The 40,991-nt window shown below is 73.2% G+C and carries 37 protein-coding genes and 2 tRNA genes; 11 read left to right on the forward strand and 28 right to left on the reverse strand.

The genetic code is table 11. The annotated features are described in order from the left end of the window. Positions 1–650 precede the first annotated feature (650 nt). Positions 651–878, forward strand: a complete 228-nt coding sequence (locus AB0883_RS30070; protein ID WP_121399376.1) for a hypothetical protein — start codon at positions 651–653, stop codon at positions 876–878. A 3-nt stretch (positions 879–881) separates the two neighbouring features. On the opposite strand, the gene AB0883_RS30075 is transcribed toward AB0883_RS30070, so the two are convergent. The 6 genes from AB0883_RS30075 to AB0883_RS30100 form a co-directional block, all read right to left on the reverse strand. Further along, positions 882–1,679 carry a carbon-nitrogen hydrolase family protein gene (locus tag AB0883_RS30075; protein ID WP_366644658.1) on the reverse strand — a complete coding sequence of 266 codons (798 nt, stop codon included), beginning with the start codon at positions 1,677–1,679 and terminating at the stop codon, positions 882–884. Between the two features lie 210 nt (positions 1,680–1,889). Continuing rightward, a complete protein-coding gene (gene clpX, locus AB0883_RS30080) occupies positions 1,890–3,185 on the reverse strand; it encodes an ATP-dependent Clp protease ATP-binding subunit ClpX (protein ID WP_132239237.1) in 1,296 nt (431 codons plus the stop codon). 217 nt (positions 3,186–3,402) lie between these two features. Then, positions 3,403–4,065 carry an ATP-dependent Clp protease proteolytic subunit gene (locus tag AB0883_RS30085; RefSeq protein ID WP_121399379.1) on the reverse strand — a complete coding sequence of 221 codons (663 nt, stop codon included), beginning with the start codon at positions 4,063–4,065 and terminating at the stop codon, positions 3,403–3,405. A gap of 10 nt (positions 4,066–4,075) precedes the next feature. Then, complete coding sequence (locus tag AB0883_RS30090) at positions 4,076–4,717, reverse strand: ATP-dependent Clp protease proteolytic subunit (protein ID WP_091628855.1); 642 nt, start codon at positions 4,715–4,717, stop codon at positions 4,076–4,078. Positions 4,718–4,886: 169 nt separating this feature from the next. Next, entirely contained in the window at positions 4,887–6,233 is a 1,347-nt protein-coding gene (gene tig, locus AB0883_RS30095; protein WP_121399380.1) for a trigger factor, read from the reverse strand. Between the two features lie 136 nt (positions 6,234–6,369). Continuing rightward, positions 6,370–6,443, reverse strand: a tRNA-Pro gene (locus AB0883_RS30100). A gap of 188 nt (positions 6,444–6,631) precedes the next feature. Here AB0883_RS30100 and AB0883_RS30105 point away from each other — a divergent pair. Next, positions 6,632–6,705: transfer RNA gene (locus AB0883_RS30105), tRNA-Gly, on the forward strand. 92 nt (positions 6,706–6,797) lie between these two features. Here AB0883_RS30105 and AB0883_RS30110 read toward each other — a convergent pair. Together AB0883_RS30110 and AB0883_RS30115 are read right to left on the reverse strand one after the other, a co-directional pair. Beyond that, positions 6,798–7,640, reverse strand: coding sequence for an aminopeptidase (locus AB0883_RS30110; RefSeq protein WP_366644659.1), 843 nt, complete (start codon positions 7,638–7,640; stop codon positions 6,798–6,800). Between the two features lie 262 nt (positions 7,641–7,902). After that, positions 7,903–9,066 (reverse strand): PQQ-binding-like beta-propeller repeat protein, encoded by a 1,164-nt coding sequence (locus AB0883_RS30115; RefSeq protein ID WP_366644660.1) that lies wholly within the window; start codon positions 9,064–9,066, stop codon positions 7,903–7,905. 407 nt (positions 9,067–9,473) lie between these two features. Here AB0883_RS30115 and AB0883_RS30120 point away from each other — a divergent pair, with 407 nt between their 5' ends. Next, entirely contained in the window at positions 9,474–9,893 is a 420-nt protein-coding gene (locus AB0883_RS30120) for an ASCH domain-containing protein (protein WP_366644661.1), read from the forward strand. A gap of 70 nt (positions 9,894–9,963) precedes the next feature. On the opposite strand, the gene AB0883_RS30125 is transcribed toward AB0883_RS30120, so the two are convergent. Then, positions 9,964–10,422 carry a carboxymuconolactone decarboxylase family protein gene (locus AB0883_RS30125; protein WP_366644685.1) on the reverse strand — a complete coding sequence of 153 codons (459 nt, stop codon included), beginning with the start codon at positions 10,420–10,422 and terminating at the stop codon, positions 9,964–9,966. A 152-nt stretch (positions 10,423–10,574) separates the two neighbouring features. Here AB0883_RS30125 and AB0883_RS30130 point away from each other — a divergent pair, with 152 nt between their 5' ends. The 4 genes from AB0883_RS30130 (at position 10,575) to AB0883_RS30145 (ending at position 17,415) form a co-directional block, all read left to right on the forward strand. Continuing rightward, the gene (locus AB0883_RS30130) at positions 10,575–11,441 is read left to right on the forward strand and encodes a sigma-70 family RNA polymerase sigma factor (protein ID WP_366644662.1); all 867 of its coding nucleotides are present in this window, start codon (positions 10,575–10,577) and stop codon (positions 11,439–11,441) included. A 106-nt stretch (positions 11,442–11,547) separates the two neighbouring features. After that, positions 11,548–14,733, forward strand: a complete 3,186-nt coding sequence (locus tag AB0883_RS30135) for an Hsp70 family protein (RefSeq protein WP_366644663.1) — start codon at positions 11,548–11,550, stop codon at positions 14,731–14,733. Between the two features lie 117 nt (positions 14,734–14,850). After that, positions 14,851–16,074 (forward strand): S8 family peptidase, encoded by a 1,224-nt coding sequence (locus AB0883_RS30140; RefSeq protein ID WP_366644664.1) that lies wholly within the window; start codon positions 14,851–14,853, stop codon positions 16,072–16,074. Between the two features lie 243 nt (positions 16,075–16,317). Beyond that, positions 16,318–17,415, forward strand: coding sequence for an FAD-binding oxidoreductase (locus AB0883_RS30145; protein WP_366644665.1), 1,098 nt, complete (start codon positions 16,318–16,320; stop codon positions 17,413–17,415). 126 nt (positions 17,416–17,541) lie between these two features. Here the strand turns inward: AB0883_RS30145 and AB0883_RS30150 are convergent, their stop codons facing one another. From AB0883_RS30150 to AB0883_RS30185, 8 genes are all read right to left on the reverse strand, one after another. Further along, complete coding sequence (locus AB0883_RS30150) at positions 17,542–18,687, reverse strand: MFS transporter (protein ID WP_366644666.1); 1,146 nt, start codon at positions 18,685–18,687, stop codon at positions 17,542–17,544. Between the two features lie 18 nt (positions 18,688–18,705). Then, entirely contained in the window at positions 18,706–19,563 is an 858-nt protein-coding gene (locus AB0883_RS30155; RefSeq protein WP_366644667.1) for a family 3 encapsulin nanocompartment shell protein, read from the reverse strand. After that, positions 19,560–20,297: a hypothetical protein gene (locus tag AB0883_RS30160; protein ID WP_366644668.1), complete on the reverse strand. Its 738-nt coding sequence runs from the start codon at positions 20,295–20,297 to the stop codon at positions 19,560–19,562. The genes AB0883_RS30155 and AB0883_RS30160 overlap by 4 nt, the downstream gene beginning before the upstream one ends. A gap of 40 nt (positions 20,298–20,337) precedes the next feature. Then, positions 20,338–21,321: an aldo/keto reductase gene (locus AB0883_RS30165; protein WP_366644669.1), complete on the reverse strand. Its 984-nt coding sequence runs from the start codon at positions 21,319–21,321 to the stop codon at positions 20,338–20,340. A gap of 44 nt (positions 21,322–21,365) precedes the next feature. Next, positions 21,366–24,491, reverse strand: coding sequence for an amino acid adenylation domain-containing protein (locus AB0883_RS30170; protein ID WP_366644670.1), 3,126 nt, complete (start codon positions 24,489–24,491; stop codon positions 21,366–21,368). Between the two features lie 467 nt (positions 24,492–24,958). Then, complete coding sequence (locus AB0883_RS30175) at positions 24,959–26,527, reverse strand: fatty acid--CoA ligase (protein ID WP_366644671.1); 1,569 nt, start codon at positions 26,525–26,527, stop codon at positions 24,959–24,961. A gap of 38 nt (positions 26,528–26,565) precedes the next feature. Beyond that, positions 26,566–26,856: a hypothetical protein gene (locus AB0883_RS30180; protein WP_366644672.1), complete on the reverse strand. Its 291-nt coding sequence runs from the start codon at positions 26,854–26,856 to the stop codon at positions 26,566–26,568. Between the two features lie 244 nt (positions 26,857–27,100). After that, on the reverse strand, positions 27,101–27,898 hold the full coding sequence (locus AB0883_RS30185) for a serine protease (RefSeq protein WP_366644673.1): 798 nt from the start codon (positions 27,896–27,898) through the stop codon (positions 27,101–27,103). A 193-nt stretch (positions 27,899–28,091) separates the two neighbouring features. Between AB0883_RS30185 and AB0883_RS30190 the strand changes: the two genes are divergently transcribed. After that, on the forward strand, positions 28,092–28,358 hold the full coding sequence (locus tag AB0883_RS30190) for a hypothetical protein (RefSeq protein ID WP_121399395.1): 267 nt from the start codon (positions 28,092–28,094) through the stop codon (positions 28,356–28,358). A 146-nt stretch (positions 28,359–28,504) separates the two neighbouring features. Here AB0883_RS30190 and AB0883_RS30195 read toward each other — a convergent pair whose 3' ends face one another. Further along, positions 28,505–29,050: a hypothetical protein gene (locus AB0883_RS30195; protein ID WP_366644674.1), complete on the reverse strand. Its 546-nt coding sequence runs from the start codon at positions 29,048–29,050 to the stop codon at positions 28,505–28,507. A 245-nt stretch (positions 29,051–29,295) separates the two neighbouring features. Here AB0883_RS30195 and AB0883_RS30200 point away from each other — a divergent pair, with 245 nt between their 5' ends. Beyond that, positions 29,296–29,616, forward strand: coding sequence for a hypothetical protein (locus AB0883_RS30200; protein ID WP_366644675.1), 321 nt, complete (start codon positions 29,296–29,298; stop codon positions 29,614–29,616). Positions 29,617–29,750: 134 nt separating this feature from the next. Here the strand turns inward: AB0883_RS30200 and AB0883_RS30205 are convergent, their stop codons facing one another. From AB0883_RS30205 to AB0883_RS30220, 4 genes are all read right to left on the reverse strand, one after another. Further along, positions 29,751–30,218 (reverse strand): ribose-5-phosphate isomerase, encoded by a 468-nt coding sequence (locus tag AB0883_RS30205; RefSeq protein WP_366644676.1) that lies wholly within the window; start codon positions 30,216–30,218, stop codon positions 29,751–29,753. A gap of 72 nt (positions 30,219–30,290) precedes the next feature. Further along, positions 30,291–31,490, reverse strand: coding sequence for a DUF1015 family protein (locus AB0883_RS30210; RefSeq protein ID WP_366644677.1), 1,200 nt, complete (start codon positions 31,488–31,490; stop codon positions 30,291–30,293). 94 nt (positions 31,491–31,584) lie between these two features. Then, on the reverse strand, positions 31,585–31,938 hold the full coding sequence (locus AB0883_RS30215; protein ID WP_366644678.1) for a hypothetical protein: 354 nt from the start codon (positions 31,936–31,938) through the stop codon (positions 31,585–31,587). 210 nt (positions 31,939–32,148) lie between these two features. Then, the gene (locus AB0883_RS30220) at positions 32,149–32,772 is read right to left on the reverse strand and encodes a disulfide bond formation protein DsbA (protein WP_366644679.1); all 624 of its coding nucleotides are present in this window, start codon (positions 32,770–32,772) and stop codon (positions 32,149–32,151) included. A 210-nt stretch (positions 32,773–32,982) separates the two neighbouring features. On the opposite strand from AB0883_RS30220, the gene pepN reads away from it, so the two are divergent. Beyond that, entirely contained in the window at positions 32,983–35,532 is a 2,550-nt protein-coding gene (gene pepN, locus AB0883_RS30225) for an aminopeptidase N (protein WP_366644680.1), read from the forward strand. A gap of 85 nt (positions 35,533–35,617) precedes the next feature. On the opposite strand, the gene AB0883_RS30230 is transcribed toward pepN, so the two are convergent. From AB0883_RS30230 to AB0883_RS30240, 3 genes are all read right to left on the reverse strand, one after another. Beyond that, a complete protein-coding gene (locus tag AB0883_RS30230; protein WP_366644681.1) occupies positions 35,618–36,025 on the reverse strand; it encodes a DUF5130 family protein in 408 nt (135 codons plus the stop codon). Then, positions 36,012–36,299, reverse strand: coding sequence for a hypothetical protein (locus AB0883_RS30235; RefSeq protein ID WP_121399403.1), 288 nt, complete (start codon positions 36,297–36,299; stop codon positions 36,012–36,014). Before AB0883_RS30235 ends, AB0883_RS30230 begins: the two co-directional genes overlap by 14 nt. Before the next feature lie 73 nt (positions 36,300–36,372). Next, positions 36,373–37,836, reverse strand: a complete 1,464-nt coding sequence (locus tag AB0883_RS30240) for an amidase (RefSeq protein ID WP_366644682.1) — start codon at positions 37,834–37,836, stop codon at positions 36,373–36,375. 306 nt (positions 37,837–38,142) lie between these two features. Between AB0883_RS30240 and AB0883_RS30245 the strand changes: the two genes are divergently transcribed. Further along, positions 38,143–38,985: an alpha/beta hydrolase gene (locus AB0883_RS30245; RefSeq protein ID WP_366644686.1), complete on the forward strand. Its 843-nt coding sequence runs from the start codon at positions 38,143–38,145 to the stop codon at positions 38,983–38,985. 107 nt (positions 38,986–39,092) lie between these two features. On the opposite strand, the gene AB0883_RS30250 is transcribed toward AB0883_RS30245, so the two are convergent. The 3 genes from AB0883_RS30250 to AB0883_RS30260 form a co-directional block, all read right to left on the reverse strand. Continuing rightward, entirely contained in the window at positions 39,093–40,121 is a 1,029-nt protein-coding gene (locus AB0883_RS30250) for an amidohydrolase family protein (RefSeq protein WP_366644683.1), read from the reverse strand. Next, complete coding sequence (locus AB0883_RS30255; protein WP_121399407.1) at positions 40,121–40,645, reverse strand: 3-hydroxyanthranilate 3,4-dioxygenase; 525 nt, start codon at positions 40,643–40,645, stop codon at positions 40,121–40,123. The genes AB0883_RS30250 and AB0883_RS30255 overlap by 1 nt, the downstream gene beginning before the upstream one ends. Continuing rightward, a partial coding sequence (locus tag AB0883_RS30260) for a RidA family protein (protein ID WP_366644684.1) occupies positions 40,642–40,991 on the reverse strand: 350 nt, incomplete at its 5' end. The genes AB0883_RS30255 and AB0883_RS30260, both read right to left, overlap by 4 nt.

Below are 40,991 nucleotides of genomic sequence, written 5' to 3' on the forward strand. Positions count from 1 at the left end.
CAGCCAAACCGAAGCCTGACCAGTCCGGGGTATAAATCAATTTGGCACTGGCTTATCAAGCACCCTGTTGAGTTCTCAAAGAACAACCACACACCACTCAGGCGTCCCACATCGTGGGAACCCGCTTGGGGCAACTCCTCTAACTTACTTGGTTCACTTCCCGCCGTCAACCTCGCGTTTGAGGTGATCCAGGAAAGCGCTCCGGGTCCACGATGACGCTCGCCGTATCACGGCGGTCGTTGCTGTCGTGGGAAACCGCAGACCGGCCGATTGCCACTCCGTGGCCATCCGCCCGGCTCCTGCCGGCTTTCGAACTCTACCCGGTCGGCCTCGCGATCGCAACCCCGTCTTGGAGTGTCCTCGCACCGCCCGGATCCTCAGCCTCGTTCGGCGTCTCCGCCACGAGCCTGGTGCCGTTGTCGGCCGGTTTGTCCGGCCTCCCGCGTGCAGAGAGAAAGTTACGCCGCCCGCCCGGAGAAGGCAAATCGGCGTCTGTCACTGCGTGCCCCGGAACGGCCGCCGGCTACGTCCAGATCGACCTGAACGCGACCGTCGACGGCGAGGACGTGCCGGGCGGCTCCGCGGCGGTCGCGCATTCGTGATGACCGCGTGGGGTCCGAAGGCGGCCCCGCCGTGCCAGAGTGTCTGTCATGGCTGACCTCCCGCGCACCCGGGTGACCGTGCTCGCCGAGGACGCGCTGACGGGACTGCTGCTGCCGTTCTGGCAGCTGGTCATCGGCGCCTTCGTGGTCTTCGTCGTCCTGGTCTCGGTGGCTCGGCTGGCCCGCCGGGGTCGCTCCCGCATGACGACGGCACTCCTGGTCACGGCCGCCGCGATCGCCGGCTTCGCCGTGCTCGGCGTACTGCTTCAGGGGTGAGCGTCAGAGGCGGCGGTTCGCCAGGCTCGGCAGCTCGGCGCGGATGGTCCGCAGCCGGTCGAGGTCGAGGTCGGCGACCGCCAGGCCCGGGCCGTCGGGCACCTGGGTGAGCACCGTCCCCCACGGGTCGACCACCATGCTGCGCCCGTAACAGGTCCGGCTCGGCTCGTGGTCGCCGGTCTGCCCCGCCGCGGCGACGAAACACTGGTTCTCGATCGCCCGCGCGCGGAGCAGCACCTCCCAGTGATCCCGACCCGTGTGGACCATGAAGGCCGCCGGCACCACGAGCAACTGGGCCCCGCCCTCGACCACGAGCCGCCGGTACAGCTCCGGGAACCGGAGGTCGTAGCAGATCGACAGGCCGACGCGAAGACCCTCGACGTCGACGACCACCGGCTGGTCGCCCGGGGCCACCGTCGCCGACTCCAGGTAGGAGACCCGGCCGGGGATCTCCACGTCGTACAGATGGATCTTGCGGTAGCTGGCGGCGAGCGTGCCGGAGCGGTCGAAGACCAGGGAGGTGTTCCAGGTGCGGGCCGGGTCCGGCCCGCGCTCACGGATCGATCCGGCGATCAGCCAGATGCCCAGTCGCCGGGCGACGCCGGCGAAGAACTGGCCGACCTCGCCGTCGACCGGCTCCGGTTCGGGGAGGCCCGCGGTGGGACCGAGGTAGTCGACGCACTCGGGCAGGAGCGCCAGGTCCGCGCCGGCCGCCGCCGCGCGTTCCAGCAGGGTCTCGGCAGCCGCGAGGTTCGCCTTACGGTCTTCCCGGGAGTTGAGCTGGCAGACGGCGACGCGCATGGGATCAGCGTACGACCGGAGCGGGCGCGGCGACAGCGTCGAAGGGCGTTGGCGGGGCTCCCGGGTCACGGGGGTCGAGCCTCCGGCGCCGGACGGATCGGGGCGGACGGCGTCAAGTTCCCGGAGTCGTGCAGCGTCGACGCGGCGGACATCGCGACCACCCAGACGGCACCGCGCCCGACCGGAGCGGTCGGGCGCGGCGACGGTGGATCAGGCCGACTTCTCCTCGCGGTCCCGCCGGGCACGCCGGCCGGTGAACTCGCGGGGCACGATCGTCGGGTTGACGTTCTCGAGCACCACCTCCCGGGTGATCAGCACCCGGGCGGCGTCGGGGTTGCTCGGCACCTCGTACATCACGGAGAGCAGGACCTCTTCCATGATCGCCCGCAGGCCGCGGGCGCCGGTGCCGCGCAGCATCGCCTGGTCGGCGATCGCCTCCAGGGCCGGCGGCTCGAACTCCAGCTCGACGCCGTCGAGCTCGAAGAGGCGCTGGTACTGCCGGACCAGGGCGTTGCGCGGCTCGGTGAGGATGCGCACCAGGGCGGTGCGGTCGAGGCTACGCACGTTGGTGATCACCGGGAGCCGGCCGATGAACTCGGGGATCAGCCCGAACTTCAGCATGTCCTCCGGCATGACCTGGCTGAAGATGTCGTCGGTCGACCGCTCGGAGACCGACCGGAGCCGGGCGCCGAAGCCCGTGCCGCCGTGACCGGTGCGGGCCTCGATGATCTGGTCGAGACCGGCGAAGGCGCCACCGCAGATGAACAGCACGTTGGTGGTGTCGATCTGGATGAACTCCTGGTGGGGGTGCTTGCGCCCGCCCTGCGGCGGCACGTTCGCCACCGTGCCTTCCAGCATCTTCAGCAGCGCCTGCTGGACGCCCTCGCCGGAGACGTCCCGCGTGATCGACGGGTTCTCCGACTTACGGGCGATCTTGTCGACCTCGTCGATGTAGATGATGCCGGTCTCGGCGCGCTTGATGTCGTAGTCGGCGGCCTGGATCAGCTTGAGGAGGATGTTCTCCACGTCCTCGCCGACGTAGCCGGCCTCCGTGAGCGCGGTGGCGTCGGCGATGGCGAAGGGCACGTTCAACATCCGGGCCAGGGTCTGCGCCAGGTGGGTCTTGCCGCATCCCGTCGGGCCGAGCAGCAGGATGTTGGACTTGGCCAGCTCGACGGCGTCACTGCCGGAGCCCGGCGCGCCGGCCGCCTCGGCCTGGATCCGCTTGTAGTGGTTGTAGACCGCGACGGCGAGCGCCTTCTTGGCCTGGTCCTGCCCGACGACGTAGGTGTCGAGGAACTGGCAGATCTCCATCGGCTTGGGAAGCTCTTCCCACTTCACCTCGCCGGACTCGGCCAGCTCCTCCTCGATGATCTCGTTACAGAGATCGATGCACTCGTCGCAGATGTAGACCCCGGGCCCTGCGATGAGCTTCTTGACCTGCTTCTGCGACTTACCGCAGAACGAGCATTTCAGTAGGTCGCCGCCGTCACCGATCCGTGCCACCTACGTTCTCCCTGCACTCGTCGGCCGGAGACCCGGCCCTCGCCTGCGGACGTGGAAGCGTCCGCCTCGTTTCACCCCGCTCGTTCACCCCGCCGGCGGACCGGTGGAGCGGCACAACCCGACGTTACCCGCTGGCGGAGGTTTCTCCGACCCCCAAAACGGGTGTGTCAGACGGTCGGCCGGGAGCGCACTCCCGGCCGACCGCGACCCGAGCGTTTCAGCTGGCGGCGTTGGCCGCCAGCAGGCCCTTCTTGCGGCTGGTGAGGATGGTGTCCACCAGCCCGTACTCCTTGGACTCCTCGGCCGTCATGATCTTGTCACGGTCGATGTCCTTGCGGACCTTCTCGATCGGCTGGTTGCAGTGCCGGGAGAGCATCTCCTCGAGCTGCGTACGCATCCGCAGGATCTCCCGGGCCTGGATCTCGATGTCCGAGCCCTGCCCGTAGCCGCCCTCGGTGGCCGGCTGGTGGATGATGATCCGCGAGTTCGGCAGCGCCATCCGCTTGCCCGGGGTGCCGGCGGCCAGCAGCACGGCCGCCGCGCTGGCGGCCTGGCCGAGGCAGACCGTCGAGATGTCCGGCCGGACGTACTGCATGGTGTCGTAGATCGCCGTCATGGCGGTGAACGAACCACCGGGCGAGTTGATGTACATGATGATGTCGCGGTCCGGGTCGGTGCCCTCGAGCGTCAGCAGCTGCGCCATCACGTCGTTGGCCGACGCGTCGTCGACCTGGACGCCGAGGAAGATGATCCGGTCCTCGAAGAGCTTGTTGTAGGGGTTGGATTCCTTGACCCCGTACGACGTGCGCTCGACGAACGACGGCAGGACGTAGCGGTTGTGCACGGCCGCGAACTGGGGCGGCAGGCTCAGGTCGGTCATCGTCAGCTCCTCAGCTCAGGGTCCCGGCGCCATCCGGAACCTGCGCGGCCCCGATGATCACCTTGTCGATGAAGCCGTAGTCCAGGGCCTCCTGGGCGGTGAACCAGCGGTCGCGGTCGGAGTCCGCCTCGATCTGCGCCTGGCTCTGGCCGGTGTGGTGCGCGACCCGCTCCTGGAACATCCGCTTGGTGTAGAGCATCTGCTCCGCCTGGATGGCGATGTCGGACGCGGTGCCGCCCAGACCGCCGGAGGGCTGGTGCATCATGATCCGCGCGTGCGGCAGGGCGTAGCGCTTGCCCTTGGTGCCGGCGCAGAGCAGCAGCTGACCCATGGACGCCGCCATGCCCATCGCCACGGTCGAGACGTCGTTGTCGATGAACTGCATGGTGTCGTAGATCGCCATGCCGGAGTAGACCGAACCGCCCGGCGAGTTGATCCAGAGGTTGATGTCGCGGTCCGGGTCCTCCGCGGCGAGCAGCAGGAGCTGCGCGCAGATGCGGTTGGCGACCTGGTCGGTCACCTCGCTGCCCAGGAAGATGATGCGTTCCTTGAGCAACCGGTTGTAGACCGAGTCGTCGAGGTTGCCAATGGTGTCGCCACCGCGGGCATCGATCGCCCGGAGCGGCTTCGCTTGGATGTGCATGTCGGTCATGGCAGCCCTTCGCTCTCCGTACCGTCCTACCCGACACTAACCGCTCAGCCGGATGGCAGAGCGCCGGTCCGGGCAGTGTTCGCTATCAGCGCAGCACCGCCGAGGCGTACCCGAAAAGGGAATCGGCCGCCGTCCGCCGCAGACGGCGGACGGCGGCCTCCCCGCACCGTCAGTGCTCGTGGTTGTGCTCGGCCTCGCTCTCGGCGCGCAGCGCGTCGAGGGTGACCTCGTTGCCCGCCGAGTCCTTGATCTTGATGCGCTCCATGACCGAGGCCAGGGCCTTGCCCCGCCGCACGTCACCGAAGACGGCACCGGCCGCGCCCGAGCGGACCAGCTGGTCGTAGTACTGCTGCGGAGCCATCCCGGCGCGCTGGGCCCGGTGCACGATCTCGTGGCCGAACTCGTCGTCGGAGACCTGCACGTCCTCGGCGTCGGCCAGGGTGTCCAGCAGCAGCTGGACCTTGACGCCCTCGGTCGCCGCCTCGGTCAGCTCGGCGTCGATCTGCTCCTCGGTCTTCTCCTCGGCCGCGAGGTACTCCTCCAGGGAGGCGCCGATCCGCTCGAGCTGGTCGATCATCGCCTGCTTGCGGTTCTCGACCTCCTCGCGGATGACGCCCTCCGGCGCCGGCACCTCGGCGGCGGCCACCATCTGCTCCAGCGCCTTGTCCCGGGCGGCGTAGATCTGCTCGACCCGCTTGCCCCGGGTGACCCGCTCGCGCAGGTCGCCGCGCAGCTCCTCGATGGTGTCGAACTCGCTCGCCATCTGGGCGAACTCGTCGTTGAGCTCCGGCAGCTCCTTCTCCTTGACCGTGCGGACGGTCACCGCCACCTCGGCGTCGCGGCCGGCGAAGTCGCCGCCGACGAGCTGGGTGGTGAAGCTGGTGTTCTCGCCGGCGGCCAGGCCGACGACGGCCTCGTCCAGGCCCGGGAGGAGCTGCTTGCTGCCGACCTCGTGGGAGATGTTGCTGGCGGAGCCGCCCGGCACGTCCTCGCCGTCGACGGTCGCGTTCAGGTCGATCTGGACGTAGTCGCCCTCCTGAGCGGCCCGCTCGACGGTCTTCAGGGTGGCGAACCGCTCGCGCAGGCTCTTCACCTGCTCGTCGATCTCGCTGTCGTCGATCTGCAGCTCGTCGACGGTCACCTCGATGGTGGCCGGGTCCGGCAGGGTGATCTCCGGGCGGACGTCGACCTCGGCGGTGAAGTTCAGCGAGTCACCGTCGTTGAACTCGGTGATCTCGACCTCGGGGCGGCCGAGCGTCTTCAGGTCGTGCTCGCGGACGGCGGCGAGGATGTTCTGCGGGATGGCCTCCTGCACCGCCTCGTTGAGGACGGTGCCCCGGCCGACCCGCTGGTCGATCACGGCCGCCGGAACCTTGCCCTTGCGGAAGCCGGGCACCTGGACCTGCTGCCCGATCTCCCGGTACGCCTTCCTGAGGCTCGGCTCGAGCTCGACGAACGGCACCTCGATGGCGAGCCGCACGCGCGTCGGGCTCAGAGTCTCGACGGTGCTCTTCACAGGCGTACTCCTTGACGGATCTCGGTTTTAGTCTGGGCGTGATAAGCCCATCGAGTGTAGGCGAGCCGGCCGGACGCACCGGCAGCGGCCGGGCACCGCGCGGAGGGCGACCCCGGCGGCCGGCCGCGGACGACAGTCGGGGTGGCGGGATTTGAACCCACGGCCCCTCGCTCCCAAAGCGAGTGCGCTACCAAGCTGCGCCACACCCCGTGGCGACCAGCAGTGTATGCCGTCGCGACGCGCCGGACGTGCCGGGGCGTCCCTCAACGCGCCGAAGGGGGACCAACCGGGCATCCGGGCGCTCCCGGCGGGTCGCCGCGACCCGCCGGGACACGGCCGAGCGGGCCGCACGGGTCATTGGGTACGCTGTCGGCGCGCCCGCAACCACCGGGGCGCATGCGGGCGTAGCTCAATGGCAGAGCTTCAGTCTTCCAAACTGACGGTGCGGGTTCGATTCCCGTCGCCCGCTCCACGAAAATGGCCCAGGTCAGCGGCGTTCTCGCCGAGCCTGGGCCGCTCTCGTTCCAGGACTCGGACGACACGAGCCACCTTCCAGGCCACAACCTAGGCAGCATCAGCCTCGCGAGAGCTGCGCAGAGCGCCGACGACCACCAGTCCCATGCCGGCGAGCGCGATTACCGCCTCCATGGCGGACGACATCTGGGGAAAGCCCTCCGTCGAGGTGCTCACCCTCATTCCTGGGTGCAGAAAGGCGGCGTCGGGAGGTTCGGCCACGACCCACCAGCCTGACCATGCCGTGGCGAGATCCAAGCAGACGCGAGCCGCTGTGAGGCACAGCAGGAACATCCCCAGCGGGAGCAGCCCGCGCCTGTCGGCGCGCCGCCCCGACAGAGCGAGCGCCCCCACGGCCACGAGGGCAGCGAGCAGCGCCGGCCACACCATCGCGAGCAGGTCGAGCAACGGATAGCGGCCGAGATCCCGCGCGGAGTTCAGCCCGAACCAGACGAGCACCAGCAGTGCGAGGACTGTCGTCGCCACACCCCGCCGTCTGCCACGCGACGGTAGCGCCAACACGCCGGCCGCGAGACAGAGGACGCCAAGCAGCAGACCCAGCGCGGTGAGCCTTTCCCGCTCAATCGTCGCCCGCCAGCGCGCCAACTCGGACGTCTTCGCCACCCCTTGGCCGTACGTCAGCCAGCCTGCTTCATCGGCCTGCTCCTGGTACCCCAGCAGCCTCACCGCCACCACGGCAAGTAGCCCGACACCGGCGGCAACGATCCACCTCACGCGGCGTGCGCCTCGGTCGACCAGGGCGTAGCCGAGCAGTGCGAGCAGCATGACCAGGCCGAACCGCAGCGACGCGGCCGGCATGGCGAGCAGCGCCGCCGCAACCGAAAGCAGACCAGCCGCGACGGATGCAACGAGCAGGCCGATCGAAAGACGCACAGCGGAGATCGTGACACAGGAGCCGGAAGTGCACGTGGCCCCGGAATGTCAGGCGGACCGGGATCGGCATCGACCTGAAACCCTTACTTGTTCAGGCACTCAGCTGCGCTCTGGTAGTAGTCGTCGATCGGCTGGCGCGCCCCATCGAACAGCGCCGGCCGTGCCGACCGAAGCGGGTTCGCGTGGTGGCGGCGGCGATCTCCCGCTCCCGCCTGTCGGCGTGCTGGTGATCAGGGCCGCCCGACAGCCGTCATGACCGGGGCTAGAGGCTGTAGACGGTCAGCTTCGTGCCGTCGGTGACATACACCCTGCCGTAGGTGACCACGAGCTGGTCGACCGCGCCGGTGAACGCTGGCGCTTTCAGCGGGGCACCGTCGACCGGGTTCAGGGTGTACACCCGGTCGCTCTTGGCGGTGACGTACAAGACACCACCCGCGATGATCGCCCGCTGGTGCTGGCTCTCCGGAATGCTCCGGCTCCAGATCGTGGCGCCGGTACTGCGGTTCACCGCGGAGACGGTGCCCCCGGTGGAGGTGACGTACAGCCTGGTCGGGGTGACCACCACGAACCTCGGGTACAGGTTCGACGCGAGCCAGGTCAGGGTGCCGGTCGTCGCGTCGAGGACCTGCAGGCTGTGCCCCCACCCGACGTAGAACCTGGTCCCCGCTTCGTCGGCCGCGAGCGGCCGGTACTCACGGTTCTCAGTGGTGTGGATGATCCTGCCGGTGACGATGTCGACGATGCTGCTCGTCAGGGGTCCGCCACTAGTTCCGGTTCCGGAGACAACGACGCGACCGTTCGCCGAGACCGGCTGTTGCATGTACTGGTTGCGCTGCCACAGCAGCTGTCCGTCGGCGATGCGGTAGGCGCGCGTGTCAATGCTGTAGCGGCTTTCGCCGGAGACCACGACGACGCCCCGGTCGACGAGGATCTGCGTAACCCAGCCCTCGTCGTCGAAGTCCCGGACCACCGTCCCGGTCATAGCGTTGAGCACGAAGATCTGGCTGGAATCGGCGCCAGGCATGGCGGGGCTGTCGTTCACCGCCAAGACGATCTGGCCTGCCGTGTGGACGATCTGCGAAGGCCAGCGGAACCTCTCCGGGTCCGGCTCGAAGCGCCACCTCTGCGCGCCGGTCTCCTCGTCGGTGGCCGTGACACCAGTGTCATCCTGCGTGTACACGAGTCCGTCGGCGACGACCGGTGCACGCTGGCCGGTCCGGGCCGGGGTGCCGGTGTACGCGAGCTCGAGGTTCGGGACGGTCGGGACCGTCACCCTCGACTCGTTGGGATTGAATCCGCTGTTGCTGACCAGGTAGCCGGACATGGCCCACCAGCCCGTGCCGCCCGCGGCGGCCGGCGCCGCCGGCACCGCCACCGTCGCCACGAGCACCGCGGCAGCGGTCAACACCTTCAGTGGATGCTTCACCCGTACCTCCCCCGTTGGCGCGGCGTCGCACAACCCCGCGCTTTGTCTTTCCTCCCCGGTGTCGTGCCGGGATGCGTCCCTGCTGCCCCGGTGCCGCAGTGCCGGTGATCTTATGGCTCGAACGACGTCCATGGTTGCCCGTGCCGATCCACAGACTCCGGCCCAGGCCAGCGTCGTCGTCGCCGCGCCTGGCCGCTCTCGCGCCAGCCCAGCCGGAGGTAATCTCCTCAGACCCGGATGCGCGGCCTCGTGGTCGGTCACGGGCCATCCGTGGAAGTGAGCCAGCGCAGCGTGACTTGCGCAGCCCGATGCCGCACCACCGCCAGGTGAGTCCTCGGGTACTGGTCGGCGAGCGGCGCCACGACGATCGGAAGGCGACCGCCGTGCGACGTGGGTAGTCTTTCGGCGTGGAGCTTGATGATCTTCCGCTTGCGGAGTTCGCGTTTCCGGGACCGCTGCGGGACAGCCTGGTGGCCGCGATCCTGTCCGGCGCGAAGACCTCGACGTCCAGCCTCGTGCTCGGCTACGAGCGGACGGACGAGCCGCTGCCCGAGGTCGGGCAGCGATCGGCGGTGGTCGACTCGGCGGGCCGGCGGGTCGCGGTGATCGAGACGACCGACGTGCGGGTGGTCCGGCTCGGCGACGTCGACCTGCAACACGCCCTCGACGAGGGCGAGGGGTACGGGTCCGTGGCGCAGTGGCGGGCCGGGCACGAGACGTTCTGGCACAGCGCGGAGGTGCGCGCGGAACTGGGCGACCCGGGCTTCACCGTCGACGACGACACCGAGGTGCTGCTGGAGCGCTTCCGGCTGGTGCACACCGTCTGAACGCCCGTTGCCGTAGGCGGCGACCCCGGGCGTACGGCGGCGTACGCCGCACGCCCGGGTCGGACGCCGCTCAGCCCCAGTTCTGCGGGGCGGGCTGGCGGGTGGTGGCGTTCAACCGGTTGAAGAAGTTGGTGGTGGCGAGCCAGAGCACCAGCGCGGCCAGTTCCTTCTCCTCGAAGTGCCGGGCGGCCTCGTCCCACACCTCGTCGGGCACGGGGTCGGCCCGGTCGGCGAGGCGGGTGGCGGCCTCGGCGAGCGCGAGCGCGGCCCGCTCCGCGTCGGTGAAGTACGGCGTCTCCCGCCAGGCGGCCAGCGCGAACAGCCGCTCCTCGGTCTCCCCCGCCTTCCGGGCGTTGCGGGCGCCGGAATCGACGCACGCGCTGCACCCGTTGATCTGGCTGGCCCGCAGGTGGACCAGTTCCAGGGTGCTCCCGGGGACGCCGGCCGAGTGGGCCGCCTTGTAGAGCAGATTGATCGCCTTCACCGTGTCGGGGAGCAGCGTCGCGGGGTTCTGCATACGGGCCTGCATGGACATGTCGCATCGTCCTTCCTGTTACGCTGCCGGCCTTCGCCGTCGCAGCGCTCCTGGTTCCTCACCCTGCTGTCGACAGCCGGAGGAGCGACGTGACAGATGTGACCCGGGCCACGCCAGAACGGGACAACCGCCGGGGTGGCGATGCCGTGAGCGACACCGACCTGCTCGCCGAGCGCTTCGAGGAGCAGCGCCCCCGGCTGCGTTCCGTGGCCCGGCGGATGCTCGGCTCCGCAGCCGAGGCCGACGACGCGGTACAGGACACCTGGCTGCGGCTCAGCCGCGCCGACGCCGACGCCATCGACAACCTGCCGGGCTGGCTCACCACCACCGTCGGGCGGGTCTGCCTCGACCGGCTGGGCTCCAGCGCCGCGCGGCACGAGCGACCCACCGACGTGGTCACCGACGAGTCGGCCACGTCCGGAGCCGGCGAGGTCGACCCCGAGCGGGAGGCGATGCTCACGGAGTCGGTCGGGCGCGCGCTGGACGTGGTGCTACGGACCCTCGGCCCCACCGAACGGCTGGTGTTCGTGCTGCACGACATGTTCGCGGTCTCCTTCGACGAACTCGCGCCCGTCGTCGACCGCAGCCCGGCCGCCGTACGGCAGATCGCCAGCCGGGCCCGCCGGCGTGTACAGGACGGGTCGCCGGCGCCGGAGACCGACCGGGCCCGGCAGCGCGGGACCGTCGAGGCGTTCCTCGCCGCGTCCCGCGAGGGGCGCTTCGACGACCTGCTCACCCTGCTCGACCCGCACGTCGTCCTGCGCTCCGACGACGCGGCCGTCCGGTTGGGCGGGGCCGGCGAGGCGCGCGGCTCGGCCACGGTGGCCGCCTTCTTCTCGGGCAAGGCGCAGGGGGCGCTGCCGGCGTTCGTCGACGGTGCGCCGGGAGCGGTGGTGGTCGTCGACGGCCGTACCCGCCTGGTGCTCAGCTTCGTGGTCACCGACCGGATCCTCGGCATCGAGGTGGTCGCGGACCCCGACGAGATCGCCGGCCTGGACCTGATCGTGGGCTGACGGCCCGCGCGGCCTGAGCCGCGCGTCAGGGCGCGATCGGCCCTGGTGCGGCTGCTGCGTACGATGCGGGGCCGGGCATCCCCTCGTCCCGCGGAGGTAACGGCAGATGGCAGGCCAGCACGAGGGGTACGCCCTCGGCGTCGACCTCGGCACGTCCCACACCGTCGCCGTGCTGCGCCGGCCCGACGGGCACACGCGCCCGCTGCTCGTGGACGGGCAGCCGATCATCCCCTCCGGCGTGTACGCCGACACCGACGGGCTGCTGCACGCCGGTCGGGACGCCCAGCGGCTGGCCCGCACCGATCCGGGCCGGTACGAGCCGAACCCGAAGCGGCGCATCGACGAGCCCGCGGTCATGCTGGGTGATCGCCGGTACCCGCCGGCCGAGCTGCTGGCCGCGACGCTGCACGCGGTGGCCCGGGCCGCCGTCGAGGCGGTCGGGTTCCTGCCCCCGGCCGTGCTGACCTGCCCGGCGACCTGGGACGCCGCCCGCCGCCAGGTGCTGGCCGACGCCCTGGCGGCGGCCGGTTGGCCGTCGGCGGCGGAGCACACGCTCTCCGGTCCCACGCCGCCCGGCACCCGGCTGCTGCGCGAGCCGGTGGCCGCCGCCCGCTACTACACGCAGGTGCTGCGCCGTCCGGTGCCGGTGGGCGGGACGATCGCGGTCTTCGACTTCGGCGCCGGGACGCTGGACGTCGCGGTGCTGCGCAACGAGGGCGCCGACCCGTGGGGTGACTCCGGGTTCACGGTCGTCACGGCTGGCGGCGCCGACGACCTCGGCGGCCTGGACCTGGACGCGGCCCTGCTGGGCCGGCTCGGCGAGCTGGTCGCCGAGGCGCACCCGGCGCGATGGGAGCGGCTGACCCGCCCGGAGTCCGCGACGCAGTGGCGGGAGCGGCACGAGCTCTGGGAGAACGTGCGGGGCGCGAAGGAGATGCTGTCGCGGGTCACGGCCGCGCCGGTGGCCGTACCGGGGGTGGAGGCGGCGGTCACGCTCACCCGCGCCGACCTGGAGCGGGTGGCCGCGCCGCTGCTGGGCCGGGCGGTGGCGGTGACCCGGGAGGTGGTCGGCGCGGCCGGCCTCGACCCGCAGCAGCTCTCCGGCCTGTTCCTGGTGGGTGGCGCCACCCGGATGCCGATGGTGGCCCGGCTGCTGCACGCCGAGTTGGGCGTCGCCCCGACCGTGCTGGAGCAGCCGGAGCTGCCGGTGGCCGAGGGGGCGCTGACGGACCTGCCCCTGCCCCGGCGGGCCCGGTCCGCCGACGCCTTCGCCGCGCCCGCCGGGCCGGCGCGACCGGCCGGAGCACCACAGCCCGGTCCCGCCGCGCCGGCACCACAGGCCGCCGCCTCGACACCGCCCGACCTGCCGGCGCAGCCCGGATCCGCCGGCGGGCCGCCACGCGGGCCGGCCGCACCGGGCGGGGGTGCCGGCGGCCAGGACGGCAACGCGCCGACCGCGCCCGCCGGCCCGGCCCCCACGCCGACCGCCGTCGCCGGACCGGAGGGCGTCACGCCGGCCCTGCCCGCCGGGCTGGCGCCGACCATGGTCGCCGGCCCGCCGACCGCCCCGACCGTGCCCGCCGCCCCGTCACCGGCCGCGCCGTTCGCCCCGCCGGGCGCGGGCCCGTCAGCGTTCGCGCCGCCGGACGCCGGCCCGTCGCCGGTCGCGCCGCCGTGGGCGCCGGCAGCTCATCCGTCGTCGGGCGCACCGGCCGGAGGCACGACACCGTACGCACCGCCGGGGGCGCCGGCCGCCGGCCCGGCCTCGGGCGCACCGGCCGGAGGCGGGGCGCCCTACGCACCGCCGGGCGTGCCCCCGGCCGGTCCCGCGGGGGCGTGGTCGGGCGTACCCGTCTCCGGGACGCCGGTGTCGCCGTCGACCGGCGGCGGCCGGAGTGGAGCGGCGCTCCCCCGACGCCGGGCGCTCTGGATCTCGCTCGCCGCCGTTCTCGCGCTGGCCGGCGTGGCGACCGCGGCGGTGCTGTACCTGACCCGGGACCGTTACCCGGCCCTGGAGTTCCGCACCGTCGACCAGCTGACCCGGGTGCCCGCCGGCACGCAGCGGCCGGCGGACATGTTCACCGCGGTCCTCGGCGACCGGGCGTACCTCGGCTATCCGCTCGACGACGGGCGGCTGGAGGTGGTGGCGGTCGACGCCGGCACCGGCGCCGTGAAGTGGCGCAAGCAGACGGCGGCCTCCTCCGAGCGGTGGAAGCGGATCGTCGCCCTGCCCGGCGCGGTCGCGGTCTTCGCCGACGCCATCGGCGACGACACCCCCCGCGACCTCGTGCTGCTCGACGGCGCCTCCGGCGACCAGCGGTGGCGCCGGTCGATCCTGGGCAACGACGACGTCCTCTTCGGCGAGGGCGTCGCGGTGCAGGTGGACCGCGCCGGGAAGCGGCTCGTCGGGCTGCGCCTGGGCGACGGCGGAGAGATCTGGGCGGCGCCCAGCCCGCGCGACGAGTACGACAACACCCCCACCAGCGTCCACCCGGTCACCACCGACAAGGCGCTGGGCGGCCCGGCCTTCCTCGACGGCTCCCCGCGCGATCCATGGCGCGGCGACGTCAGCCGGATCGTGCAGGTGGGCGCGGACCGCTCCGTCCGGCTGATCGACATGGGCAGCGGCCGGGTCGTCCGTACCCGGGCCGGGGTGGCCGACCACGACGACCTGGTGGTGGCGCACGAGGACCGGCTCTACGTGGCCCGCGACGACGCCGGTTACCAGCTGCTCGCGTACGACCTGACGAGTGACGCCCAGCCGAAGGTGCTCTACACGGCCGAGGACGACAAGCGCCGGCCGGAGGCGCTGGTGCCCTGCGGCGAGCGGCGGGCGTGCCTGCTGGAGGTGACCGGCGGCGACGACGAGACCACCGAGGTCGTGGCGGCCACCGAGGAGAAGGTGAGCCGGTGGAAGGCGCCGGAGGCGACCCTGCTGGTGCCGCTCGGCGAGCACCTGCTCGCCCGGCGGACCTCCCCGGAGTCGGCCGGCACGCTGTTCGGCCCCGACGGTCGCGCCGTGCTCTCCGAGCGCGGCGGGGTGGCGGTCCGGCTCGACGCGGGCAACCTGCTGCTCCTCGCCGACCCGCCCAGCTCGGTCGAGGACGACCGCAGCGTCGCCGGGATGTCGGTGGGCTCGGGTGAGGTGGCCGAGCTGGGCCAGCTGGAGGACGTACGCAGCGACAGCTGCTCGTGGAACACCAGCGTGATCGCCTGCGGTGCCGGTAGGCAGAGCGGGGACGCCGGGGCGGACTCCCCGTACGGTTTCGTGCTCTACCGGTTCGCCGAGTAGCCGATACCCGACAGCCATTCAGATCGATCTATATAGCCGATAGCCTCCTCTCAACGGCCAGGCTGCTCCGCTTCCGGTCACGAGCCGGCGCGGGGCCGACAGGAGGAGGACCGGCAGATGACACTTCCCCGTACCCGGCGATGGCGGGCCCGCGCGGTGGGCGTACTCGCCGCCGCCACGGTCGTCGCCGCGATGGGCACCCCCGCGGCGGCGACCCCGGCCACCGGCGACATCCTGCACGCCGACGCCGCGAGCGCGGTGACCGACGGATACGTCGTGGTGCTCAGGGACGACGCGGTCGGACGCGCCGGCGACCGGCGGGCCGCCGTGACGGACGCCGCCAGCCGGCTGGCCGACCGCTACGGGGCCACCGTCGACCGCGTCTACGGGCACGCGCTCAGCGGATTCGTGGCGCACCTGCCGGAGCGGGCCGCCCGCCGGCTCGCCGCCGACCCGGCCGTGGCGTACGTGGAACGGGACCGGGTGGTGACCCTCGTCGGGCCGGGCGTGCAGCTCAACCCGCCGTCGTGGGGCCTGGACCGGATCGACCAGCGCCATCTCCCGCTCGACGGCCGGTACGCCTACCCGAACACCGCGCACAACGTGCACGCGTACGTCATCGACACGGGCATCCGGAGCACGCACGGCGACTTCGGCGTCCGGGCCGGCGGCGGCGTCGACCTCGTCGACGGCGGCCCGGCGGACGACTGCAACGGCCACGGCACCCACCTCGCCGGCACCATCGGCGGCACCCTGCACGGGGTGGCCAAGGAGGTCCGGCTGCGGCCGGTGCGGGTGCTCAACTGCGCCGGCAGCGGCACCTTCTCCCAGGTGATCGCCGGGGTGGACTGGGTCACCGCGAACGCCGTGCGGCCGGCGGTGGCGCTCCTCGCGCTCGGCGGCGGCGCCAGCACGGCGCTGGACGCCGCGGTGAACCAGTCGATCGCGTCCGGGGTGACCTACGCCGTCACGGCGGGCAGCTCGAACGCCAACGCCTGCAACTACTCCCCGGCGCGGGTGGCGGCGGCGCTCACCGTGGCCGGCACGACCAGCACCGACGCCCGGATGCCGAGCGGCAACCACGGCAGCTGCATCGACCTGTTCGCCCCCGGCGCCAACATCACCTCCACCTGGCACACCGGTGACGCGGCGGCGGCCACCATCAGCGGTGGCTCGATGGCCGCCGCGCACGTCGCCGGCTGCGCCGCGCTCGCCCTCTCGGCCAACCCGACCTGGAGCCCCGCCCAGGTGACGGCCCATCTGGTCGGCAGGGCGACGACCGGCATCGTCACGGGCGTGGTCAGCGGCACGCCGAACCGTCTGCTCTACTGCGGCCCCTGAGCCACGCCGGCGTCGGACGCCGGTGCCCGGCCGAGCTGCCCGGGCACCGGATCCGGCGTACGTCCGAACTGCCGGGCACCCGTTCCCGGCGTGCTGTCCGCGCGGCCCGTCGCACCGACGGGCCGCGCGGTCCGCTCCCGGGGGTGACACGGTCCGCTCCCGGAGGGACGCCCGGATCGCGGCTCGACGATCGATGTTTGTCGACCCTTGTCCCCGGTGGGTCCGCCGACTACCGTTCAGTCGATGATCGATTACCTGGTCATCGGCGGGGGCATCGCGGGCGCCAGCGCCGGACACCATCTCGCCGCGTACGGGACCGTGGTGCTGCTGGAGATGGAGCAGGTTCCGGGCCACCACTCCACCGGCCGCTCGGCCGCCACGTACTCCGAGTACTACGGCGGACCGGCGGTGCGCGCCCTGACCCGGGCCAGCCGGGGCTTCCTCACCGCGCCGCCGCCGGGGTTCACCGAGCACCCGCTGCTCACCCCGCGCGGCGTCCTCACCCTCTGCCCGCCCGGCAGCGAGGACGCCTTCGAGGCGGCGCTGCGCGACGGGGCCGAGGTGGACCCGCCGGCCCGCGAGATCGACGTCGCCGACCTGCCCCGGCACTGCCCCGTCGTGCGCCCCGGGTGGTGCCGGCGGGCGATGGTGAAGCCGGCCGTACGGGACCTGGACGTCGCCGCGCTGCACCAGGGGTACCTGCGGGGCGTCCGGGCGGCCGGCGGCCGGGTCGTGTGCGGCGCGCGGGTGCGCCGGCTGCGGCGGGCCGGCGGCGGATGGCAGGTGACAACGGACGCCGGCGAGTTCACCGCCCGGGTCGTCGTCAACGCCGCGGGTGCCTGGGCCGACGAGGTCGCGGCGGCGGCCGGCGTACGACCGCTGGGGTTGACGCCGCTGCGACGCACCGCCTTCCTGGTGGACGCGCCGGCCGGCGTCGCGGCGGCGGACTGGCCGATGGTCGGCGACGTCGACAGCAGCTTCTACTTCAAGCCGGAGTCGGGACGGCTGCTGGTCTCCCCGTGCGACACCACTCCCGTGCCGCCGGGCGACGCGCGCCCCGACGACCTCGACGTGGCGATCGGCGCCGAGCGGGTGCAGGCGGCGACCACACTGGAGATCCGCCGCGTCCACCAGCCCTGGGCCGGGCTGCGGACCGCCGCCCCGGACGACGTGCCCGTGATCGGCCCGGCGACCGACGCGCCGGGCTTCCTCTGGATGGCGGGGCTCGGCGGCTACGGCGTACAGACCTCGCCCGCGGCGGGCGCCCTGCTCGCCGCGCTGGCGGTCGACGCCCCACCCCCCGTGGACCCCACCCCCCTCTCCCCCTCCCGCCTCCCCTGACCCACCCGGCCACCCGGCCACCCGGCCACCCGCGTCGATCATGAGGTTGGCGGCAGCCGAGGAGATCGACTTCGCCGCCAACCTCATGATCAGCGGGGTTGACCCGGGGGTGGGGTGGGGGTGGTTTTATTGGGAGCGGCGGGGGAGCATCGTCAGTGCCGAGAGGGCGGCCGACAGCAGCGCTGCCAGCAGCATCACCTGGAAGACCGCCGGGTAGCCGGACACGCTGGCGACCAGGCCGGCCAGCGGCGCCCCGGCCACCAGGCCGATGTCCCAGAACGAGGTGAACGCACCGAGCGCCGCCCCCTGGTGGGCCGGGTCCGTGCGGTTGATCACCAGCAGGGCCAGCGCCGGGAAGAGCAGCGAGAGCCCGGCGCCGATCACCAGCCCGCCGAGGACCGCGACCAGCAGGTTCGGCGCGAGCGCGACGAGGAGCAGCCCCACCGCCTCCACCAGGGCCGACCCGACGGCCACCCGGCCGGCGCCGAGCTTGTCGGGCAGCCCACCCACGAGGAGCCGGACCCCCACGTAGGTGAACCCGAACGCGTTGAGCGCGGCGATGCCGTTCTCGACGCCCCGCTCGGCCATGTGCAGGGCCACGAACGAGGCCAGCGCGGCGTAGCCGAACCCGGCCAGGGAGAGCGCGACGCCGGGCGCCACCGCACTGCGCGGCAGGATGCCGGCCCGGCCTGCCGCGCTCGCCTGCTGCGGCCCCGGTCGGGCGGCGACGAACGCGGCCCCGGCGGCCGCCGCCACGACCGCGAACAGCCACACCGCGGCATAACCGGAGGTACGCAGCAGCACCGCGCCGAGCACGGTGCCCAGCGTGATGCCCAGCCACATGTGGATGCCGTACAGGCCGACGACGCGGCCCCGCCGGTCGGCCGGCGCCAGTGCCACCAGCCAGGCCGCGCCGGCGGTGTAGACGGCCGCCTCACCGATCCCGTGCAGGACCCGGACGCCGACCAGCACGCCGACGTTGCCGGCCACCAGGTAGGCCGCTCCGGCGGCGGCACACACCAGCGCCCCGCCCAGCATCACCGTCCGGTACCCGTGCCGGTCGCCGATCCGGCCGGCGATGGGCCGGGCGATCACGGCGGAGACCGCGATCGCGGCGATCACCACCCCCACCTCGACCCGGTTGCCGTCCAACTCTTCGAGCACGTAGAACGGCAGCACGGCCAGGGACGCGCCCACGCCGAGAAGGCACAGGAAGATCGCGGCGAAGAGCGGCGCTATGGGCCGGTAGTACGACAGTTTTCCGCCGGTCATGGCTATGCGATGACGCTCCTAGGCCGGTACGACGTGGAAGAAGTGGGTCGGCAGGTGCACGGCCAGACCCTCGTGGATCTCGGCACAGACGGCAGGGCCATCGATGGACAGCGTACCGGGCGGCGGGGTATCGACGCGAATCGAGGACCGCCCGGCGTCCAGCAGGCGGGCCGCCATCGCGAAGTCCCCCACCACCGCCTCGCCCGGCGCCACCATCCGCGTACGGCTGATCTGGACGCCGTTGCGGGTCAGGTCCGCCAGCAGCGCGCCCCGGCCGAGCAGGTGGGTGTAGTAGTCCCTCGGGTTGACGATCATCGCGTGCGGGGTGGCGCCGGTCTGCTCGATCTCGTCGCAGGCGGCGAGCAGGCCGCTGAGCCAGTCGTGCCGGTACGGCAGCCGCCCGATCTCCGGGTGCCGCAGCAGGCCGCCCTCGCCGATGGTCAGCGCCTGGTTCTCGGCCGTGGCGAGGCGGACCAGCAGCCGGTAGTCGATGAAGGAGGCCAGCCCCTCCGGGTCGTCGGCGAGCTCCTCGGGGATGCGCACCCAGGCGCGGATCGCGTGCACCCCGGCGGAGGCGGTGCCGAACCGGAAGGCGGCCTCCCGGCGCAGGCCCGACTCATGCACGACGGCGGCCTCGCCCGCGTCGGGCCGGCCCTCGCACCAGAACCGGACCGGCTCCATGCCGACCGGCCGCTTGCGGAACAGGTTGCGGACGGTCACCCGGGGGCGTTCCTTGGTCGGCTGGAAGGCGTCCGTGATGGTGTAGTCGAAGCGCACCTCGGCGCCGGCGGGATCGTCGGCGTACGCGCGGGCGAACAGCTCACCGGGCGACAGCGTCGACGACGCGGTCACGGGCGGCGCGGCGGTGGTGGTCATGAGTCCTCCCCGATGGAGATGGCGTGCCGGATCAGCCGCTGGTAGAAGGGCTGGTGGTGGTCGTGGTACGACCGCAGGGTGTCGTTGTTGGCGACGGTCGTCTCGAATGACTTCTCGACCGGCGAGAAGCCCGAGGTGCGTTCGACGTCGAGGTGCCACTTGCGGGTGCGCCGCCACTCGGCGCGCTCCCCCGGCGCCCAGTTCAGCGCCTCCGGCCGGTACGGCAGCCCCACGGCGGCGCACCAGGCCGACACCGTCTCGCCGGGGTGCCGCAGCAGGTCCTCGGCCCGGATCACCACCGGCGGCCGGCGCGCGGTGCGACTGACCAGGTCGAACAGCTCCCACTGGTGCTCGTAGCCGATCTCCCGGCAGGTCACCGTCGGCTTGATCGCGTAGTGCGAACTGATCGTGCGGGCCGGTTCCCGGACGATGAAGGTGTGCGTGACGTCGGCGATCGCCCCGGGATCGGCGAACAGGTGCTCGTAGCGGTATTCGAGCGTGTCCTTGACGAAGACCGTCCGGTCCCGGCCCAGCTCCCTCAGGTGCGCGACGACCTCGGCCGCGTCGGTCACGGTGACGGTGCCGCCGTCGGCGGCGGGCAGCTCGACGTGCCCCTCGTCGACGAGGGTGACCAGAGGCTCGTGGACGACCGTGACGTCGCCGCGGGCGATCATCATGCGCAGGAACGCGGTGGAGAGCGCCCGGGGGTGCGCCCACATGGCGATCACCGGCATGCGGGCCTCCCGTACCGCGCCGCCCGGCGCCGCGCCGCGCTCACTGCGACCACGACGTGGGCTTGCGGTCCCACCGGTGCGCGCGCAGCGTGTCCAGCAGCCCGGCGTCCAGCGGCACGCCGTCGCTGACGGCCAGGTTGGCGCGGACGTGCTCGACGCGGCGCATGCCGGGGATCACCGTGCTCACCGCCGGGTGGTGCAGGATGAACCGCAGCGCCAGCTCCGGCATGGTCATCCCCGCCGGCACGTCGGCGGCCAGCCGCTCGGCGCGCTCCACGCTGGGCAGCAGGTTCTCCGGCCCGAAGTACGTGCTGCGCCAGTCCTCCTCCGGCCAGGTGCTGTCGGCGGTCAGCGTGCCGGTCAGCGTCCCCTCGTCGAACGGGACCCGGGCGATGATCGCGATGTCGTCACGCTGGGCGCGCGGGAACAGCTCGTCCTCCGGCGCCTGGTCGAAGATGTTGTAGATGACCTGCACGACGTCGATCAGGCCGGTGTCGAGGGCCGCGTGGCAGTTCGTCGGCTCCCACCGGTTGACGCTGATCCCGACGCCCTCGACCACGCCCTCCCGCTTGAGGTCCGCGACGGCCTCCTGCCAGCGGTCGTCGGCGGCCCACCGGTCCTCCCAGACGTGGAACTGGAGCAGGTCGATCCGGTCCACGCCGAGGTTCTCGAGGCTGCGGTGGGTGTACTCGCGGATGTGCTCGGCCGGGAAGACGTCGTCCAGGCTGTCCTGGGGGCCGGGCGGCCACTCGCGGTTCTTCGGCGGGATCTTGGTGGCCAGGTACAGCCGGCGGTCCGGGTGCCGGCGCACCAGGCCGCCGAGGAGCTGCTCACTGACGCCCCGCCCGTAGACCCAGGCGGTGTCGAAGAAGTTGCAGCCCCGTTCCACCGCCTCGTCCAGGCAGGCCGGTGCGGTGTCGTAGTCCCAGCCGGTGAAGCCGCCGGGTCCACCGCCGATGCCCCACATCCCGTACCCGACCTCGCTGACCTGCCAGCCGAGCCGACCCATCCTGCGGTATCGCATTCCACTCCCTCATCCGTGCCGGTCACCGCGTCACGCGCGGCCGTTCACCCTGGTCCCGCCGGCACCAGCAGCCGGTCGGCCTCCCGCCGCACGTGCTCGCCCAGCCAGGCGCGGTAGGCACCGACGGACGGGCCGAGCCGGTGGTCGCTGAAGCCCCGGTGCCGTTCCAGCTCGGCGCAGCCGTCGCGCCGGAAGAGCCGGGGGTTGTCGGTGAGCAGCGTCGCGAAGACGGCGCGCAGCGGCTCCTCGTCGGCGCCCGCGCCGGGCGGGAAGAGGGCCAGCAGTACGGCGGCGTCGCGGTCGCCCTCGTCCGCCGCCTCGCGCAGCCCCGCCAGGAACCGCCCGCAGCTCACCCGGGGCAGGGCGTCCGGGCCGGCCAGCGGCAGGTCGGTGAAGTCGACGCTCACCGGGTGCAGGACGTGCAGCGTGCCGCCCCACTGGCGCGGGTCGACGACCGTGGCGACGATCCGCCGGGCGGCCCAGTCCACCGGCGTCCAGTCGGAGCGCACGGGCGCGTCGGGCCGCATCCGCAGCCGGTGGCAGGCCGCCAGCAGCAGGTGGGTCAGGGCCCGGGGGTTGGGGTGGCCGTCGTCCGCCGCGGGCATCACCTCGCCGAGGCGCAGCATCGTGATGGTCGCGCCCCGCCGCCGGGCGTCGTCGAGGTACCGCTCCGCCACCCACTTCGACCGGCTGTAGCCGGTGGTCGGCGGGACGGCGAGGGCCGGGTCGTACGTCTCGGGCAGCGGCTGGGGATGGCGGGCGGCCTCGCTGTCGAGGACGCCGAGGGTGGAGACGTGGTGCAGCGGCTTCGGCCGGCCCGTCAGGCACAGCCGCAGCAGCTCGGCGGTGCCGAGGACGTTCGCGGCGCGGTGGGCCCGGTAGTCGAACAGGAAGTTGACCAGCGCCCCGGCGTGCAGCACGAGGTCGCAGTCGTGGGCCAGCCGGTCCCACGCCTGCGGGGTCAGGCCGAGGGCCGGCCGGCCGAGGTCGGCCGCGTACCCGTGCAGGCGCAGGCCGTGGCCGGGCCGCCACAGGCCCCGCTCGGCCAGCGCGCGCACGACGCGGGCGGTGGCCTCGGCGTCGTCGGCCGCGCGGGCCAGGCACAGCACCCGGACGTCGGTGGTGGCGAGCAGCTCGTGGACCAGGCGCGCGCCGACGAATCCGGTGGCCCCGGTGACCAGGACCGTACGCGGCGCCCGGCGCCGGCCGACGGGACGTACGGGCAGGTCGGCCGGGACCTTCGCGTCCCGCTCCACCAGCTCGTCCTCGGTCTCGGCGGGGTCGGCCGCGCGCAGCCGTACCGCGAGCGCCCGGGCGAGCCGGGCGGCGCTGCGGTGGGTGAACAGGTCCTGCACGCCGACGCGGAGGCTCTGGTCCGCGCCGAGGGCGGTGACCACGTCGAGGGCCTGGAGCGAGTCGCCCCCGGCGTCGAGGAAGTCGGTGTCGGGGCCGAGGTCGGGCCGGCCGAGGACCGTCCGGAACACCCCCAGCACACGGTCGGGCAGCGTCCGCGCCTCGGCGGGCGCGGCCGACGGGCGGGTCCGGTCGGCGAGCGTACGGTCCAGCCAGGCCTCCAGCGCCCGCCGGTCGACCTTGCCGTTGCCGGTCAGCGGAAGCGCGTCGCGCACGACGACGTGCCGGGGCACGTGGGTCCGGGGCAGCAGCCCCCGCAGGTGCGCCCGCACCTGCGGCTCCGTCACCTCGGGGTCGGCGGCGAGGAAGAGGGCCAGCGACTTCCCCCGGTGCTCGCGGGCCAGCAGGACCTTCGCCTGCCGTACGCCGGCCAGCCGGGTGGCGGCGGTCTCGATCTCGCCGGCCTCGATCCGCACGCCGTTGACCTTGAGCTGGTGGTCACGGCGGCCGGCGAAGTGCAGCCGGCCGTCGGGGGCGATCCGGCCGAGGTCGCCGGTGCGGTAGAGCCGCGGGCCCGGGATGTCGGGCAGCGGGTTGGGCACGAACACCTCGGCGGTGCGGGCCGCGTCGCCGAGGTACCCCTCGCCCAGACACACGCCGCCGATGACGATCTCGCCGGTCTCGCCCGGTGGCAGGGGCCGCAGCTCGGCGTCCACCACGGCGGCGTAGCAGTTGTCGATGGGCCGGCCGATGGGGATGACGTCGCCGTCGGATCGGGCGACGGTGTGGAAGATCATGCCGATCGACGCCTCGGTGGGGCCGTAGCCGTTGGTGACCGCCACCTCCGGCACCAGCTCGACCAGGCGGTGCACCGCCCACGGGTCGATCTCCTCGCCGCCGACGATCACGTTGCGCAGCGACGCGACGGCGCGGCGGGCGGCCGGGTCCCGGTCGAGGACCGAGACCAGCGCGCCGAGCACGCTCGGCACGAAGTCGGTCATCGTGACGGCCTCGTCGGCGATGGTCCGGACGGTCCGCTCGACGTCGAGGAACCCGCCCTCGACCGGCACCACCGTCCGGCCACCGGTGGTCAGCGGCCAGAACATCTGCCACACCGACGAGTCGAAGGTGTGCCGGCTGTTCTGGAGCACCACCTCGTCGCCGGTCGCCGCGAAGTGGCGGGTCATGAACCGCAGCCGGTTGGCGATCCCGTCGTGCCGGTTCAGCGCGCACTTCGGGGTGCCGGTGGTGCCCGAGGTGAAGATGCCGTAGATCAGGTCGGCCGGACCGATCGGCACGCCGGGCCGGCGGCGGGTCGGGGTGATCTCGTCGAGGTCGACGGGCAGGCAGGGGACGTCCCCGGTGTCGGGACGCGGGCCTGCGCCGCGTACCACCGCGAGCCGGGGCCGGACCACCCGCAGCGAGGCGTGCAGCCGGTCCGCCGGCCAGCCGGGATCGACGGGTACGAAGGCCGCGCCGAGCTTCATCAACGCCAGGTCGACGACGGGCAGTTCGAGCCCGTCGGCGAGCAGGACGGGCACCACGTCGCCCCGCCGGACGCCCCGCCCGGCCAGGGCGGCGGCGACGCCGTTGGCCAGGTCGTCGAGTTCGCGGTACGTCAGCGAGCGGCCCCGGAACGACACCGCCCGACGGTGCGGGTGCCGGTCGACGCGCTCCTCGACCATGCCGGGCACGGCGAGGAAGGGCCGGTCGTCGTACGGTGTCCCGGCGGCCGCCGGAGGGTTGGCGGTGCACCGGCAGGTGGGTCCGTCGGAGACGGCAACCGCCGCCGCGTGTCCGGTGTCGCCCGCCCTCATCACGCCTCCTGTCCCCGAGCTCGCCCGGCCTGTCGTCACGCCGCGGACGGGACGAATCCGACCCGACGCACAGCAAGGGTTTTTATCGTCACCGGTCGATGCCCTGGCCGCTGGTCAAGCACATTAGAGGGCCGACCGAGAGGAGGGAACACGCAACTTTCTGCTACATCGATTCCCGTCACTTGAAAATGGCGACCGTGACACCGAGCGGCTCCCCGCGCGCCGACCATCCGGCGAACAGGCCTCCCACCAGGGAATCCTTCGCCCACACACCGGCGTACGCGCAGAATCCACGCCGGACCACCGGCCGCGCGCGGAGGCCGACCGACGGGGCGGACGGACCGTCCCCGCCCCGCGGACGAGCAGGCACGATGACGGGCGGTAGCCGGCGACGCGCGGGCCGCCGGCGGCGCAGCCGGTACGGCGGGTGGCGGTGTCCCCCTCGCCGATCACCGCCGTCACCGCGCTCAGCTCACCCGGCGCTCGTGGCCCTGCCAGAACCGCTCCCGCAGCTCGCGGCGCAGGACCTTGCCGCTGGGGTTGCGGGGCACCCGGTCGATGAACTCGTAGTGCAGCGGCTGCTTGAAGCCGGCGAGCTGGCCGCGCAGGTGCAGCGCCAGGTCGCGCTCGGTGAGCTGCTGACCCTCCACCGGCACCACGAACGCGTACACGGCCTCGCCCCAGCGCTCGTCCGGCACGCCCACGACCGCCGACTCGGCGACCAGCGGGTGCCGGCTGATGACGTTCTCGACCTCGACGGGGTAGACGTTCTCCCCCGCCACGATGATCATGTCCTTGATCCGGTCGCGGATGAACAGGTAACCGTCCTCGTCGAGCAAGCCCGCGTCCCCGGTGACGACCCACCCGTCGACGAGCGTCTTCGCCGTGGCCTCCGGCAGGTTCCAGTACTCCACCATCACGCCCGGCGACCGCAGCCAGACCTCGCCGACCTCGCCGGGGGGCAACGGGTCGCCCTTGTCGTCCACGATCTTGACCTCGAAGCCCGGGTACGGCAGCCCCGCCGACTGCATCTTGCCGCTGTCCGGGGTGTGGTCGGCCGGGGGCAGGCAGACCGCGGAGTTGCCGGTCTCGGTCAGGCCGTAGATCTGGGCGAACTCGCAGCCGAAGCCCTCGATGCAGCGGGCCAGCAGCGCCGTCGAGATCGGCGCGCTGCCGTAGACGATCTTGCGCAGCGAGGCGAAGTCCGCCTTGGTGACGCCGGGCTCCGCGAGCAGCAGTCGCAGCATCGAGGGCACCGCGAGGATGGTGGTGACCCGCAGGGTCCTGATCAGCTCCACCGCGCCGGCCGTGGTGAACTCGCGCATCACCACGTTCGTGGCGCCCGCGGCGAAACCCATCGCCGCCCACGACAGGCCGCCGATGTGGAAGCCGCCGTTGCAGAGGAGGCTCACGTCGCCCTCGCGCAGGTCGAGCCAGTCCAGGTTCTCCGAGGCGAGCCCGTCGCGTACCGCGAGGAAGCTGCGGTGCGCCAGGACGACGCCCTTCGGCAGGCCCGTCGTTCCGCTGGTGTACATCTGCGCCAGCGGCGTGTCGGGGGTGACCTTGGCCAGCACGTTCGCGTCCGGCTGCGCCGACACCCAGGCCGCGAAGCCGGCGCGGGCCGCGCCGTCGGAGTCCAGCTCCACCACCTGTCGCAGCATCGGCAGTTCCGGCGCCAGCTTCTCGGCGACGACGGCCGATTCGGAGTCGACGAAGAGCAGGGCGGCGCCGGAATCCCGCAGGATGTGCTCGACCTCGCCGGCGGCCAACCGCCAGTTGATCGGCACGAAGACCACGCCGGCCTTCGCCGCCCCGAAGAACAGGTCGTAGAAGTGCTCGGACTCCCTGCCCAGGTACGCGATGCGGTCGCCGGGGCGCAGACCCGCCGCCTGGAGGCCACGCGCGACCTGGTTGCTGACGCGGTGCAGGGTGGCGTAGTCGACGCGCCGGCCCTCGCAGATGATCGCGACGGCGTCCGGCTGCTGGGCGGCGTACCTGCGCACCACGTCGACGAGCGTGCGCAACTGAACAGTCACCAGGGGTCCTCCTCAGTGGGCGTACAGGTGGGGGCGACTCACGCCGCGTCGGCAGCGAGGCGCATGCCGGGCGGGTCGACCAGGGCCATCCGCACCCCGCCCTCGGCGATGCCGCCGCTGTCGTCCCGGAAGCGCCAGGGCATGTCGATGATGTGGACGAACTCGCCCTCCGCGCTCGCCAGCGCGTTGGCCGCGGTGACCGACGCGGGCTCGAGGTACCGGGTCTTCGCACCGGCGTACGGACGCAGGACGTCCGCCAGCGGTACCGGGTCGTCGGCGAATGTCGCCCGCCCGGTCGGCGCGCTGTTCCTGACCGGCGATGCCGTCATCGCTGTTCCCCCTTTGTGCGCGAGCGCGAACTGAACGTAATCGGCGCCCGTCCATCCCTGGGTAACAGCGGAAGAACTGGCCGCGCGGGCTCGATGCCGGGTGCGCCCGGCATCCGCCGCCGGACCGCAGGGGGACCTCCAGCGCCCCACGCGGCGGCCGGGCCGGCGCACAGGCAGGGGCCAGCCGGAACGCGCGCGGGGGCCCGGCCGGACGAGCCGGCCGGGCCCCCGGGGGCGGTGCGGTTCAGCCGCCGAGGCTCGCCGCCGCGGAGGCGATCGCCGGGGCGAAGGTGCTCACCTGGGTGTAGACGCCGGGGTACGAGGGCCGGGCGCAGCCGTTGCCCCAGCTCACGATGCCGACCTGGATCCAGGCGTTGCTCGCGTCCCGCCGGAACATCGGGCCGCCCGAGTCCCCCTGGCAGGTGTCGATGCCGCCGCTGGCGTAGCCGGCGCAGATCTCCTCGTTCGCGATGATCTGGCCGCCGTAGTAGGAGTTGCAGGTCGCGTCGCTGACGAACGGCACGGTGGCCTTGCGCAGGTAGCGCTGCTGCGCGCCGCCCTCGCGGGTGGCACCCCAGCCGGCGACCGTGAAGGTGCCGTTGTCGTACGCGGTGCTGGTGGCGATGTTCAGCGTCGGGAGCGTGGTGACCGGCGTGGCCAGCCGGATCAGGGCCCAGTCCTTGCCGTTGCCGTTGTAGCCGGGCGCCCGGTAGACGTAGTTCGAGCGGACCTGGATCCGGCTCGACGACTGGAGGTCCACCACGCCGAGGGTGGCGGTGATGCTGGTGTTCGTGCCGGTCCCGCCGACGCAGTGCGCGGCCGTCAGCACCAGGCGCGGGCTGTAGAGCGAACCGCCGCAGCCCATGGAGAGCCGGACCATGAAGGGGAACTCGCCCTGCGCGGCCAGCGTCCCGCCCACGACGTACGGGGTCACCTCGGGCCCGGGCTTGGCGGAGGCCGGAACGGCCAGGACGAACGAGCCGGCGGTGACCGCCACCAACGCGGCGGCCAACCGGCCGACGAGTGTGCGCCAACGGACCATGGGAGCCTCCCGAACCCTCGCGACGCGCCGAGGCGGCGCGCCGGAAACCGATGGCGGGAGCCTATGGACATCTATCGATGGATGGCAATGCTTCGACACATCCCGCGTCGGTCATACCGCAGCCGACCGGGATTCGGCGCGCCGGACGCACACCGCCCGTTTTGCGCCGGGACCGCCCGGGTACGGCCTTCACATGGACACGAACACGAAGGCACACCTGGTTGGCGGACCCCGCGACGGCAGCACCATCGACACGGGCGGCGACGCCCTGCTCGAGGTGGAGATCGACGGCATGATGCACCGGTACATCCGGACCACGAAGCAGCACGGCGAGGACGGCACGGTCTACAACTACGACGGAATGGTGGCGCCGGACGGCGGGGAGCCCGGCGTCGAGGACCCGGAGGCCCGGGTGGCCTCGCCGAAGGCCGACGCGGAGGGCCACGGCGGGAAGCACTGATCCCGCGGATCAGCCCCGGCCGGCGGCGGATGAACCGCGGCCGGCCGGGTAAGCAGCCGGCGACCTGGTGGAACGACCGGAGGTCGCGAGACGCCGCGACCGGGCGCGCGGGCGGGCGGCGCAGGCCGGCCCGCCCGGGCGTACGGTCAGTTGTTGCTGATCCAGTTCCAGGCCGAGACGACCCACTCGGTCTGCTGGAGGTAGGCGATACCGAGACCGGCCAGGAAGACCGCCGTCACCAGGTGCGCCCCGCGCGCGCTGCGCCGCACCCGGCCCAGTTGACGCTCCAGCACCACGCGGCCGAGCAACCGCGCCAACGCGAAGAGGCCGGCCGCCACCAGCAGGCTCAGCAGGAAGATCAGGAACGGGCCGCCCAGGTTCCCGCCGCCCGAGATCGCCCAGATCCCCCAGCAGACGAAGGCGAAGAGCGCGCCGGCGGCACTCCACTCACCGCCGCGCTTCAACTGCTCGACGTGCCAGCTCAACGGCCGGCGCGGGGCAGGCGCGCCCGGCCACCCGGTGCCCGTCGGCTCGTGCTCGACGACGGGGAACGGCTCGGTGCGCGTCGTACGGGGCTGCCCGACCGAGGCCACCCCTCGCTGGAAGCCGTCGCGCTGCGGCGGCACCCCGGCACCGGGCTGCGGCGGCACCTCGACGGTCCGCTCGGCCCACGGCTGCGTCTGGTCGACCATCTCGTCCCTCCCCTGGACCGACGGCGACCACCGGCCGCCGTCTGTTCCGAGGGTAGCCAGCCGGCAAACCGGTCGCCGAGGCCGTACCGGGACGCGGGCCCCGATCCGCCGACCACGGCGAGGGCCGGTCGACCCGGCGGCGGCCGACGAGCGCGTCGTCGTGACCGAGGTCACCGGACACCCTGCCCGCCGCCCGCCGGACGCGCGAGCCGGCGCCGACCGGGCCGGGGCGGTACGGTCGGCTGATGGGCGAGACGGAGCGACGCCGGCGCCGGCTACGGCACCCGAGCGGTGACACGGGCGGGACCGAGGGCCCGAACGCGGCGACCGCCGGGGTGCACGACGGCCCCGAGCCGCCGCGTGGCCGCCGGGGCGGCCCGGGTGACGAGGGCGATCGCGGCCTGCGTGGCCTCGTCGGCCCCGGCTCCTCCCAGGTGAGCGTGACCGCCGCGATGCGGGCGCGCGACGCCGCCCGCCCCACGGACGAGGACCTGGCCGAGGCCGAGGAACGCGTCGTGATCATCCGCCGCAACTGGACGCCCCGCGAGGACCTCCCCCGCCGCTGACCCCGGGTCCTGGGAGCGTGCGGAGGCTCGCACCGCGCGACGCGGCCGGGAGACGGCCCCTCCCCGGGCGTGGTCCGTCCAGGATCCGCACCGCCCCCGGCGTCACCCGGCCGTCGGGACGGCCGGGTGGGCGGTCAGGGAAGCGTGGGGAGCTGGCGGGTGCCCTCGTAGTCGGCCACCTGGGCGATCCGGCGGGCGTGCCGCTCGTTGCCCGAGAACGGGGTGGTCAGGAACGCCTCGACGATGGCGGTGGCCTCGTCCAGCGTGTGCTGGCGGGCGCCGACCGCCACGACGTTCGCGTCGTTGTGCTCACGGGCCAGCTGGGCGGTGTCGACGCTCCAGGCGAGAGCCGCCCGGACGCCGGCCACCTTGTTCGCGGCGATCTGCTCGCCGTTGCCCGAGCCGCCGATGACCACCCCGAGGCTGCCCACGTCAGCCACCACCCGGTCACCGGTGTGCAGGCAGAAGGCCGGGTAGTCGTCGTCCGGGTCGAAGGCGTGCGGGCCGACGTCGACCACGTCGTGCCCCTCCTTGGCCAGGTGGTTGACCAGGTGCACCTTCAACTCGAAACCGGCGTGGTCGGATCCCAGGTAGACGCGCATACCGCGCAGTCTGTCAGGCGCGCCTCCGGGACGACGCGCGGGCGGCGCCCCGGAGGCGGATTCGTCACAGGATCAGCGGGACAGCTCGGCGACCACCAGGCCGCCGCGCGCCTTCGGGGTGAACCAGGTGCTCTTGCGCGGCATCTTCTCCCGCGCCAGGTTGACCGCGACGAAGTCGTCCACCGTCACCGGGGCGACCAGCACCGCCAGCTCGGCCCGGCCCGCGTCGACCTCGCCGGTCAGCCAGCTCGCCGGGTAGTCGCCGCCGACGTAGGTGATCCGCTTGTCGCCCGGGTCGAGCCCGAGCGCGTCGCGCAGCAGCAGCCGCTCGACCAGGGCGTGGTCCAGGTTCTCCAGCCGGTTCTCGCCGACGTGCGGCAGGGTGACCGCGTACCCCCGGCCGGCGAGGCGGAGGTGGACGGTGCCGCCGGCCGCCGGGACCTCGACCGGGCCGTCGATCGGGCTGATCTCCGCCCCGGCGGCGCGGAGCCGGGCGAGCAGGTCGTCGGGGGTGGTGGTCAGCTCGCTCACCAGCCGGTTGTAGGGCTGGATCGCCACCGACGCCGGGGTCGTGATCACCGACAGGAAGCGCGGCAGCCCGCCGGTCTGCGCGGCCAGGCTGCGGTGGTTGCCGTCGGCCACGACCAGCTCGCCGCCGCCCGCGAGGGCGGTCAGCTCGTCCTGGGCCGGGCCCGGCCCCAGCAGCCAGATGGCGTGGGTGCGCCCGGCCTGGTCGGTGTCGGTCGCCGCCGGCGCGCCGGCCGCGTCGGTCGCCGCCGCGAGGGCCGCGTGCAGCTCGTCGCCGCGCCCGGTCTGGAGCAGGAGTACGGGCGACAGCAGGTGGCCCAGGGCCTCGGCGAGCGCCACCCGCTCCCGCACCTTGGCGATGAAGACGTCCTCGTTGCGGATGACCAGGCCGGGCTCGTCGGCCCGGGTGGAGATCTGGTCGGTGTCCACCATGGCGAAGAGCCCGTATGCGTTCTCCTCCCCCGGCGCGCTGATCCGGTAGAGGACCACGACCTGCTCGGCGGGCGTGTAGCTGCCGTCGGCCTTGGCCTCGGCGAGCCGGGTCACCGCGTCCGGCAGGGCCTCGAGGAAGGGCTTCCCCAGGCTCTCCGGCGCCCGGTGCGGCATCTCGATGCCGAGGGCACTGTGCGGGTTCGCCTCGATGATCGCGGTGATCTCCGCGTCGTCGGCGAACTCGTCGTAGTTCTGCGCGCCGGTGCCGCCAGTGGTGATCCAGGCCCGGGCGATCGGATGCACGACCGTCATGGGCGAAGACGCTACCGGCGACGCGAGTCCCGCCGGCGCGGGACCCGCACGGGGTCCACCAGATGAAAGAGCTACCGGGGCCGGTGGGCCGGATTCAGGCGGTGCGGTCGGACTGTCCCGCCGCCCGGCGGTGCCGGCCGCCCGGCGTGGGGCCGCCCGCCGGTCGCCGCCCCGGCACGCCCGGTCCGGCGGGCACGATCCTGCGGGTCCCGGCCGACGCGGCCGGCACCGGCCGGTGCTCGGCCGGCGGGGTGAGCCGGGAGGTGGCCGGCACGCGGGCGACGCCGACCACGATCGGCGGGGCGAGCAGGTCCACCATGTGGGCGGGAAGGTCGGGACGGACCGTCGGCCAGCGGGAGTCGTCGACCGACCAGTACGCCGCGTCCGGGCGCTCGGTCACCCCCTCCCGGGTCGACGGATCGTCACCGGGCACACGGTGCTTGGCCATCGGAACTGCCTCCACGAGCTGCGGGGTGCGGCCCTGCGGGTCGCTGCGGCGGACACCCGGGCCAACGATCCCGCCGCCACCCCGGTGACGCCCGCCCCACCCTCCCCCGCCCCCACCTCCCCCGTCGATCAGGGGCTCCGGGTCGGGAATTCCGACGCGACCCCTGACCGGTCCGGGAGGCGCCCACCCGGGAGCCGGGGGAGGAGCGGGTCAGTCGAAGACGGGATCGCGGTCGCGGGAGCGCTTCAGCTCGTAGAAACCGGGGGTGCCGGCGACCAGCAGGACGCCGTCCCAGAGCCGGCCGGCGGCCTCCCCCTTCGGCGCCGGGGTGACCACCGGCCCGAAGAAGGCGACCGTGCCGCCGTCCGGGCCGGGCGCGTGGATCACCGGGGTGCCGACGTCGGTGCCGACCGGACGCATGCCGGCCTCGTGACTGGCCCGCAGCGCCTCGTCGTGGGCGGTGCCCCCGGCGACGTCGGCCAGCGCCGGGTCGAGCCCGACGTCGGTCAGCGCGGCGACGAACAGCTCCCGCGTGAGCTTCTCCTGCCCGAGGTGGATCCGGGTGCCGAGCGCCGTGTAGAGCTTCCGGACGGCGTCCTGGCCGTACCGCTGCTCCACCGCGACGCAGACCCGCACCGGGCCCCAGCCGGCGCGCAACAGCTCCTGGTACTGCTCCGGCGGCTCCCGGCCCTCGTTGAGCACCGACAGGCTCATCACGTGGAACCGGATGTCCACGTCCCGGACCTGCTCCACCTCCAGCAGCCAACGGGAGGTGATCCACGCCCACGGGCAGATGGGGTCGAACCACATGTCTACGGCGGCACGCTCGCTCACGGCTGGTCCCTTCACGACGGGTGCGCCGGCCTCCGGCGCCTCCTGCGATCCTCACCCCGGCGGGCACCGACCGGCAGCGGAATGGAAGCGTGACCTCGCCCGCCGCGGGGTGTTCGTGCATGGAAGACTCGAATCCGGCCGTCACGAGCGGTCGATGACGGCGCCACCAGGGCGTGCGGCGAAACGGGATGGAGACGAAAAGTGCCGGGAGTGCGCAACCTGACGCAGGTCGAGGCCACCGAGCGGGCCCGCCTGCTCGACGTGACCGGATACGACATCAGTCTGGACCTCTCGTCCGCCGTACGGGCGGCCGAGGCTCGCACCTTCCGCTCGACCACCGAGGTGCGTTTCCGGTGCGCGGAACCCGGCGCGAGCACCTTCATCGAGCTGGCCGCCGACTCCGTGCGCTCCGCGACGCTGAACGGCTCTCCGGTGGACCTGGGCGACTGGTCGGCCGAGAAGGGCCTGACCCTGTCGGGACTGGGCAGCGAGAACACGCTGGTCGTCGAGGCGGACTTCGCGTACTCGAACAGCGGGCAGGGCCTGCACCGCACCGTCGACCCGGTCGACGGCGAGACCTACCTCTACAGCCAGTTCGAGACGGCCGACGCCCAGCGCGTCTTCGCCTGCTTCGACCAGCCCGACCTGAAGAGCGTCTACACCTGGCACGCCACCGTCCCGGACCACTGGAAGGTGGTCTCGAACATGCCGGTGGAGCGGGAGGAGCCGGCGGGCGAGGGGCTGAAGACGGTCCACCTCGCCACCTCGGTGCGGATGAGCACCTACATCACCGCCCTCTGCGCCGGGCCGTACCACGAGGTGCGCGACAGCCACGACGGCATCGACCTGGGCGCGTTCTGCCGGGCCTCGATGGCGCCGCACCTCGACTCGGACGACCTCTTCCTGGTCACCAAGCAGGGCTTCGACTTCTTCCACGAGCAGTTCGGCGTGCGCTACCCGCTGCCCAAGTACGACCAGCTGTGGGTGCCCGACTTCAACGCCGGCGCGATGGAGAACTTCGGCTGCGTCACGCACGCCGAGTCGCACTACCTCTTCCGCTCGCAGGTGACCGACTACGAGTACGAGCAGCGGGCGAACACGATCCTGCACGAGCTGGCGCACATGTGGTTCGGTGACCTGGTCACCATGCGCTGGTGGAACGACCTGTGGCTCAACGAGTCGTTCGCCGAGTGGGCCAGCCACTGGTGCAACACCCACGCCACCCGCTTCACCGAGGCATGGACGACGTTCCTGTCCATCCGGAAGAACTGGGGCTACCGGCAGGACCAGCTCTCCTCCACCCACCCGGTCTACTGCGAGATGCCGGACCTGGAGGCGGTCGAGGTCAACTTCGACGGCATCACGTACGCCAAGGGCGCGAGCGTGCTCAAGCAGCTCGTCGCGTACGTCGGTGAGGAGCCGTTCCTGGCCGGCCTGCGGGCGTACTTCGCCAAGCACGCCTGGGGCAACGCCACCTTCGACGACCTGCTCTCCGAGCTGGAGACGGCCTCCGGCCGGGAGCTGCGCAAGTTCGCCGCCCAGTGGCTGGAGACGGCGCAGGTCAACACGCTGCGGCCGGAGCTGACGATCGGCGCGGACGGCACCTACGAGCAGGTGGTCGTGCTCCAGGAGGCGCCCACCGGGCACCCGACGCTGCGTACCCACCGGATCGGGGTGGGCCTCTACGACCTGACCGACGGCCGGCTGGTCCGCCGCGAGCGCCACGAGGTCGACGTCACCGGCGAGCGGACCGAGCTGACCGCGCTGCGCGGCCTGCCCGCCGCCGACGTGCTGCTGCTCAACGACGACGACCTCACCTACACCAAGCTGCGCCTCGACGAGCGGTCGATGGCCACCGTGGTGCAGCACATCGCCGGCTTCGAGTCGTCGCTGGCCCGCGCGCTGTGCTGGACCGCCGCCTGGGACATGACCCGCGACGCCGAACTGGCCGCCCGCGACTACGTGGCGCTGGTGCTGGCGGGGCTGCCCGCCGAGACCGACATCAACCTGGTCAACGCCGCCCTGCGCCAGGCCAAGACGGCGCTCAGCTTCTACGTCGACCCGGCCTGGGCGCCGACCGGCTGGGCGGAGCTGGCCCGCACCGCGCGCACGACGCTGGCGACGGCGGAACCGGGCAGCGGCTTCCAGCTGACCTGGGCCCGCGCGTACGCCACGGCGGCCCGTTCGGCCGAGGACCTGGCCACCCTGCGCGGCTGGCTGGCCGGCACCGACGTCCCGGCCGGCCTGTCCATCGACACCGAGCTGCGCTGGGCCGTGCTGGACGCGCTGGTCGCCAACGGCGCGGCCGGTCCCGCCGAGATCGAGGCCGAGCTGGCCGGGGACCGGACGGCCAGTGGCGAACGCGAGGCCGCGTACGCGCACGCGCTGGTGCCGACGGCGGAGAACAAGGCCGCCGTCTGGGCCCAGCTGACCGGCCCGGAGGCGCTGCCGAACTGGCGCAACCGGGCGCTGTTGCAGGGCCTCATCCACCCGGCGCAGATCGAGCTGACGGTGCCCTACCGGGACAGGTACTTCGCCGCGGTGGACCAGGTCTGGGGCAGCCGGGACAGCGAGCCGGCGCAGGAGTTCGCGCAGCTGGCGTACCCGGCGTACCTGGTGGACGACGAGACCGTGGCGGCCACCGACGCGTGGCTGGCCGGCGAAGGCCACCCGACGTCGCTGCGCCGGCTGGTGGTCGAGGGCCGCGACGGCGTCGTCCGCGCCCTACGGGCCCGCGAGCGGGACGCCCGCAGCGCCTGACGTACGCGTCACACGACGAAGCCCGGTCCGCGTCGCGGACCGGGCTTCGTCGCACAGGTGCAGGCGCGGGACGCGCCGGGGTCGGTCAGCCCTTGCCGGCGTGGCTGGCGAGCTGGTCGAGGCCGTTGATGATGCCGCCGGCCAGGTCGCCGCCGCCGAACGCCGCCACCATCGAGAGCGCGGCGAGCCGGGCGTAGGTGTCGGGGATGCGCTTGCGGGCGTGCCGGCCGGTGACGATCTCCAGCTGCCGCTGATTGGGCGACACCGCGATCAGGACCGACCGGTCGGGCTCGGCGAGCTGGCGGTGCAGCCGCTCGGCGTGCTCCCGGACCGGCTCGTCGAGACCGCCGACGAAGACCGAGAAGACCAGGCCGGTGCCCTGGTCGGCCAGGCGCAGGGCCTCGTCGATGCGCAGCAGCTGGCGGGTCGAGAACGGCCCGTCCAGCACCTCGGGCGGGGTCCCCGTCCCGGCCTGCTTCTCACCAACGGTCACTTGCGCCTCCGGTTCCACCGGCCGGCGGCTCGACGCCGGCCCGCTCGAGCTTGTGGCTGGTCAGCGCCGGCGCCTGCGCGCCCGCTGCCAGGGCGGTGCCGGCCGAGTCGGCCAGCTGCTCCGGCCGGCCCAGGAACCAGACCGGAGTGAAGTCGAAGGGCCGGCCCGGTCGGTAGCGCTTGGCGCCGCCACCGCCGCCACCACGGCTACCGGCGTACGCCAGACCGGCGATCACCAGCACCGCAGCCGCCGGGATGCCGACGAAGACCAGCAACGTCTCGGTTACAGACAATCCCAACGCCCCCAGGCGGAAGAAGAGACCTCAAGGATCCGGGTCGGGTGGACGATCATGGCGCCGACCGCCCGACACCGCTGCCATTCACGTTAGCGGAGCCCACGGCCCGCCAGATTGCGGGGTGGCGATCCCATCCGCCACTAAAGTGCTCCAGTTGCGCAGCCGTGGCGATCAACCGCGCGTCGTCGCCGTACCGACCGGTCAGCAGGACCCCCACGGGCAGCCCCTCGGCGGTGACGCCCACCGGCAGGGACACTGACGGATCACCCGTGACGTTGAACACGGCGCAGTACGGCGAGAACCGGCGTTGCCGGTCGAAGTCCTCCGCCGGGTCGCCACCGGAGGCGAACCAGCCCAGCGGCGCCTGCGGCGCGGCGAGGGTCGGGCAGAGCAGCAGGTCGCAGCCGGCGGTGCGGCGCACGCCGAGGCGTACCTGCGCCTGGAGTTCGCCGAGCGTGGCGGTGAGGGTGCCGGCGGAGATCTCCGCGCCCCGGGCCCGCAGGTGCCGGGTCAGCGGCAGCAGCGCGCTCTCCCGCTCCCGCGGCACGGGCGCGAGCGCCAGCACGTACCAGACGATCTCGAACAGCGGCCACACGGCGGGCCCGAGGGGCGCGGGGACGTCGACCACCTCGTGGCCGGCGGCGGTGAGCAGCGCCGCCGCCCGGTCCACGGCGGCGACGCAGTCGGGGTGGACCGGCTCGTCGGCGAGCATCGGGGTGGTGAACCGCCCGACGCGCAGCCGCCCCGGGTCGGCCGCGCGGGCCGCGCCGAGCCAACCGCCCGCGGGCGGGGCGGGCGCCAGGTAGGGCTCGCCGGGCACCGGCCGGGCCAGCACGTCGAGCAGCGCCGCCACGTCGGCGACCGTACGCCCGATCGGCCCGTTGGTCGGCAGGCCGTAGGCGCCGGAGCCGACCGGCCCGCCGGAGACCAGCCCCCGGCTCGGCTTGTAGCCGACCAGGCCGCACAGCGACGCCGGGATGCGCAGCGAGCCGCCGCCGTCGGAGCCCTGGGCGACCGGCACCAGGCCGGCCGCGACGGCCGCCGCCGCCCCTCCGCTGGAGCCGCCGGCGGTGTACGCCAGGTCCCACGGGTTGCGGGCCGGCGGCGCGACCAGCCCCTCCGAGTAGAGCGAACAGCCCAGCTCGGAGGTGGTGGTCTTGCCCAGGCTCACCAGCCCGGCCGCCGCCATGAACCGGACCACGTCGGCGTCCACCGGCGGCACGAAGTCGGCGAACGCCGCCGAGCCGAAGGTGGTGCGCACCCCGGCGGTGAGGGTGAGGTCCTTGATCGCGGTCGGCACGCCGTGCAAGGGGCCGCGCCCGTCGGCGGGGACGGCGTCGGCGGCGCGGGCCGCCGCGCGGGCCCGCTCGCCGGTGACCGTGACGAACGCGCCGACGGTGTCGCCGAGGGCGTCGACCCGGGTCAGGTGGTGCTCGACCAGCTCGACGCTGGACAGCTCGCCGCCGGCGATCGCGGCGGCCTGCTCCAGCGCGGTCAGGTCGTGCGGCTCGGCCATCCCCTCATCCTGCCCGCCCGGCCCCCGCTCCGCCGCACGACACGACCGGCCGGCGGTGCGACGAGCGCCATATCCCCCTGACATGACCACATCGGGATGACCGGCCACCGGCTCCCGGCACAGAGGATGGAGACAGATCGATGACGATCATCCCCCACCGGTGGCCCCGCACCGCCGCCACCGACCCCCACCCCCGCAGGGAGCGTCGCCGTGCAACCCGTACCCGCCCTCCACCCCGGCCCGGGCCGTCGCTGGTCCTCGCGCGCCACCCGTCCGCTGCTGGCCCTCGCCCTGGTCGGCGCGAGCCTGGCCGCCACTCCCGCCGCGCCGGCCGGCGCCCGGGACCTGCCCCCGGCCGCGCCGCTGGCCGCCAACCCGTACGAGCGGGGCCCCGCGCCCACCGTGGCCAGCATCGAGGCCACCCGCGGCCCGTTCGCCACCGCGCAGACCACCGTCGCCGCCGGCAGCGTCAGCGGTTTCGGCGGCGGGACGATCTACTACCCGACCAGCACCGCCGAGGGCACCTTCGGCGCGGTCGCCATCTCCCCCGGCTTCACCGCGCGCCAGACCTCGGTCGCGTGGCTCGGCCCCCGCCTGGCCTCGCAGGGCTTCGTCGTCATCACCATCGACACCCGGTCGGTGTACGACCAGCCGGCCAGCCGGGGCACCCAGTTGCTGGCCGCCCTGGACTACCTGACCAACACCAGCACCGTCCGCACCCGGATCGACGGGAACCGGCTCGCCGTGATGGGTCACTCGATGGGCGGCGGCGGCAGCCTGTCGGCGGCCAGCACCCGTCCCGCGTTGCAGGCGGCGATCCCGCTGACCGGCTGGCACACCCAGAAGAGCTGGTCGACGGTACGCGTACCGACCCTGGTCATCGGGGCCGAGAACGACACGGTGGCCCCGGTCTCGTCGCACTCGGAGCCGTTCTACACGAGCCTGCCGGCCACTCTGGACAAGGCGTACCTGGAGCTGAACGCGGCGAGCCACTCCGCGCCCACCTCGTCGAACGTGACGGTGGCGAAGTACAGCATCTCCTGGCTCAAGCGGTTCGTCGACGACGACACCCGCTACGAGCAGTTCCTCTGCCCGGCCCCCCAGGGCTCGGCGATCGAGGAGTACCGGGACACCTGCCCGCACTCCTGACCCCCACGCTCCGGAGCCGTCGCGCGCACTGGGGGCCGCGACGGCTCCGGATTCCACCCGCCGGGCGGCGCGGGGCCCCTCGGGGACCGCGCCGCCCGGACGCGGGCTCAGGAGCGGGCGCCGAGGAACCGCAGCGCGTTGCCGCCGAGCAGCAGGTCGCGCTGTTCCCCCGTGAGGAAGTCCGCCTCCCGCACCACCCGGCCGACCGGCCGCTCCCCCAGCGGGTACGGGTAGTCGCTGCCGACGAGCACCCGCTCGGCGCCCATGGTGTCGACCAGCAGCCGCAGCGCGGGCGTGGAGAAGACCACCGAGTCGACGCAGAACCGGTCGACGTACGAGCTGGGCGGGGCGGTGGAGGCGCCGCGTACCAGGTCGCCCCGGCGGTGCCAGGCGTTGTCGGCGCGGCCCAGCCAGAACGGGAAGCTGCCGCCGCCGTGCGCGAAGCAGATCCGCAGCGTGTCGGGCACCCGGTCGAAGACGCCGCCGAGGATCAGCGCCAGCACCGACAGGTGCGTCTCGGCGGGCATCCCGGCGAGCCAGCGGGCCATCCACCGGTCCAGCCGGGGGCCGCCCGGCATGTCCCACGGATGCACGAAGACCGGCGCGCCCACCTCGGCGCAGTGCGTCAGGAACTCCACGATCCCGGCGTCGTCCAGGTCGCGGTCGCCGACGTGGTTGCCGATCTCCACGCCGGCGTGCCCGGCCGCGAGGCAGCGGTCCAGCTCGGCGCAGGCCGCCTCCGGGTCCTGCAACGGCACCTGGCAGAACGGCACCAGCCGGTCGCCACCGGCGGCGGTGACCTCCAGGGTGAGGTCGTTGAAGATCCGGGCCACCTTCACCGCCTGGTCGGCGGGCCGGTCGTAGCTGAAGAAGACCGGGGTGGGCGAGACGACCTGCACGTCCACCCCGTCGGCGTCCATGTCGCCGAGGCGGGTCGGCGCGTCCCAGCACTCCGCCCCGACCGGGCGGAACTCCGTCTCTCCCACCATGATCATGGCCGCCCGCTCGGAGTCGACCCGCAACCAGGGCCAGCCGGACCCGCCGCACGCCGCGCCGAGGTCCGGCCACCCCTTCGGTACGACGTGCGTGTGCACGTCGACCACGGGAGGCCGCGCCGGCCCGGGCCCGGCGGGCATCAGCCCTTGCCCGGGTGCAGCGCGCCGCAGTTCGCGCAGGTGCGGGCGGCCTCGTCGGCGTAGAACGCCTGGAACACCGGGGGCAGGTCGGCGGCGATGTCCCTGACCTGCAACTCCACCTCGTGCACCTTGTGCCCGCACTCGGTGCAGTACCACTGGAACTTCTCCAGCGTGCCCTCCTCGCGGACCCGCTCCACGACCACGCCGATCGAGCCGGCCTCGGGCCGCTGCGGCGAGTGCGGGGTGTTGCGCGGCAGCATCCACATCTGGCCCTCGCGCACGTGCACCGTACGCGGCCCCTCCGGGGTCATCAGGTTGACGTGCATGTTGCCCTTGACCTGATAGAAGAACTCCTCGTACGGGTCGACGTGGAAGTCGGTGCGCTGGTTGGGCCCGCCCACCACCATCACGATGAAGTCGTCTCCGCCCGGGAACATCTCCTTGTTACCGACCGGCGGCTTGAGCAGGTGCTGGTTCTCCGCGATCCAACCGGGGAAGCTGAACGGCTCCGCGATCTCACTCACGACTGACCTCCTGACGGAAGAAGGGCCACGGCCTGGATCTCGATGAGCAGGTGCGGGTGGGGTAGTTGGTGCACGGCGACGGTGGTGCGGGTGGGTCCGGTGGCGTCGAAGTACTCGGCCCAGACCTGGTTGTAGCCGCCGAAGTCGTTCATGTTGACGAGGTAGGTGGTGACCTGGACGAGGTCGCTCAGGTCGGCGCCGACCGTCCGTAGGAGGTCACGGATGTTGTCGATGACGGCGCGGGTCTGGGCGCGGATGTCGAGGTTGGTGGTGCCGAACTCGTCGACTTCGACGCCGGCGAAGGTGTTGTCGGGCCGTCGGCTGGAGGTGCCGGAGACGAAGACGA

Source organism: Micromonospora sp. NPDC047812 (assembly GCF_040704175.1).
GTDB lineage: Bacteria > Actinomycetota > Actinomycetes > Mycobacteriales > Micromonosporaceae > Micromonospora.

What these genes read in the sequence shown, in the direction of transcription:
- AB0883_RS30070 (WP_121399376.1), top strand. Translation starts at nt 651, where the DNA reads ATGGCTGACCTCCCGCGCACCCGGGTGACCGTGCTCGCCGAGGACGCG.
- AB0883_RS30075 (WP_366644658.1), bottom strand. Translation starts at nt 1,679, where the DNA reads ATGCGCGTCGCCGTCTGCCAGCTCAACTCCCGGGAAGACCGTAAGGCG.
- AB0883_RS30085 (WP_121399379.1), bottom strand. Translation starts at nt 4,065, where the DNA reads ATGACCGACCTGAGCCTGCCGCCCCAGTTCGCGGCCGTGCACAACCGC.
- AB0883_RS30090 (WP_091628855.1), bottom strand. Translation starts at nt 4,717, where the DNA reads ATGACCGACATGCACATCCAAGCGAAGCCGCTCCGGGCGATCGATGCC.
- AB0883_RS30125 (WP_366644685.1), bottom strand. Translation starts at nt 10,422, where the DNA reads ATGCAGGCCCGTATGCAGAACCCCGCGACGCTGCTCCCCGACACGGTG.
- AB0883_RS30135 (WP_366644663.1), top strand. Translation starts at nt 11,548, where the DNA reads ATGGCAGGCCAGCACGAGGGGTACGCCCTCGGCGTCGACCTCGGCACG.
- AB0883_RS30140 (WP_366644664.1), top strand. Translation starts at nt 14,851, where the DNA reads ATGACACTTCCCCGTACCCGGCGATGGCGGGCCCGCGCGGTGGGCGTA.
- AB0883_RS30145 (WP_366644665.1), top strand. Translation starts at nt 16,318, where the DNA reads ATGATCGATTACCTGGTCATCGGCGGGGGCATCGCGGGCGCCAGCGCC.
- AB0883_RS30150 (WP_366644666.1), bottom strand. Translation starts at nt 18,687, where the DNA reads ATGACCGGCGGAAAACTGTCGTACTACCGGCCCATAGCGCCGCTCTTC.
- AB0883_RS30155 (WP_366644667.1), bottom strand. Translation starts at nt 19,563, where the DNA reads ATGACCACCACCGCCGCGCCGCCCGTGACCGCGTCGTCGACGCTGTCG.
- AB0883_RS30160 (WP_366644668.1), bottom strand. Translation starts at nt 20,297, where the DNA reads ATGCCGGTGATCGCCATGTGGGCGCACCCCCGGGCGCTCTCCACCGCG.
- AB0883_RS30165 (WP_366644669.1), bottom strand. Translation starts at nt 21,321, where the DNA reads ATGCGATACCGCAGGATGGGTCGGCTCGGCTGGCAGGTCAGCGAGGTC.
- AB0883_RS30170 (WP_366644670.1), bottom strand. Translation starts at nt 24,491, where the DNA reads ATGAGGGCGGGCGACACCGGACACGCGGCGGCGGTTGCCGTCTCCGAC.
- AB0883_RS30180 (WP_366644672.1), bottom strand. Translation starts at nt 26,856, where the DNA reads ATGACGGCATCGCCGGTCAGGAACAGCGCGCCGACCGGGCGGGCGACA.
- AB0883_RS30185 (WP_366644673.1), bottom strand. Translation starts at nt 27,898, where the DNA reads ATGGTCCGTTGGCGCACACTCGTCGGCCGGTTGGCCGCCGCGTTGGTG.
- AB0883_RS30190 (WP_121399395.1), top strand. Translation starts at nt 28,092, where the DNA reads ATGGACACGAACACGAAGGCACACCTGGTTGGCGGACCCCGCGACGGC.
- AB0883_RS30195 (WP_366644674.1), bottom strand. Translation starts at nt 29,050, where the DNA reads ATGGTCGACCAGACGCAGCCGTGGGCCGAGCGGACCGTCGAGGTGCCG.
- AB0883_RS30200 (WP_366644675.1), top strand. Translation starts at nt 29,296, where the DNA reads ATGGGCGAGACGGAGCGACGCCGGCGCCGGCTACGGCACCCGAGCGGT.
- AB0883_RS30205 (WP_366644676.1), bottom strand. Translation starts at nt 30,218, where the DNA reads ATGCGCGTCTACCTGGGATCCGACCACGCCGGTTTCGAGTTGAAGGTG.
- AB0883_RS30210 (WP_366644677.1), bottom strand. Translation starts at nt 31,490, where the DNA reads ATGACGGTCGTGCATCCGATCGCCCGGGCCTGGATCACCACTGGCGGC.
- AB0883_RS30215 (WP_366644678.1), bottom strand. Translation starts at nt 31,938, where the DNA reads ATGGCCAAGCACCGTGTGCCCGGTGACGATCCGTCGACCCGGGAGGGG.
- AB0883_RS30240 (WP_366644682.1), bottom strand. Translation starts at nt 37,836, where the DNA reads ATGGCCGAGCCGCACGACCTGACCGCGCTGGAGCAGGCCGCCGCGATC.
- AB0883_RS30250 (WP_366644683.1), bottom strand. Translation starts at nt 40,121, where the DNA reads ATGCCCGCCGGGCCCGGGCCGGCGCGGCCTCCCGTGGTCGACGTGCAC.